We start from the raw sequence: 43,173 nt of genomic DNA, 5'->3' as shown, positions 1-43,173 counted from the left end.
CCCATGGAACGGCCCGACCACCGCGGCGACACGCGCAGGCACATCACACCCGAACAGTACAATCACCTACAACATGAGACAACGACGCCGCGATCAAGCACAAACCCCAACCCGTGAAAAATCGAGGTTAAGCGGTGCTGAACGGTTCGTTTACCATTCATCGATCCTCCACCTGATGGACGGCTGTGATTCACAACATCTTTATTGCTATGGTCTAGATCACATGCAATAAATTCGGCAGAACCCACCTGTGCTGAATCCAACCCCCGGTTCCGTACCCCTGGAGGACACATGAAATCCGTTAAGCAGCGCGCCCGTTTCACGAAGATGTGGGCAGGACTCGCCGCGCTCGGCTTGATCGCCTCGCTGTCCGCCTGCAATGCCGATGAAGCCACTGCCGGCGATGATGGCGCCCCACAGGGGGCCGACACCGTCGAGGCCGCCGGGAAGGTGGTGGACGGCATCTCGAAGGACGACGCTCTGGCGGCCAAGCTGCCGGATAAGTACAAGGAATCGGCGAACGTCTCGATGACCTTCACCTTCCCGCCCATGCGGTACAGGGAGGGCGATAAGGAGCTCGGCGCGGAATACGAACTGGCCCGCGCCGTGACGAAGAAGCTGGGCATTGAGATGAAGGTCCAGGAAGTCGCCTTCGACGGGGTCATCCCCGCGCTCAAGGCGAACCGGGTGGACTTCGCGGTGGCCTCATATGCCGACCTCCCCGACCGCCGCAAGGAAGTGTCCTTTGTGGACTACTACCGTTCCGCCACCGCCCTCGAGGTGAAGAAGGGCAATCCGCTGGGAGTGAAGAGCCTGTCGGATATGTGTGGTCACAGCCTCGCGCTGCAGACGGGCATCGAGTCCGTGGAAACGGCTAAGAGCGAGAGCAAGAAGTGTGAGACCGACGGGAAGAAACCGATCGACGTCAAGCTCTACGAATCCAGCAATGACGCGACCCTGGCCGTGGTCAACGGCCGTGCCGACGCCACGGGCAATGACTACCCGGCGGCAGTTCACGAGGCCAAGAGTGTGGGCGGCGGCAATGCCCTGGAGGTCAGCGAGGGCCGGATCTCCTCCGATTACTACTACGGCATCGTGACCCGCAAGGACGACACCGAGCTGCAGGAGACGCTCAAGGAGACTCTGCAGTCGTTGATGGACGGCGGTGAGTACGGCACGATCTTCAAGGCATACGGTCTGAGTGAGGGCATGATCGAGAAGTCGGGCATCAACGACGGCCCGGCGAAGGACTGATCATGAGTACCGTGACTTCGGAAGCACCGACCGACTGGAAGATCAGGTACCACCACAAGTTCAATCCGCGCAAGGTCATCACCGGCGCGATCGGCGTGGTGCTGGTCCTCTTCGTGATCTACCTGTTCGCCACGGGTAATCTGCAGTGGTCGAAGACCCTGGCGTATCTGTTCGACTACCGAATTCTCACGGGCGTGGGCTATACGCTGATCTATTCCGTGCTGGCCATGGTGCTGGGGGTGATCGGCGGTGGCCTGCTGGCGGTCGGGATGCTTTCGGACAATCCCGTGTGGAAGAACCTGTCCAAGGCCTATGTCGCGCTGTTCCGCGCTCTGCCCCTGCTGATCCTGCTGCTCATCTTCTACAACATCGCCATCTTCATCCCGCACCTGGGGATCGGGCCCGCATCCATCGACGTCAACAAGGTCGTCACCCCGTTCGCCGCCGCCGTGCTGGGCCTGGCCCTGCACGAGGCCGCGTATATGGCCGAAATCGTGCGCTCCGGGATCAACGGCGTGGCCCGTGGTCAGGCCCAGGCTGCCGAATCCATGGGGATGACCCGCGGTCAGGCGATGCGCTGGGTCATCATGCCCCAGGCCATCAGGCTGATCGTCCCACCCACTGCCAATCAGTTCATTTCGATGCTCAAGAACACGTCCCTGGTCGTGGTGATCGCGGGCAACGACCTGCTGACGGTGACCAAAGAGCTCTATTCGAACAACTTCCTGACCATGGAACTGCTGTTCGTCGCCGCCATCTGGTATCTGGTGCTGGTCCTCATCTTCAGCTGGCTCTCCGGCCTGCTGGAACGACGCTACAGTCGTGGCGCATGACCGGCTCCCATACCCTTTCGCACACGGACCTGCACACGGACCCGCACAAGGATCTGCACAAGGAGACCCCATGAGCTTCCTGACCATCGACCATCTGGACAAGTGGTACGGAGACTTCCACGTCCTCGACGACGTCAGTCTGGCGGTCGAACGGGGCGAGGTCATCTGCATCATCGGCCCTTCGGGCTCCGGCAAATCGTCCCTGCTGCGCTGCGTGAACAATCTCGAGGCGATCGACGGGGGCCGGATCCATCTGGATGGCGAGCTGATCGGCATCGAACCCTACAAGGACGGCTTCGCCAAGCTCAAGGGCAAGGTCGCCGCCGCACAGAAACAGCGCTTCGGCTTCGTCTTCCAGAACTTCCAGCTGTTCCCGAATATGACGGTGCTGGAGAACATCATGCTGGCCCCCGTCCGGGTCAAGGGGCAAGCGCGTGCGCAGGCGAGGGAACGGGCGCTGGAACTGCTGGAGAAGGTAGGGCTGTCCGACCGCGCCGATTCCTACCCGGGTGACATCTCCGGCGGCCAGCAGCAGCGCGTGGCGATCGCCAGGGCGCTGGCGATGGATCCCGAGGTGCTGCTGTTCGACGAGCCGACCTCGGCGCTGGACCCGGAACTGGTGGGCGAGGTGCTCAAGACGATCCGCGAACTGGCGGGGCAGGGCTACACCATGTTGGTGGTGACCCATCAACTGGAGTTCGCGCAGAAGGTTGCCGACCGGGTGGTCTTCTTCGACAAGGGCCGGATCGTCGAGCAGGGAGCTCCGGCCGAGGTCCTGGACAATCCGCAGGACCCGCGGACCCGCAAGTTCCTCGAAGCCGTTCAGGTGGAGGTCTGAGGTGCGCGTGACGATCGTGGGCGCGGGCCTGATCGGCCTGACGAGCGCCCTGCGGCTGCACCGGTCCGGGGCCGAGGTGACCCTGCTGGAACGCGGTGTGGTCGGCTCGGGGGCTGCGCGCGGCAATGCCGGGCAGATCTGCCCGGACCAGGCGACCCCCGTGGCCAAGAGCTCGCTGATCCTATCGGCACTGACCCAGCTGTACCGCCAGGACAGTGCCCTGCATGTGGATCCGGGAACGCTGCCGGGCTATGCGCCGTTCCTCATGCGCGTCGCGCGGAATTCCCTGCCGGGGAGGTATGGGCGCAATCAGGCCGGGCTCAAGGACATCGAGAACCTGGCCACCCGCGACTTCCTGGATTTCGCCGCCGATATCGGCGTCGAGGTGTCCGATGCGGGGTATCTGCACGTCTACGATTCGGCCGCGGCCGCGGCCGCCGGGCGGGCACACGAACTGGATCGGATGTCAGGCAGTAGCTGGCCCCACGAGGTCTCCGAGGTGGTCGACGGGGCCGGTCTGCAGGTCATCGAGCCCGCCCTGAGCGGAACGGGCTTCGGGTTCCTGGACGCCGGCAGCTATTTCACGAATCCGAACCACTACGTCGACGCCCTGGAGCGTGAACTGCGGGCTGCGGGCGTGACGATCCACGAGGGCATTATGGTCACCTCGGTCACGGATGAGGGTGATGTGCGCCGAGTGCACACCTCGTGCGGGGACTTCGCAGCCGATGCCGTGGTGATCGCAGCCGGAATCGGCAGTGCCCAGGTGGGTGCGACCTCGGGGTACCGGATGCCGATGCGGGCGGGTAAGGGCTACAGCTTCACTGTCGACGCACAGCCCGCCACGGAACATGTGATGATCTTCGAGTCCGCGCACGTCGTCTCCGTGCCTATGGACGGGGCCACCCGGATCGCCGGGACCATGGAGTTCGACGGGGACACCGAACGATTCAATGCGCGGCGGATCGAGCAGATCGTCGCGGGGGTCTCGCCCTATTTGGATTCGGATGTCCTGGCGGTGCGCCGGGACGAGTGGGTCGGATCGCGTCCGCTGACCCCGGACGGCCTGCCGGTGATCGACCGGGTGCCGGGGCTCGAGAACACCTGGATGGCATCGGGCCACAATATGCTGGGGCTGATGTTCGCCCCGTTCACCGCGGGGCTGCTGGTGGACATGGTGATCGGCGGGCGCAGCCTGCGCCACCGCCAGTTCGCCGCTTCCCGGGCCTTCTGAGCGCTCGACCCATGTTATTGAGCTGTTGCACCGGCGTTTCAGGCTTATAACTTAAGAAATCTGAATGCCTGCATGACAAATGTGTAGGCGAGTATCATCTTTACTCCAAGTGTGCTGTGGACCACACTGGTGTCCATCGGCGATCCACGGCCCGTCTTCCGGGCCCCAGCAGGGACAGCGCCGATGGACACCAGGACACGACCTTTGGGGGATGCACAGATGTACGACGTAGCGGTCATCGGGCTGGGGGCCTTCGGCTCCCACACCCTGTGGCAACTGGCCGAACGCGGAGTCAAGGCGGTGGGACTGGACCAGTACCCCGTGGTCCACCCCTTCGGATCGTCCCACGGGCACACCCGCCTGTTCCGCATCGCCTGTATGGAACACATCGAACTGGGCACGGTGGCCCGCCGTGCCGCCGAACTCTGGCGTGGACTCGAAGACCACAGCGGCACCCCGATCCTCAACCAGGTGGGTGCGGTGACCATCGGCCGGCCGGACTCCGATTACGTCAAGGGTGCGATCGCCACAGCCGCCCACCACGAGGTCCCAATCGAAACATACTCGGCCGACGAACTCGTCTCCCGCTTTCCGGCCTTCGAGAACATCGACCCGGACGAGATCGGTGTGCTCGACACCAGCGGTGGGACGGTGGGCGCCGAGGCCTCCATCGCCTCGGCGCTGGGGCGGGCCCGGGAGCTCGGTGCGGACGTGCTGGGCGGCGGCCGGGTCGAGTCGATCCGGCGCACGGCCGGTAGTACCTTCGAACTGGGCCTGTCCACCGGCAACACCGTGCGGGCGAAGAAGATCGTGCTGGCCCTGGGCCCCTGGCTGGCCAATGCGGTGGACATCCCCGGCCTGCAGGCGCTGTTCAGCCCGATGAACTGGTGGCGGATCGACGAGGAGCTGGCCGCGGCACGCGCTCGCGACATCCCCGGCTACCGGCAGCGCTCCGCCGAGGCCTACCTGGCACCGCGGTTGCCCGGCTTCATCCGTCGCTTCGACGATATGAGCATCTGGGGCCACGGTGATGTGGACGGCCACGGGATGAAGATCGGACTGAGCCTGAACTCCAAGGAACTCCACCCGATCGACCCCGCGAACTTCGACCGGGATATCGAACCGACACGCGATTGGCGCAATGTGGCCAGGGTGGCCCGCCGCGCCTTCCCGACCCTGGACCCGGTGCCGGCGGCATCGCGGGTCTGCATGATCACCACCTCACCGGACGACCAGTTCACCATCGGACAGGTGGGCCGGGACACCGGTGTGTACGTGGCCGGCACCTGCCACGGACACGGTTTCAAACACGCCGCGGCGATCGGGGAGTACCTGGCCCAGACCGTGCTCGGCGAGGCACGGACCGTGGAGCCGGGGATCTGGGATGCGGAGCGGCTGCCGGGGTTCACGGACCAACTCCTGGAGACCGTCTTCGAAAAGGGCAGTGTCTTCGACCCCGCCGGAACCCGGAACCTCGCCGGCGCCCCCGCGGGCCGGGACGGTACGCGATGAGCGCAGCACAGACGGGTGCCGCCCAGACGGGTGCCGCCCGGGCAAGTACAGCGCAGGCGGGACCCGCGCAGGACCGGAGGGTCGCCGTGATCTCCGGAGCCTCCGGGGGAGTGGGAGCGGCGATCGCCCGCCGCCTGGCCCCGGATTTCGACCTGGTCCTGCTGGGCCGCAATGAGGCGAAACTGCGGGCGCTGGCAGCCGAACTGCAGAGCGCCCTGCCGGACGCGGGCACTGGGCCCGGTGCGGCCTCGGCAATGGGGGAGGCCCCGGCGCACGTCACCTGCCTGGCCGGCGACGTCACGGAGCCCGCCTATCAGGCCGCCGTCGCCGCGGCCGTGCCCGGCTGCGCCATGTTGGTCAACTCGGCAGGGGTCAGCCTGCGCAAACCGCAGGCGGAACTGACCCGCGCGGACTGGGAACACGTGCTGGGCGTCAACGTCGTGGCGGTCGCGGGACTCACCGCGGCACTGACCCCGGCACTGCGGGCGGCACGTGGGGACGTTGTGATGATCAACTCGGGTGCCGGCCAATTCTCCAGCCCCGGCAACAGCCTGTACTCGGCGTCCAAGCACGCGCTCAAGGCGTACACGAACTCGCTGCGCGCCGAGGAGCGCGGCGCCGGGGTGCGGGTCACCTCGATCTTCCCCGGCTATATGGACACCGACATGGTCCGCACCATGCCCAGCGTCCAGGACCGGGCGGATGCCGTCGAGGTGCCGTTTAACCAGATGGTCCCGGTGGAGACCCTGGCCGATGCGGTAGCCCTCATCGCCGCAGCCCCGCCCCAAGCGACCTTCGAAGACATCACCATCCGACCCACCCAACCCATCACCATCCACTGACCACCCACCCACCCCCCCCTCTCAAAGTTCCACTACAACCTGAATTGTCGAAAATCAGCCCGAAACGGCCGAAAACCGTCAATTCATGTCGTAGTGGAACTCAAAGGGAGGGGGAAGGGAGGGGGACGTCACACCACTGAGAGGAAGTTACAGATATGGCCCTGCGCCTTGGAATCGACACCGGCGGCACCTTCACCGACGTCGCCCTGTTCGACACCGGATCCGGTGAACTCAAGGTCCTCAAGACCCCCAGCACCCCGTCCGACCCCGGCAACGCGGTGCTCACAGGCGCAGAATCCGCGCTGCAACGCTACGCCACGGCGGGCGAAACCGTCGAATACTTCGCCCACGGTACGACGGTGGCGACCAATACCCTGCTGGAGGGCAAGGGTGCGAAGATCGCCATCTTCGTCACCGAGGGCTTCCGCGATCTGCTGGAACTGGGACGCCAGCGCCGCCCCAAGCTCTACGACCTCTACGCGCAGAAGCCGGAACTGCTGACCGGCCGCGACCTCATCTTCGAAGTCGGCGAGCGGCTGAAATACGACGGCACCGTGATGCAGGAGCTGGACGAGGCCGCGGTGACCCAGCTGGTCGAGGACAACCGTGCGGCCCTGGAAGGGGTGGACGCCATCGCCGTGTGCTTCCTCTACAGCTTCGAGAACAGCGCGCACGAAAAGGCCGTCGGTGAGATCCTGGCCCGCGCTCTGCTGGGGAAGTTCATCACCCTGTCATCGGATGTGCTGCCGCAGTTCCGCGAGTTCGAACGCCTCTCGACGACCGCGGTCAACGCCTACATCGGCCCGATCATGCAGGGCTACCTGGGGTCGCTGCGCCGCCGGCTGGGTGAGCGCGGACTGTCCGGCGCGCCCAAGGTCACACAGTCCAACGGCGGTGTCATCTCCTTCCAGACCGCCGAGCAGATGCCGGTGCGCACAGTGCTGTCGGGCCCGTCCACGGGTGTGGTGGGGGCAGCCGAGGTCGCGCGCAACTCCGGTTTCGAACACGTCATCACGCTGGACGTGGGCGGGACGTCCTCGGACATCGCACTGGTCAACGACGGCACCCCCACCTCGTCGAACGGAATGGAGCTGGACGGCCGGCCGATCCAGGCGCCGATGCTCGACATCTCCACGGTGGGCGCCGGTGGTGGGTCGATCGCCTGGATCGACGACGGCGGACTGCTCAAGGTGGGCCCCGAATCCGCGGGCGCCTATCCGGGCCCTGCCTGCTACGGCAACGGCAATATGCGGCCCACCGTGACGGATGCGAACGTGGTGCTGGGAATCCTGAACAACGATGCGCTGCTGGCCGGGGCGATGCCGATCGACGCATCCCTGTCCTTCGCCGCGGTGAAGTCCCTGGGCGATCAGCTGGGACTGAGTACCGAGGAGACCGCGCAGGGCATCATCTCCGTGGTCACCGCGAACATGGCCAAGGCGATCCGCGTGATTTCCGTGCAGAAGGGCTACGACCCCTCCGACTATGCGCTGGTGGCCTTCGGTGGTGCCGGCCCCCTGCACTCGGGCCGCCTGGCGCGCGAACTGCGGATGTCGACGACCCTGGTACCACAGTCCCCTGGCGCGATGAGCGCGATCGGCATGTTGATGACGGACCTGAAGTCCGATTTCATCGCCACCGCGCGCACGCCCCTGGACGCGGACGCCGGCGCAAAGACCCTGCGGGTCTTCGAAACCCTGGCCGCCGAGGCCGCGGCCTGGCAGTCGGCCGAGGCGCTGCCGGATGAGCGTGTGGTCCTCAAGCACTTCGCGGATGTCCGCTACCGGGGCCAGAACTACGAGATCACGGTCGGAGTGGATCATCTGGAGGACACCGAGCGGCTGCTGGCGGATCTGCAGACCGATTTCGAGGCCCGCCACCGGGAGCTCTACGGCTACATCAACGCCGATTCGATCATCGAGATCGTCAACTTCCGCATCCAGGCAGTGGGCACCGTCGACACGATCGAGGTCAGCCAGCGGTCCGCCGCCCGGGCGGCGGGTGCGTCGGTGACCCGACAGGTCTACATCTCCGAATACGGTGCCAGGGCCGAAGTTCCGGTCCTGGAACGCACCAGCATTCCGACCGGTGAGTCGATCGCGGGGCCCGTGGTGATCGAGCAGTACGATACGACCTCCTTCGTACTGCCGGGGCAGACCGCCCATATCGACGCCTCGGACATGCTCATCATCGCCGACGACTGAGCCGGCCGGCCGAACCTGCAGGCCCCGGCCTGCGGCCACGGCAGTCCTGGCGCAGATCGCCCAGCCACCCCAGACACCAGCACAGCCACAGACTTCGAAGGAAGAACACAATGACGACGAACTCGACCGCGCAACCGGCGGACATCGACCCGATCAGGGTCGAGGTGATCGGATCCGCCCTGGCCTCCGTGAGCGAGGAGATGGGCGAGGCCCTGGTCAAGGCCTCGTACTCCCCGAACATCAAGGAGCGCCGCGACTGCACCACCGCCCTGTTCGACGCCGAGGGCAATGCCCTGGCACAGGCCGAACACATTCCGATGCACCTGGGTTCGCTCATGGGCATCGTCAAGGCCGTGCTGGACCGCTACCCGGTGTCCGACATCCGGCCAGGCGACGGCTTCCTGGGCAACGACCCCCACACCGGCGGCGGCACCCACCTCCCTGACATCGTGCTGGTCACCCCGATCTTCTTCGCAGAGGAACTGGTCGGCTGGGCGACGAACCTGGCCCACCACTCCGACTATGCGGACAGAACGCACGCGACGATCTTCCAGGAGGGCATCCGGATCCCTGCGGTGCGCGCAGTGCGCGACTGGGAGTACATCGACGATGTCATGCACCTGATCCTGATCAATATGCAGGTCCCGGCCGAACGCATTGCGGACTTCCGGGCCCAGCTGGCCTCGAACCGGCTGGGCGTGGCGCGCACCGTCGACCTGTTCGAGAAGTACGGGACCGCGACCATGCGCGCGGCAGGGGATGCGCTGATGGACTACACCGAGCGCAAGGTCCGCGCGGGGATCAGGGAGATCAAGAACGGGACCTATACCTTCGCCGACAAATTCGACAGCGAGGAGATCCCGGACATCCTGGACATCTCGCTGGAACTCACCGTCAAGGACGAGGAACTCGAGTTCGTCTTCGACGCTCCGCCGCAGGTCCGCGCCTCGATCAACCTGGTGCCCACCGCCCTGCTGGCGACCGTGTACTACGCGGTCAAGACCGTGGTCGGCTCCGACATCCCGACGAACGCGGGCCTGTACCGGGCCATTTCCGTCACGGCCCCGCGCGGTTCCGTGCTCAGCTGCGTGGCCCCCGCTGCCGTCAACGGGCGCACCCAGCTGTGCCAGCGCGTGGTCGACCTGGTCCACGGCGCGCTGTCCAAGGCCGATCCGACCCTGGTCACCGCCGCCTCCTACGGATCGGTGCCGGCGACCCAGTTCTCCGGAATCGACCCGCGTACCGGTGAGTACTACGTCTACCTCGAGACGATCGGCGGGGGACTCGGCGCCAGCCACTGCGCCTCCGGGCTCAACGGCGTCCAAGCCCACATCACGAACACCTCGAACCTACCGGTGGAATCCCTGGAGATCGAGTACCCGCTGACCGTGGACCGCTACGAACTGGTCGACGACTCCTCCGGCGTGGGCGAGCACCCCGGCGGCATGGGCATCCACCGGCTCGTCACCGTCAACCACGACGACTGCGTGTGCCACGTGTCGATCTCCCGCCAGCGGACCCAGCCCTGGGGCCTGGAGGGCGGCGGCCCCGGCCGCAGCCTGCACGTCGAGGTGGGCGACGAGGAGTACCTGGACCAGACCGAGTTCGTGATGAACACGGGCGAGACGATCGGGATCGAAACGGCCGGCGGCGGTGGCTTCGGGACGCCTGCCAAGCGGCCGGTCGAACTGGTCGAACGCGACCTGCGGGAGGGCAGGATCAGCCCGGCCACAGCCGAGGCCGCCTACGGATATGTGCCCGCCGGGACCTCGGCGGCGGGAGCCACAGCGACGGCCACGCCGGGAAGTGACGGCGGAGGCAACGAGAAAACGGGAGGGACGCGTGACTAGGAAGATGCGAACGGGCCTGCGAGCCGTGGCGTTGAGTGTGGTCGGGCTGCTGACCGCGGTCAGCGCCACGGCCTGCGGGCCCGCGGGCAGTGAAGCCGAGGGCGGCCTGGACCAGGGCGTGCTCGACATCGGCCTGTCCGCCGAACCGAAATCCAACCCGCCCGCGGTGGACTCCTCGGTCGTCGGCTATACGATCGACGCCCTGGTCCAACGCGGGCTGATGGCCTATGACCCGGACGGTACGTTGGTCCCCGGCCTGGCCGAATCCGTCACCAGCAAGGACAACAAGACGTGGACGGTTGAACTGCGGTCCGGCCTGACGTTCGCGAACGGTGACCCGCTGACCACTGCGGACGTCAAACGGAACTTCGAGTACATGTCGGACCCGAAATCCCCCGGCTATGTGTTCGACGGGCTCAAGGGCCTCAAATCCATGGAGGTCGAGTCCGATACTCAGATGAAACTGGTGCTGGACTCGCCGAACAACGCCTTCGTCCAGTACCTGGCGATCCCGGCAGCCGCGATCTACTCGAAGGACTCGATCGAGGACAAGAAGGACGGCTGGGACGGTGCCGGTCCCTTCAAAGTCGACACCTACAGCCCCGGGCAGAGTCTGCAGCTGGTCAAGAACGAGGACTACTACGACGCCGATAACGTCGATCTCGAGAAGATCAATCTGAAGTTCTACCCCGACGGCAACGCCCGGACCTCGGCCCTGTTATCCGGCGACGTCGACTTCATCGACTACGTGCCCTGGGAGGACTTCTCCCGGCTGGAGAACGACAAGAACATGACGCTCGATTCGCAGAACGGGCCGTTCATGTACACGTTGTTCAACGTCAAGACCGGAATCTTCGACGATCCCAAGATGCGCCAGGCCGTGGCCTATGCGATCAACCGCGACAACTCCGTGTCCGCGGCGTTCTTCGGACACGGCGAATCCCAGTACGGGGTGCCGATGGACAAGGCCGATCCCGCCTACGATCCGAACTGGGACACGTTGTACTCCTATGACCCGGCCAAGGCCAAGCAGCTGATCAAGGAGTCCGGATTCGACACCTCCAAGGAGATCCGTTTCCTGACGAACTCGCAGTACGTCTTCCACCGCGATGTGGCCCTGTCCATCCAGGCCGATCTGGAAGCCGTGGGCCTGAAGATCAAACTGATCTCCCCGGACTGGGCGACGCGTACCGAAATGTCGAACAAGGGCGACTACGACCTGTTCATCAACGGCAATGTGGGCGTGGTGACCGACCCGAGCTATATGGGCACCTTCTTCGACGGCGGCCTGTCCAATGTGCGTTCGGCCCACTACAGCAACCCCGAACTGGTCAGTCTGGTCAAACAGGGCTCGGCGGCGAAGACTGACGAGCAGAAGAACCAGATCTATCAGAAGATCCGCCAGATCATGATCACCGACGTCCCCCTGGTCATGGTCAACACCCGCGGGCAGGCCCACGCCTACACCAATGAGGTCAAGGGATTTAAAACCCTGCCGGGCTTCCTGTCGTTCTACTCCGGCTACTCGCTGGCCTATATCAAGGGAGGACAGTGATGATCAGGTACATCGGCATACGCATCGTCACCGGCATCGTGCTGGTGTGGGTGACGATGACACTCATCTTCCTCATGCTCCAGGCGGTCCCCGGCGATCCCGCGGTGCAGATCCTGGGCGGGGGCAATACCGAGATCAGTCCCGAGGCCCTGGCCGCCGTGCGCGAATCCCTGGGCCTGGACCGCCCCGTATGGGTCCAGTACTTCGCCTTCCTGGGCTCCGTGTTCACCGGGAACTTCGGCGAATCCTATGTCTACGCCCAACCGGTGGTCGATCTGATCGGCCCGCGCCTGCAGGTCACCCTGGAGATCGCGATCTTCGCACTCATCCTGGGCACGATCGTCGGCGTGGCACTGGGCGCCTGGGCCGCACGCTCCAAGGGCGCCATCGACACAATCGTCTCCGGCTTCCTGTCGGTGCTCACCAGCGTGCCGGTCTACGTCGTCGGCGCGCTGTTCGTGCTGCTGTTCGCCCTGACCTGGCACCTGCTGCCCTCGGGCGGCTTCACCTCCATCGCCTCGAACCCCGGCACACACTTCGCCCGGCTGATCCTGCCGGTCGTGGCCCTGTCCCTGCCGATCGCGGCGGTGGTCGGGCGGATGACGCGCTCGCAGGTGATGGAGAACCTGGAACAGGACTGGGTGCGCACCGCCCGGTCCTGGGGCCAGACCCGCGCCGGCGTATTCAACAAGCACGTGCTGCGCAATTCGCTGACCTCGGTCGCGGCGATCGTCGGCCTGGAGGCGGGATCGCTGATCGGTTCGACGGTCCTGGTCGAACGCATCTTCAACCTCCCGGGTGTGGGTTCCCTGCTTATCGACTCGGTTACCGCACGCGATTACCCGGTCGTCCAGTCGATCGTCGTCGTGTTGTGCATCTGCTTCATCATCCTGAGCCTCGTCGTCGAAATCGTCTACGGGCTCCTCGACCCCAGGATCCGGAGGGCCGCGCTATGACCACGGATAACACTCCTACGACCGGCGGTGCTTCCGGCGCCGAGGCCGTGGCCACCTTGGCCGGCCGTGTCACCGACAACTCCAAACGGGCCAAGATCTTCCGCTCGCTGACGCCTGCGCGCACCGTCGCAGCGGTCTTCCTGCTCCTGGTCATCGTGGTCTCCGTGGGCTCCGTGCTGGTGCCGGGGATCGACCCGCTCAAACAGGACGTGGTCAACCGCTTCGCGGCCCCGGGCAACGGGCACTTCCTGGGCACGGACGAACTGGGCCGCGACACCTGGGCCCGGCTGCTCCAGGGCGTGCGCGTCGAACTGCTCATCACCGTTTCGGCCACCCTCATCGCGCTGGTGCTGGGCACAGTACTGGGCCTGTTGGCCGGCTGGTATCAGAGACTGGGCGATCTGCTCCTGATGCGCGTGGTCGACGTGATCCTGGCGTTCCCGCCGATCATCATCGCGCTCATGGCCACCACTCTTTACGGAACGAACAAGGCCACCCTGGTGCTGGTCATGGGGATTCTGTTCATCCCGTCGTTTGCCCGTGTGGTCCACGGCCAGGTGATGAGCGTGGCCGGGTTGGAGTTCGTGGCAGCGGCGCAGGTATTCGGTGCGGGTACCTGGAAGCGCATTTTCACCGTCGTCCTGCCCAACTGCCTGACGCCGATCATCGTCCAGTTCACCACCGTGATGGCGGCTGCCATCCTGCTGGAATCCGGCCTGAGCTTCCTGGGCCTGGGCGTCCAGGCGCCGGAGCCGTCGCTGGGCTCCATGGTCGCGGGCGCCCAGCGCTTCATGACCGACTACCCCGTCCAATTGATCATCCCCGCCGTCGCGGTCAGCCTCATCATCCTCAGTTTCGGGTTGGTGGGCGATTTCCTGCGCGATGTGCTGGATCCCAGGAGGTAAGCGATGCTGCTGCAGACGAAGGACCTGAGTGTGGGCTTCGGCAAGACCGACACCCCCATCACCAGTGATGTCTCGTTTACGATCGCGCCCAGTGAGATCGTCGCCCTGGTGGGCGAATCCGGTTCGGGCAAGTCGGTCACGGCGATGGAGGTCGCCGGGCTCAACCCGCGGAACAGCTGGTCGACCGGTTCCATCCTCTTCGACGGGCAGGACCTGGGGATCCTGCCCGAGGCGGCCAGGCGCAACCTGTTGCGCCGCGAGATCGGCGTGATCTTCCAGGATCCACTGACCTCGTTGAACCCCGTGTACACGATCGGCACGCTCATGCACATGTCGATGAAGCACAGGGTGGCCGGTACTGCGAACCAGCGCTCGCGGGCCCTGGAACTGCTGGAGATGGTGAACATGCCGGATCCGGCCGGCACGCTGAAGAAGTATCCGCACCAGCTCTCCGGTGGGCAGAGACAGCGCGTGATGATCGCGATGGCGATCGCCGCGACCCCCAAGCTGCTCATCGCGGACGAACCGACCACAGCGCTCGACGTCACCGTGCAGGCCGATATCCTCGACCTGCTCGACGGGCTGAAGGACGAACTGCAGATGAGCGTCCTGCTGATCACGCACGATATGGGCGTGGTGGCGAATTCCGCGGACAGGATGTACGTCATGCAGGGTGGTCGGATCGTCGAATCGGGCAGTGTGGACGATGTGTTCAACCGTCCGCAGGACGCATACACGCGCGATCTGTTCGCCGCGGTGCCGCGGATGACCGTGGGGGCTGTGGGGAATGCCGCTGCCGATACTGTGGCCGAGGCCGCTGCGGCCTCGCCGGCCGCTGCCCTGACCCTCTCCGGGGTCGACTACTACTACAGCCGGGCGCTCAAACGGGCCGGTGCGAAGGCCCTGGACCAGATCTCGTTCACCGTGGCGCCCGGGCGCACCGTGGGCCTGGTGGGCGAATCCGGTTCGGGCAAGTCGACGATCGGGAAATTGGCGGTTGGTCTGCTCACCCCTGGCGCCGGCACGATCACAATGGGGCAGCCGAAACGGGCCAGGGCCTCAGCCGGAAGCGCGTCCGGCGGTGCACGGGCCGGGTCGGGGACCTCGGCCTTCACCCGGTCGATGGTGTTCCAGGATCCCGCGTCCTCGCTGGACCCCCGGCGCTCGATCGGGGAGTCGATCGCGGCACCGCTGATCTGGACGAAGACCATCGGGCGCGCCGAGGCCCTGCGCCGGGCGGGTGTGCTACTCGAACGGGTGCACCTGCCGGCCAGCTGGGCGGGCCGCTATCCGCACGAACTCTCCGGTGGGCAGCGGCAGCGCGTGGGGATCGCCCGAGGGCTGACCAACGATCCGGACCTGCTGGTGGCCGATGAGCCGACCTCGGCTCTGGACGTCTCCGTCCAGGCCGCGGTGCTCGAGCTGTTCCAGGAGCTGCAGCACGACTACGGCTTCGCCTGTCTGTTCATCAGCCACGACCTGGCGGTGGTCGAACAGGTCGCGCAGGACGTCATCGTTCTGCAGCGCGGCGCCATCCAGGAGTCCGGGCCGACCACGGCCATCGTTTCCGCGCCGAGCACGGAGTACGCGGCCCGGCTCATCGCGTCCTCGCCGGTGCCCGATCCCGCGGTCCAGAAGGAGCGGAAGGTGTTGAGGGTTTAAGGGATTCTGCACGAGCCGGGTGCGCGGGTCCCGGCTCGTGCAGGCCCCGGCTCGTGCAGGGCTGCGGGGCCCTAGTTCGGGGCGCTCACCCCCGACCCGGCCGGACCGTAGTTCGTCGAGAATCCGAAGACGCGGCGTTCCAATTCGGGTCCGTCTGCATTCGAGGTGGCCGAGGCATACTGCTTGACCGAACCCTTGAACGGCTTGGATGAGGGGTTCTTGCCATAGGCGTCGGTATACCAGACGGTCTGCCCGCCCCGATTGTCCAGCCGCGAGTTCTGCAGGTACAGATCCCGCCGGGCCCCATTGAAGGGCGATGCCGCATCGGTCTGCTCCAGCGGCTTCGTCATGGTCGACCAGGGCCAGCCCACGGTATCGGCGCCGAACAGCGAGGCGGTGGCGACCTTTTCATTCCCATCGGCGATCCGCGAGGGATTGCGCACTCCGAACCACGGATCGATGCTCACGGTGTTGCCATTGGGCATGGTGTAGGTCTGGTCGGCCTCCCACCGTTCGTACAGGCCCCAGGAGTCCGAGGTCTTGGCCTGCCTGGCATCGGCATCGTAGACCTGCTGGGTCTTCTTCGCGCAGGCGACGGTCGGGATGGACCGTTTGCCGTGCGCGGATTCCGGCAGTTCCGAGCCCGAGGTCTTCACGGTCCTGCCCGTGCAGGATTCCTCGTACTCATTGGGCTGGCCGAACAGCGAGAGCGAATCGACGACCATCTCGACACCGTCATTGCACTTGGCCGCGTACAGGATCTCGTGGGCGTTATTGTGCAGCGCATCGTTCGAGTGGCTGCCCTGGTGCAGACCGATCAGATAGTCGCAGCTGGTCTTCGAATCCCCGGACTTCGCATATCCCTTGCGGTCCGAACGCACCTGCGCCACGTCGTTGGCGACATAGAAGGTGTAGCCGTAGTGGTCCTCGTGGCGATGCGGCACGACGTTCGCGCCGTCCTTCATCGACTGCATCCCGGCATAGGCCATGGGGATCCCGTCGGTCTCGCCGCCGAGTTTCTTCATGGTCCAGTCGTAGATCGCCGAGGTCTTCGGATCGTCCCCGTGGTCGTGGCCGAAGGTGCACTTCTTCCCCGTCTGCGGGTCGGTGACCGTGGTCGGGTGCCAGCCGTCGTACTTTTCGCCATCGGCACCGGTGACCTGGTACTTCTCATGTGCCTCGGCCGAACACGTCCCGTAGGCCGGCGAGGTCTCCGTGGCCGTCGCGGTTTCCCTGGGCTCCGTGGATTCGGCCGGGGCCGGCGCCGATTCGGTGCCCTCGGCTGCCACGACCACGCCGGGGACCAGGGCCAGGGCGGCCGCGGTCAGGCCTGCGGCGATCAGATGCGCGTTGAGCTGCTTTTTCACTTCTGCCTCCTGCGGGCCACGATGGTGAAGACGATGCCTGCTGCGATGAGTGCGGCACCCAGTGCCACGGCGGCGGTGATCTGGGCGCCGGTGACGGGCAGTTCCGAGCCGTCGCCGGAATCGTCGGAATCATCCGAGCCGTCGGAGCCGGAGCTGGCATCGTCGGAGCTCGAGTCATTTTCCGAGCCCTCCGAGCCGTCATCGGAATCCGCGTCGGAATCGGCGTCCTCGGCGGCGGAATCCTCGTCGCCCGGCTCCGTTGTGGCGTCATCAGAGGGAGTCGCCGAAGAGCTGGGTCCACCCGGTTCGCTCGGCTCGCTCGAAGCGCTTTCACTCGGTTCGGAGCTTTCACTCGGTTCGGAGCTTTCGCTCGGTTCCGCGCTCTCCGAGGGTTCGGAGCTTTCGCTGGGCCGGCCCGATTCGCTCGGTTCAGCGGACTCGCTGGGTTCCGGTGCCTCGCCCTGCTTGGGAACATCGGCCGTGATGACATAGCCGCGCTTGGCGACGTTGTCGGCACCGACGATCATCTGCGCACCCTTGTCGCCGTAGGACTCGATGACGCCGATTCCGCGGCCCAGACGGTCGCTGTCATCGGCGCCGACCTCGGTGACCAGGGCGGGGTCGATGTCGTCGACCGACACCCGGGGGCTGGTCAGAGCGCGGGTGTCGATCGCCCAGGCCTTCGAGGCGCCGAACGCACCGGTCACCAGGGTGCCGGAGGCGCCCTTGGCCGCTGGTTTCAGCGCGGAGACGGCGAAGCCGGATTCGTCTGCGTCGATCCACCAGCCGCGGTCCTCGGCGGGGGCCTTGGCATCTGCCCGGCTGTACACGGTCGGCTTGCCAGCTGTGGCCTCGGGATCGGTGTCGACGTCGGCCGTCGTAGCCGAACCGCGCACCACCACGGTGCCGCCGGTGCCGGAGACCACGCCGTCGGCGCCGACCACCAGGTCGTCGAAGCCATCGCCGTCGATGTCGCCGGCCGCGGCGACCGACATGCCCAAGCGGTCCTTGCCACGAGCCGGGCCGTTGACGGTGAAGCCGGAGAAGCCCTCGTCCAGGGAGATATCGCCGCTGGGATCCGTCACGGCCCAGACCATGCCGTGGGCAGTGGTCTTATCATCCTCGTCCGAAGTGACGGCCTTGGGCTTGGCGACGTAGCCGCCCACGGCCAGGTCGGCCCTCCCATCGCCGTTGACATCGCCGGCGGGAGCCACATAGGCCACTGCCCGGTCCGGCACACCGTTGAGCGTGCCGATCAGGTCGGCCGATCCTGTCCCGCCACTGCCGGTGGCCTCGGTCAGGTCGACCGTCGCGATGTCGTCGCGGCCCTTGACCAGGTAAGCTGCGCCGCCGCGGCTGTTCGCGGTCGAATCGACGACGGACAGGTCGTCCTTTCCGTCGCCGTCGATGTCGCCGATGCCGGCAACCTGATTGCCGAACCTGCCCGAGGTGCCGTTCTGCGGCCCCTGGATCACGAAGCCGTCATCGCCCAGGTACTCCAGCGAGATATTGTGGGGGTCCTTCATGCCGAAGACCACATAGGCGCGGCGGTCCATGTAGTCGCCGATGATGACGTCGTCGATGTCATCGCCGTTGACGTCTCCGGCGCAGCTGAGGCTGAATCCGCTGAATGCGCCGGTCGAGGTCGAAGCGGTGGTCTGCGGGCCCTCGATGCGGATGATGCCGGATGACTCATCGTCGAGTTCGGCCGATGATGTGCCGTTCGGGATCACATAGGTGGCACCGGGGGAACCGAAGCCATCGCGTTTCCACATCCAGGCCGAGGTGACGATATCGGGCTTGCCATCCCCGGTGAAGTCGCAGGACTGCTGGCTGACGGCTCCGCCTGCGGCCGAGGTCCCCGCGCCCTGGAAGGTCTCGTTGGCCTGCACCGTGGCGGCTTGGGCGGGAGGTGTGGCGGCGTCCGGGCCGAGGCCGGGCAGCAGCACTACAGCGCCGGCGGTCAGGACAGTGGCGCCGGCGGCCGCTGCGGCAGCCAGCATCCGGGGATGTCGAGGTCTCATAGGAGGCTTTCTGTTATGCGGGGTATCTGCCGTGAATACTCGGATTCCACGCAGAAGCGGTACAGAAGGTTAGGCTAGCCGATGAACTTATGGGAGGCGCTGGCGGGTATCGCCTGTGATAGGAACGATCCATGGAGTTGAGGAACCTCGAGTACTTTGTCGTGCTGGCCGAGGAACAGAGTTTTGAGAAGGCCGCGCGGCGCTTGTTCTTAACGCAGTCTGCCGTCAGTCAGCAGATCCGCAGGCTCGAGGCCGACCTGGGCGTGCGGCTGATCGACCGGGCCACGCGTCCCTTCGAACTCACCGATGCCGGCCGGGACGTATTCGCCCTGGCCACCTCGATCGTGCGGCAGGCCCAGTCGATCCGCGGACTGGCGCGCGACCGGGAGGGCAGCGCCAGTGGGATCGTGCGAGTGGGGGTGACTCCGGCTCTGCTGTTCAGTCGCGTCATCGACGGACTGCGGTTGATCCGGCGGGACAACCCCGGCCTGCGGATCGAGCTGTTCAACGACAACACCCCGCAGATCCAGGCGCAGCTGGAGAGCGGGGCACTGGACATCACGTTCTCCAACACCTTCGGCAGTGTTGACGGCTGTCAGGACGTACTGCTCTACGAGGACCGCCTGGTCGTCGCCTTCAACCCGGAGACCTATCCGCACCTGATCCCCGGTGAGGGCACAGACGAGGCGGCGGCACGGGTTCCGCTGGCTGCGCTCGACGGCTTGCCGATCATCTCGTTCTCCCGGAAATCCGCGCGTGCCAACTACGATGCGATGCTCGGGTACTTCACCGAGCACGGGCGCTCGCCCGTCCTGACCGAGGTCGTGGCCTCGTATATGGATCAGGTGGGCTATGCGAAGGCCGGTTTGGGTGTGGCACTGGTACCGGAGTCTCTGATGAGCGCGGTCAATGTGCCGAATGTGAGCTGGGTGCAGCTGGAACCGGAGCTGCCCACGATCCCGATCTATGCGACTTGGAACCCCGATGGGGTCAATCGTTCGGGGACGGTGTTCATGGCCGAACTGCGTCGGCACTTCGATGCGAGCGGGATGTGAGAAGGCTCGGCCGGCGCTACTTCTTGGACGGTTTGCAGTCGGGGGCACCCGGGTCGTCAGCGCAGGGTCCCGAGACCAGGTATTTGTGGAAGCGGTAGACCTGGATCGGATCGGTGTGAGTTGTGACGCCGACATCTCCGGAGATGGGCGCCATCGGGCCGCCGGAGACCGAGTACTCGCCCTGGTAGATCGTCGTGAGGCTCACACGAACCTTTTGCACCGACCGGTATTCGTGGCTGAACTTCGCTCTGTCCAGTGACCGGGGTTTCGTCCCCGGGGTTCGGCGGGTCTCCTTCGCCCCATCGCCGAAATCCCATCGGTACTGGACGGGCGTTGCGCGGATTCTCACGGGCTGGCCCAGCAGGGTGATGTCGGCGATTCTGGTTCCGCCCGTGGCCCAGAATGCGGTTTTGCGGTGGGCGACGGCCCAGCCGTTGGGCCACATATTGATCTTCTGTCCGGGGATGTCGATCTCCTGGAATTCGGTCTCGATGATATCGGGGACGGTGATCACGGGGGCTGCGGGAACCGCAGGAGCACGGCCCCCTCCGCCGCCTCCGCCGCCGGGGCGAGGATCGATGACGAGGCAGGCCGTTTCGTTGGGGACGACAACACACGGGCTGCTTCCCGAGCCGTTGCCGGAGCCGTTCTCACGGCCGGAGCCCCCGCCCGAGCCATTGCCGGACCCGGGGTTGTGGCCGGCGGGTTGGTCGCGGTGTCCTGGGTTGGAACCCCCTCCGCCAGGTTTGCCTGGGGTTGTGATGACTATTTCGCAGATTGTTCCGGTAGCAGTTGCCTGGCACGACTTCACTGTCTTTGCACTTACTGGGCCGGTTAATATAAGTTCTGAGAACTGCATCAGTATAATTACCGCTAATGCAACTATTGTCCGTCGCATGGTCTCCCCAACGGCTCGAGGGAATCCAATCGAAAATTACCAGAATTTCCTATTATGGCTATTTTAACCATTTCATCAGCTACTGACGGTGAAGTTTCGCCCGTCTTATGATTCACCTGTCTAACATCAGAATAAGGCATACAAGTTGAAATTCTAACCGTGTTTCCGGGTTTGTTTGAGATTTCTACTGAATCAATATGCAGGGAATCTGGACGAAGGGTTCCCTGCATCTTATAGCCTTTGATATTCATGTCGCTAATAGTTTTTAAGGTGAGGGTATGGATCGTGTCTCCGCTGAGTGATTTAAGCGGTTCGGGATCGGAGCTCGGATCTTGATAGATCTTGGTCAAGGCCTTGAAATACCGATCGACCGTCAAGACCGCCCCATCGGCGGCCTGTTTTTCCTTGGCGGTGAGTTTCAGCTTCGTCGTGTATTCGGGGATGGCGGGCGTGGGGTCCGCGACCGCTGCTTCGGGGGACGCGGTGACGGGCGCCGGTGGACGCTGGGGCTCGCCGGCACCGCAGCCACTCAGCACGACTCCGACGGCCAGCACAAGGGCGGCGATGCGGCCGGGGCCTGCACGGCCGGTGCCCGCCCGGCCGTGCGGAAAGCCGTCTGGCGGGGCCGACGGGCGGGGACCTCGGTGTCGTCTGCCTATCGTTTGTCGCCATGTGCTCATGAGTGATGCCCTGTCGTGAGGAGTCGTGAAGGATCGTGAGTAATGGTGCGGTGATCTCATCAAACCAGAAGCGCCCGTCCAAGGGAAGACCCGTAGCCGAATCTGTGGAAAACCAGATCCCCGGTCGTGGCATCCGGGTGGCGGGTAGATTGGAGTGGATTCCGTTTTCGATGATGAAGGAGCCCCATGCCCGACTCGCAACAGAATGCCTCTGTGCCGAACCCATCCGACCAGTCCCACCAGTCCGGACCGCACCGGATCGCCGTGATCGCCGGCGATGGAATCGGCCCGGAGGTGATGCCACAGGGGCTGCGCGTGCTCGATTCGGCCGCACGGCGGTTCGGGATCGATCTGGAGTTCACCGAATTCGATTTCGCGTCCGCCGCCTACTATCAGGAGCACGGCGTGATGCTGCCCGAGGACTGGGAAGCACAGCTGCGCGGCTTCGACGCGATCTACTTCGGTGCCGTCGGCTGGCCCGATATCGTGCCCGACCACGTGTCGCTGTGGGGCAGCCTCATCCAGTTCCGGAAGAAATTCGACCAGTACATCAACCTGCGGCCCTGCAAGCTGATGCCCGGGGTGAAATCACCGTTGGCCGGTCGGGAGCCCGGCGATGTGGACTTCTACGTGGTGCGGGAGAACACCGAGGGTGAATACTCCAACGCCGGCGGCATCCTGTTCGAGGGCACTGACCGGGAAACCGTCATTCAGGAAACGGTGATGACGCGCACGGGCGTCGACCGGGTCCAGCGCTTCGCCTTCGAACTGGCGCAGACAAGGAAGCGCCATAAGGTCACCAGTGCCACGAAGTCCAATGGCATTTCGATCACCATGCCCTACTGGGATTCGCGTTTCGCGGAAATGGCGACGCAGTACCCGGAGATCTCGACCGATCAGTTCCACATCGACATTCTGACCGCGAACTTCGTCTTGCATCCGGACTGGTTCGATGTGGTCGTGGCCAGTAATCTGTTCGGCGATATCCTGTCGGACCTGGGCCCGGCCTGCACGGGGACGATCGGCATCGCGCCCAGTGCGAACATCAATCCGGAGGGGGTGTTCCCCAGCCTGTTCGAGCCGGTGCACGGTTCGGCCCCGGACATCGCCGGCCGGGGTCTGGCCAATCCGATCGGGCAGATCTGGTCGGGTGCGATGATGCTGGAGCATCTGGGCCACAACGATGCGGGGGATGCCATTGTGGCCGCGATCGAGGCCGTGCTGGCCTCGGGCTCGGACGCGCGGACGCCCGACCTGGGCGGCAATGGCACGACCGCTTCGCTGGGTGAGGCGATCGTGCAGCGGCTTTCCGACTGACGGGCGAACCGCTGAGGCCGCACTCACCGGGCGGCATTGCGCTCGGTGAGTGCGGCCTCGGGCACGGGTGCCCTGGGCGGGTCCGCCCGTATGCAGTCCGGCTCAGTCCCGTACTCTGCTCAGCCCCAGAAGTCGGCCGCGATCCTGCGGCCCTGGTCGATCTTGGCCCACTGCTGGTCGGCGGCCAGGGCATTGCCACCGTCGCAGGAGGCGAAGCCGCACTGGTGGGACAGGTACAGGTTCTCCTTGGGTAGGATCTCCGAGGCCGCGGCCAGCAGGCGCTGGGCCCTGGCCTCGTCGTCCAAGTCCGTGGTCTTCGAGGACAGCACGCCCAGCACGACCTCGACCCCGGGACGGCCGTCGAAGGCGTGGAGCGCGTCGACGGAACCCGCGCGCTCATCATCCCATTCGAGGAAGAAGCGATCGTAGCGCTGGCCGCCGAGGAACAGCTCGGCGATCGCGGCGTAGGAACCGCCGCTCATATTGCGCGACTCGTAGTTGCCGCGGCAGTTGTGGGTCCACACCGTCAGGCCCAGGGAGTGCGCGTAGTCGATGAACTCGTTGTTGATCGACACGAAGGTCTCGGCGACCTCGCGGGCGGCGCCGGCGTGGGGGCCGTTGCCGCTGAACGGCGAGTGGTCGTTGTCATCGGCGAAGAGCTCCCACAGACAGTCGTCGCACTGCAGGATCGTGCCGCCGGCCGCGGCGTATTCCGCGGCGAATTCCTTGTAGGCGCCCAGCAGGCCCTCACGCAGCTCTTCAAGGGTGGCGTAGACGCCCTCGGCTTTGCCGGCGTGGGGCTGGCCGGACATCAGGCCGGACAGTTCTCCGTAGATGTGGGCCGGCGAGGGGATGCACTGCTTGACCGCCTGCACGCTGTCCACACCCTCGGCCTGGGCGACGACGCGCTTCCAGCAGTCGATGAAGTGGTGGTTCTTGCCCGATAGGGGTGCGGTGATACGGATGCCGATGTCGCGGCGGGTCTCGTAGGTGTTCACCCCGTCGAGGTCGCGGAACAGGTAGCCCTGTGGGGCGATGAATCGCTGGGCGCCGGACAGGCCCCACACGAAGTCCAGGTGCCACATGGACTTCGTGTATTCGCCATCGGTCAGGACGTCGATGCCGTGTTCGATCTCCTTGGCCACGACATCGTGGGTGTCTGCCACCTCGACTTCCCGGTATCCGGGGAGGTCATCGTAGAAGGGGTAGGCGATGTCATCGCGGTGTTCGATCTGGGTCTTGTAGTCCAGCAGGTCCTGCGGTCGCAGCAGGCTGCCGACGATCTGGAAGCGTTCAGTCATGGCTCCATGGTGGCGCAGAACATTTGCTCAAGGGTAAGGGGCTGTCATTATGTGTAACTATAGGTACTTTCTATGGCTCGCAATAGCCACGCCTCCGCTCCGGGTCCGTTATTCCAGGACCTCTACGTCGTACTCGGCCACGGTGGTTCGCAGCAGGTCGATGTAGTGGGCGGCCTGCTGGGTCAGCTGGAGTGCGGAGTGGGCGATCCAGCCGACCTCGATCCGTTCCTTGACACGCAGTGGAACCGCCACGATATCGGGGCCGTTGAGGTCCGCGCTGACGATGCCGGTGGAAATCGTGTAGCCGCCCAGGCCGATCATCAGATTGAAGATCGTGGCCCTGTCGCTCACGTGAATCGACTTGGGGACGCTGACGGTCGAGAGGATCTCCTCGGCCAGGTGGAAGGAATTCTGTTCGCCCTGGTCGAAGGACAGGCGCGGGTACGGCGTCAGGTCGTCCAGGGTTACCGATCGGCGGCGTGCCAGGGGGTTGCCACTGCCCACGAAGACATGCGGTTTGGCGATGAAGAGCGGATGGAAGGACAGTCCCGCGTCGCGCAGCAGCCGGTCGATCACGCGACGGTTGAAGTCGTTGCGGTACAGGATCCCCAGCTCGCTGCGCATGGTGCGGACGTCCTCGATGAGGTCGTGGGTGCGGGTCTCGCGCAGGGTGAACTGGTACTCGTGGCTGTCTGCCTCTTGGACCATTGTGACGAAGGCATTGACCACGAACGCGAAGTGCTGGGCCGATATCGCCAGTTGGCGTTTCGAAGGGGTGGGGGTGCCGTAGCGTTGTTCTAAGAGCTCGGCCTGTTCGGTCACCTGCCGCGCATAGCCCAGGAACTCGACCCCGTCGGCGGTCAGCGTGATGCCGCGGGTCGACCGGACGAACAGCTCTTTGGCCAGGCGCGCCTCCAGCTCCTTCATCGCAGCCGACAGACTGGGCTGGGAAATGTAGAGGACCTCGGCTGCGGCGGTGATCGACCCGTGCGTGGCGACCTCGACGAAGTATTTGAGCTGTTGGAGTGTCACGAGCTGTGCCATGGGGACAGCCTATAGGGGTGGACTACAGGTGACGGGTATCACGTAGAGTTGCTCATGTGATAGCCAACGATGCCGATACCGCTCGCAGGGTCCGCACCTGTGTGATCGACCGCGAGGACGGAGCCGGGGCGCAATACCTGGATCGGGCCACCGCGGAACTGGGGCTGCAGGTCCTGACACCTTCTCAACTGGCCGATATCCACCCCGACACCGAGGCCGTCTACGTCCGGGCCTCCTACTGGACGGACATCGACGAGCTGCTGCGCCTGGCGCCGGGGTTGAAATGGGTGCAGCTGAGCATGGTGGGCTACGACCGGCTGCTCACCCCGGCATTCAGGGAATCCGGCGTGACCCTGACGAATGCCCGTGGAGTGCTCGACGATGCCATCGCGGAATTCGTGGTGGGCGGGACCCTGCTGTGGTCCAAGGGATTGCTGACCTCGACCCTGGACTCGCGGGCGCACTGCGCGCACTACCGCCAGCTCTTGGGCAATGCCGAACTGCGGGCGCTGGTGCTGGGCGCGGGCTCGATCGGCTCCGCGGTCGCCCGGCATCTGCGGGGCATCGGAGTGCCGCGAGTCGACGGGGTGCGCCGCACGATTCCTCCGATGGCCGAGGTTGCGGCCGGCCCCTTCGACCGGGTCCTCACCTTCGCGCAGCTGGGGCGGGCCGTGGACATCGCCGACTACTCGGTGATCGTCGCCGTCCTCCCATCGAGTCCCACGACCAGTGGCATCATCGGCGCCGAATTGTTGGAGGGCCTGGCCGAGCGCGTGGTCTTCATCAATGTGGGCCGCGGCGACACCGTGGACAATATCGCCCTGGCCGAGGCGATGGCGCAGCGGCCGGGATCCGCGGCGGTGCTCGACGTGACCGCGCCGGAACCGCTGCCGGCCGCCCACCCGCTGTTCGCACAGCCCAATGTCGTCATCAGCCCACATATGTCGGGGGATACGCGCGACCGGCACCGCGGATTCGCCGAACTCTTCCTGGACAACCTGGCCAGGTACACGGCAGGCGAGCCGCTGCGCAATGTCGTCGAGACCTCGGCGCCGTGAGCCATGCGGGAGTGGGTCCGGAGGAGTGGGCACGGTCCCCGAGGGTGTCCTCGCCCCAGCTGAAACGCACCGTCCCCTAATAGGAAAGCAGTGAAGACAATGAGCACGAACCGCTTTGCGGTCATCGGAACCGGCACCATGGGCGCGCAGGCCGCATGGCAGTTGGCCCGCGCGGGCCGCCGGGTGACGGCCTTCGAACAGTACGCGCCGGGCCATCCCCGTGGGGCGGCCGGCGGCGGGAACCGGCTGTTCCGCAATATCGAACTCGAGGACGCGCACTATGCTCCGATCGTGCAGCGCGCCGGCGAACTGTGGACGAACCTGGAGACGGAGTCGGGCTGGCTACTGCGGGAACTCGACGGCGCCCTGGTCGCCGGCCCGGCCGAGGCCGAGGAGACCCGCAGGGCCTTGGCAGCGGCACAGGACAATCCCGATGCCGAGATCCTGGATGTGCACGAGGCCAGGTTGCGGTTCCCCTCGCACGCCTTCGACGCCGAGGACGCGATCGTCTTCGACCGGTTCGGTGGGGTGATCCGCCCCGAACTGACGGTCAAGGCCGCGGCGGGGCTGGCGGTGCGCGCCGGCTGCGAGCTGCGGACGAACACAGAGGTGGTGGAGGTCGAGGACCTGGGCGACAGGGTACGGGTCGTCTCGCGGGTACGTGAGTCCGCGGGGGCCTCGGACGCGGAGACGCGCACCGAGTACTTCGACCGGGTGATTGTGGCGGGCGGCCCGTGGACCCAACACCTGGTGCCGCAACTGGCCGATACTCTGCACAGCCACCAGCTGATGTCCGCGTGGTTCACCGGGCGCACCCCGCAGGTGATGGAGGGGATCTACCCGATCATCCGCAGCAATCCGACGTATCTGTACGCGCTGCCGACCTTCGACCATATGGGGATGAAACTGGGGCTGGGGTTCGAACACCATCCCCAGGTGGAACGGCCCGAGTCCGCACCCCGGCAGGTGATCCCCGAGGTGATGGAGGCCTTCCAGGAGAAGATCCGGCGCTACTTCCCGGGCTTGGATCCGGAGCCCTACCGGGTGGACTTCTACTACGAGTCCTATACGCCCAGCCGGCACGAATGGCTGGGCGCGGCTCCCGGTGCGCAGAACGTGATCGTGGCGGCAGGATTCTCCGGCCACGGGTTCAAGATGAGTCCCGCAATCGGCGAGATCGCGGCAACCCTGGCCGTGGGGGAACAACCGACGGTGGACATCTCGTTCCTGGCCCGGGCACAGGATGCGGGGGCTTAGCGGGCCGGACCAACCGGCCCGGTGTGGATGGCCCTGTGCTACACCCGCCCCACCAGGAACAGCAGCCAGACGATTAGGGGCACGATCGCGGTCATGGACATGCCCCAGGTCATCAGGCCCTTGAACGTCTTGTCGCGCTTGTCCTCCTCCGTATTGGCAACGACCAGGGCGCCACCGGTGGAGAACGGCGAGGAATCCACCGCCGAGGCCGCGATCGACAGTGCCAGTACGAAGCCCACCAGGGGCAACTGGCCGCCCAACAGCAGGGGTGCCGCGATGGGCACCAGCACGCCGAACATGGCATTGGTCGATGCGAAGGCGGACACGATGCCGGCGACGTACATGATGAGTAGAGAGGCCACCAGCACGGAACCGATCCCCGTGATCCCGTTGGCCAGGGTGTCGACGACGCCGGCCTTCTGCAGCACTCCCACATAGGTCACGATGCCGCCGATCAGCAGCACCACACCCCAGCCGATCGCGTCCATCCCGTCCTTGACGTACTGGGGTGCGATCAGGCCCAGGAGCACGGCGGAACCCAGCGCCAGATATCCCACATCGAGCTTCGCGAACAGGCCCAGAGCCAGGATCGCCAGGAACAGCACCAGGGTCAGATGGTTCTGCCAGTTCCAGGACTCCTTCGCCGGGGTCGAGGCCTCGGTTGTGGCAGTGCCGCCGGTGCCCGCGGGCGCGGTGGTGACGGTGTGTGCGCGGCCTGCCGGGACCTCGGCCCCGGTGGTTTGCGCACCGCCACCGCCGCGCCGCGCGAGCAGGCCGCGGCCGCCCAGCAGGAAGAAGGCGACCAGGTTCAGTACCAGGTTGAACACGAAGGTGCCGATGAAGATCGCCATGGGATCGACGGTGACCCCCGATTTCACCAACACGCCGTTGACGATCGAGAAGTACACGGCGATGGGGGAGAAGCCGCCGGCGTTGGTGCCGTTGAGGATCGACAGGCCCATCAGCAGCGGGCTGATCCGGTAGCGCGAGGCGAAGGCCAGGCCCACCGGAACCAGGATCGCGTTGGTCGCCGCCGAAAGCGCGCCGGAACCGGTGATGATCGCGGCCAGGATGAAGAAGACCCAGGGCAGGGCCCAGGCCCTTCCGCGGGTCAGGCCGACGGCCGCGTCGACGACCCTGGCGACGGTGCCATTGGCCCGCGCCAGCCCGAAGAAGAAGGTGACGCCCACCAGGGTGACCAGGAGGTTCGTGGGGAATTGGGCCGAAACGTCGTCGGTCTTCATCCCGAAGTAGAAGGTGCCGAGCGCGAAGGCGGCGAACAGGGCGATCGCGCCCATGCTCACTCCGCGCCACATCGACAGGGCGAAGATAACGACGAGCCCCACAACGCCGATGATCGTTGCTGTCATAGATATATCGTAGGACCCATGGCTGACACGCTGTTCGATCCACCTATCGTCGCCCCCGGCGACTACCACGCCCACGTCTTCCAAGCCGGCGTCGCCGCCACGGAGCACCCGCGCTACGTGCCGGATTACGATGCGTCCCCCGAGGCCTACCTGGCGCAGTTGGACGCCCACGGCCTGGCCTGGGGCACGCTGATCCAGCCCAGCTTCCTGGGCACCGACAACAGCTACCTGCTGGCTGCTCTGCAGCAGTATCCCCAGCGGCTGCGCGGGGTGATCGTGGTCGACGATGTCAATCCCTCGGCGACGTTCAATGCGCTGGGTGGGTTCGTCAAGGACGGCTTCGTCGCTTTGCACGAGGCCGGGGTCCGGGGCGTGCGCCTGAACCTGATCGGACGCCAGATGCCGGATCTGGCCGGACTGGCCTGGGCACCGATCCTGCGGTTCATGGAGCGCCTGGACTGGCACTTGGAGTTCCAGGCCAAGGCCGAGCAGCAGATCGAGATCGCGGACCTGTTGCCCAAGCTGCCGGAGGATCTGAAGATCGTCATCGACCATTACGGCCTGCCCCAGACGTCATTGGAGGTGGAGCTGGGCGAGCATCCCCTGTTCGACCTGGTGGAGGAAGCGGGTGAGCGGCTGTGGGTGAAGGCATCGGGTCCGTACCGTTGCGGTCCTGGTGCCGCGCGGGCGATGCACGATGAGCTGGTATTCCGAGGTTTCACCCGCTTCGTCCCGGGCTCGGACTGGCCGCACACCCGGTTCGAGGAGAAATGCGACGGAGCCTGGGACGGGTTCGGGCGCTGACGGTGCTCAGGCCCGCGCTCCTCAATCATTGGACCGTTCATTTCAGATTGGGCTGTTCATCCGGTCCAATCTGAAATGAATGGTCCAGCGATTTTCGGTCCGGGCCTCACACCCCCGCCGCATAGCCATCGCGCTGGGGGTCGGCGCCGCCCGCCAAACGACCATCGATGCGGGTGATCGCATGGACCCCGGCGAATGCAAAGCTCAGTGCTGACCTGCGGACCTCGTAATCCTCACCCTGTAGCGCGAGTTCTACAGACCGGGGGATCCTGTTCGAGATGTCGATCGCGTTGGATGTTGCGACGATTCGCGGCGCTGCCACAGCCCGGTCCACAGGCATCCCGAAGTCGATGATATTGGAGATCCCCTGCACGATCGCCGGAGTGATCCAGGATGCGCCAGGGGCTCCGATGGCGATGATCGGCCCGGTTTCATCGTGGACCACCGTGGGCGCCATCGTGGTGCGTCGCCTGGCCCCCGGTGCCACTGAATTCGAGGTGCCGGGTCGCGGATCGAACGTGCTCATCCCACCGTTCATCATGAAGCCGGTACCGCTGGGGATGAAGCCCGAAGGATTTCCCAGCGTGTGGGTTAACGAGACCGTTAGGCCATCGGCGTCCATGGCGGAGATATGCGTGGTGTGGCGCGATTCGTTGTCCGGACCAGCGTTCGCATCGGTGTCCGCATAGCGCGGGCCGTCCACATCCACACGAAGCCCGGCCCGGACCTCGGTTGCTGCACGGTCCAGGGCCTCGGCAGTCAACAATGCTGCATAGTCCGCGTTGGTGGCCGTGGGACGGCGCCACAGGTCCTCTTTATCGCGCAGGGCGTGCTTCATCGCCTCGGCCAGGATTCGAATGTGCGCGGCGGAACCATGCGCGATGGTGCCCATATCGAACCGGTCGAGAATCCCCAGCGTCTGCATGGTCTGTACGCCACCGGCCGGATTCGGCGGCAGTGTCACCTTCAGCCCGCGGTACCGCCCGACGACCGGGTCCCGGTGCTGAAGCTCATATTCGGCCAGGTCATCGCGGGTCAGGAACCCGCCACCGTCCCGGATGGAATCGGCGATCACACCGGCGAGCTCACCGGTGTACAGGTCCGTAGCACCGGCCTTGGCCAGGTGGGTCAGGGTGTCGGCCAGTTCCGGGTTGATGATCATATCGCCCAGGCGCGGCAGCGTTCCATGCGGAAGATAGATGCGCCGACCATCGGCAGTATTGGCCAGTTTGTCGCCGAAGTCCATGCGGCCGTACTTCTGCTCATTCTGCGTGAGCACGGTGTGCACATGTGGGCGGATCGGCCAGCCCGAACGGGCCAGCCTGATCGCCTCGGCGAACAAGTCGGACCAGGCCAGGCGGCCGAACTGGGTGTGAATCGCCTCCAAGGTCTTCAGCGTCCCCGGGGTCATGATGGACTGAGCACCGGTTTCATTGACATGCCCCTCGACCCGGAAACCGAAGCCGTCGGTGGTGGGGCCCAACAGCCTGTCGGCCCACACATCCGGGGTGACCGCCTGGGGACTCGTCCCGAGCCCGTCGATGATGTGGACTTGGCCATCAGGGGTGACGATCTGGGCGATCGCCATTCCGCCGATGCCGGACATGAGTGGGTCGACCACGCCCTGGACCAAGGCAGTGGCGACCGCCGCGTCCACGGCATTGCCGCCAGCGGCCAGTGTCTGCGCGCCGGCATCTGTGGCCTCGGGCTGGGGTGCGACGATCATCGCGGAGAAATCCTCGGTCTGCGGAACTGGTGTGAACATGGTGACTGGCCTTCGGTTGGAATGCGGTTGCTGAGCTTCGCTCTTGTTCTTGCTTACCTGGGCTCGCCGCCCTTTGCCCCGCGACTCAGCCCCGCCAAGCGCTCCCCGGTGACCGGGGTGTGCTCTTGTTCCCGGGCGCGGGCTTGTACGAACCGGTCCGCGGCCTCGGCCAGGCGTGCGTCCTCACTGGTTTCACCGCCCGTTGAGGAGTTGTTCGCGGGACCGTCTGATGGCCTGGACGGCTTGGGGTTCTGCTGGTTCATCACGGCCTCCACTGCGCGGGTCCGGAATGGGTCTTTCAGCCCATCGCGGTTCGAGCCTAGCGCAGGTGGGACAGCCGCTGGTGCGCCCGGGGGACCGTGTGTCGGCACACCGTGCAAACCGTTCACGGAGCTTTGCCATATCCCGTTTCAGATTCCACTGATTGAACGGTGGAATCTGAAATAAACGGTCCAACGATCGGCACCCAGGCCGTAGAGTGACACGCATGAGACTGTCGATCGTCGACCTGGGCACCGTCGCCCCGGGGACCACCGAATCGGACGCACTGCACGATGCGATTGAAACCGCACAGCACGCCGAGGCGCACGGATTCCACCGCATCTGGTTCGCCGAACACCACCTGAGCCGCTCGGGCGCCTCGCACCATCCGGAACTGCTCATCGCCGCGGCCGCAGCGTCGACGCAGACCATCAGGGTCGGGTCAGGGGCGGTGCTGATGAACCATTACAGCCCGTTCAAAATCGCGGAGATGTACCAACAGCTCGAGGCCATGGCACCCGGGCGGGTCGACCTGGGCATGGGGCGGGCCACCGGCGGGCCGATCGTCGACCTGGCGATGCAGCTCAACCGGCAGAATCCCATCCAGGTCGACCACGGCCAGCAGGTGTTGGAGACCCTGGCCTGGCTCTACCAGGCCTTCCCGGAAGGACACCCCTTCGCCGGACATGCGCTCATGCCATCCGTACCGCAGGTCCCACAGACCTGGCTGCTGGGATCGAGCCCGAACAGCGCCCAGCTGGCCGCGCAGCTGGGGATCGGATACTGCTTCGCCTGCTTCATCAACCCCAGTGCCGCGGCACCCGCCCTGCGTGCATATCGCGAGGCATTCCGGCCGAGGGGCTTCGGACTGGACGAACCGCGGGCGATCCTGTCGGTCAATGCGACCGTTGGCGAGGACGCGGCGGACGGTCAGCGCCTGGCCGGCGGGCCCAAGGGCTACTACGCGCGACTGCAAACGGCGGGCCGGGCGGCCGGATCCGTCATGGTGCCGACTCCGGACGAGGCCAGGGCCGAGCTGAGCGCGGACCAGGCCGCCGAGCCCACCGGGATCGTCGACGGCCGGTGGCCGCGCTTCGTCGCCGGATCGCCGTCCCAGGTGGGCGCGACGCTGGAGAGGATGGTCGAGGAATCCGGTGCCGACGAGGTGATGGTCCAGGACCTCATCGCCGACCCCGCCACCCGCCGCCGCTCCCACGAACTGTTGGCGGGCGAGATGGGGCCGTCTGTTTCAGATTCCACTGTTTGAACAGTGGAATCTGAAACAGACAGCCCGATGATCGTCGGTCGTGATTCTGCCCTTTAAGGCTCAGATCCGTTATTTGAAGCCGGGAGCCGGGCCCAGTTCGGCGCACAACTGCGACAGTTTCGCATAGGCGCGCTCGCGGTAGGCCAGCAGCTCGGCCGTCTGCGATTCGTCCAGATCCAGCAGTCCATGACCGGTCTTGAGGCCCAGATCGCCCGATTCCATGGCCGCCCGTACCGGAGCCGGCATGGCGAAGCGCTCGCCGCATTCGGCCTCGAGGGTTTCATAGGAGCCGGCGTAGACGTCCAGACCGGCCATGTCCCCGATGGCGAAGGGGCCGAAGAACGGCAGTCGGAACCCGAAGCAGGAGCGCGCCACCGCGTCGATCTCCTGCGGTGTGGCGAGTTCCTCGTCCACCATGCGCGAGGCCTCGGCGTAGAGCGCGAACTGCAGCCGGTTGGACACGAACCCGGCTGCATCGGTCACCCGGGTCGCGGTCTTGCCCAGGGAGGTGATGAGTTCGCAAGCGCAGCGGACGACTTCGGCCGAGGTCTGGGGCCCGGGGATGATCTCGACCCCGGGTACGAACGGGGCCGGGTTCATCCAGTGCACGCCCAGGAACCGCTGCGGTCCGGTCACGAACTCGCTGAGCTCGCGGATCGGGATGCTGGAGGTATTGGACCCGATGACCGCGTCCGCCGGAGCATGCTGGGAGATCAGTTCGAGCGTGGCCCGTTTGATCTCCGGATCCTCCGGGACCGCCTCGGCGATGTAGGCGGCCTGCGCCACGGCCTCCTCGCGGGAGGCCGCAGCGATCAGGTTGGCCTGCAGCAGCTGCTCGGCCTCGGCGGGAAAGAGCCCCTCCGCCGCGTACTGGGCGCCCTGGGCGATCAGCCGTTCGCGGGCGGCTATCGTCCGGGCGGCATCGACGTCGGCCAACTGCACGGTGTGTCCGTGCAGTGCCAGGATCTGCGCTATCCCGCCGCCCATATAGCCGGTCCCGACCACCGCACACATCAGGGACGTGCCGGCGTGAAGAGCCTCATCGATCTTCGCAACGCTCATTTTCTTCCTTCCGAATGCGGGTCCTCACCGCATGCGAGGACCCGGAGAACCGAGTCCGACCGCCGGCTCAGCGGATCGTGTATCCGCCGTCGGCCACCAGAGTGGTGCCGGTGACCAGGGACGCGGCGTCGCTGAGCAGGTAGAGGGTCGGACCCGCCACCTCGCAGGCCTCACCGAAGCGGCCCAGCGGAATCCGGGACCGGAGCTCATCCGCCCAGGCCCCGCGCTCCAGCGTGCTGGCCGTCAACGCAGTCTTCACGAAGGTCGGAGCCACCGCATTCACGCGGATACCGTACTGGGCCCACTCCAGGGCCAACTGCTTGGTCAGGTGGATCAGCGCTGCCTTGGACGAGCCGTACGCGGCGCGCTCCTCGATCGCGACGATGCCCGCCTGCGATGCCATATTCACGATCGCACCGGGTGTCTTCGTGCCCACCCACCTGCGTGCGAAGGCCTGGCTGATCAGGAAGGTGCCCTTGACGTTGATGTCGAAGACCGTGTCCCAGTCGTCCTCGGTGATCTCCAGCGCGGGTTTGGGAACGTTGACGCCTGCGTTATTGACCAGCAGGTCGATTCCACCGGTCACCGCATCGACGGCATCCGTGAACGAGGCGACGTCCTGTGGCCGGGACAGGTCCAGGCCGGGGATCGGCTCGGTGCCGTAGCGGGCGCAGATCTGCGCGGTCGTCTCGGCACTGCGGCTGGTGCCCCAGACCTGGGCGCCGGCGGCGTGCAGGGCGTCGGCGACGGCCTTGCCCAGGCCGTCGGCCGCTCCCGTAATCAGGGCTTTCTTCCCATCGAAGCCGGTGAAGGGTGGAAGTGTCATGCGCCCAGCTCCTGATGGATCCAGTCGAATTCGGTTCCACGGTACTTCGCGACGCGCACATCGCCGGAACGGGCATGGCCTTCGAAGCGCTCGACACGACCGGCCCGGCCCAGGACCTCGCCGAAGAAGGCGCTGGATTCCTTGTTCGTGACCTCCTGGTAGGTCACGGTCTTGAGGAACTTGCCGACCCACAGGCCACCGGTGTAGCGGGAGGCTCCACGGGTGGGCAGGACGTGGTTGGTGCCGATGACTTTGTCGCCGTAGGACACGCAGGTCCCCTCGCCCAGGAAGATCGCACCGTAGTTGTGCATCTTCTCCAGGGCCTCACGCGGTTCCTGCGTGAGGATCTGCACGTGCTCGTAGGCGTAGGCGTCGGCCAGCGCATAGGCGTCGTCGAGGTTCTCGACGACCAGCACCGCGCCCCAGTCCTGCCAGGACTTGCCGGCGAAGTCCGCGGTGGGCAGCTCCGGCAGCAGTTCGTCGATGTGCTGCATGGTCTTGCGACCGACCTCTTCGCTGGTCGTGATGAGTACGGCGGGGGAATCGGGGCCGTGCTCGGCCTGGGACAGCAGGTCGACCGCGGTGATGTACGGATCGGCGTGTTCGTCGGCGACGATGAGGACCTCGGTGGGGCCGGCGAACAGGTCGATGCCGACCTCGCCGTAAAGCTGGCGCTTGGCCTCTGCGACGAAGGCGTTGCCGGGGCCTGCCAACATATTGACCGGGTCAATGGTCTCCGTACCCACGGCCATGGCGGCGATCGCCTGGATGCCGCCCAACAGGTAGATCTCGTCAGCGCCGGCCAGCCGCATGGCGGCAATCGTTGCGTCGGGGATCTCGCCCTTGATCAGCGGGGTGCAGGCCGCAACACGGGGGACACCCGCGACCTTGGCCGTCAGAATGGTCATGTGGGCGCTGGCCAGCAGCGGGTACTTGCCGCCGGGGATGTAGGCGCCGACGGCCTGGATCGGAATGTTCTTCTGGCCCAGGTGGACTCCGTCCATCGTCTCGATTTCGAAGTCCTGCAGGGATTCGAGCTGGCGCTGGGCCATGGTGCGGACCTGGTCCTGGACGAACACGATGTCGTCGATGACCTGCTGGGGCACCCGTGCCATGATCTCGTCGAGCTGTTCCTCGCCGAGGAGGAAAGTGCCGGGTGCGTACTTGTCGAACTTCTCCGAGTACTCGCGGACCGCCTGATCGCCGCGCGTGCGGATATCGGCGATGACGTCCTTGACCGTGTCCTGTACCTGCTGGGTGCTGCCGCGCTGCACGAAGCTCTGCGCAGGTTCCTTCAGCGCCTGGAACTTCACGGCGGTGGTGATGCCGAGGTTGGTGGTGGCCGTGGTGTCCGAGTCGTTTGTCATCGCTGATCCTTCGCATCGACGTTGATGATGTCTGGCCGCAACTGTATACGTATGCATTCATTAATTTCAAGCCCTTGACCGATTGATCTGGTTACGTATACATTTGCCGGAGCTTCAGTTCCCTGGTGAACCGAGCCACGATCGGGTATGACAAAGGAGTCCCTATGACGACAACTGCGCAGACTGCGGGCGCATCAACCGCGGGAATTACCCCACAGATGAGGCGCCGGGCTCTGGCCTCGTCAGTCCTGGGTACATGTATCGAGTGGTACGACTTCTACGTCTACGGCGTGGCCGCCGCCATTGTGATCAACCACCAGTTCTTCCCTCAGTTCTCCGAGTTCGCCGGCGTTCTGCTGGCCTTCAGCACCTATGCCGTCGGCTTCATGGCACGGCCCTTGGGCGGATTCATCTTCGCCCACTTCGGTGACCGACTGGGCCGGAAGAAGATGCTCATGATCACCCTGGGGCTGATGGGTGGTGGCACTTTCCTCATCGGCTGTCTGCCCAATTTCGATGCGATCGGCATCTGGGCGCCCATCCTCCTGCTCCTCTTGCGGGTGATTCAGGGCATGGGCATCGGCGGCGAGTGGGGCGGTGCGGCCCTGATGGCCACCGAATACGCGCCGGAGGCCAAGCGTGGCATGCTGGGTTCGATGCCGCAGATCGGTGTGCCGGCTGGCACACTGCTTGCCAACGGAGCGTTCTTTATCATGGCTCTGATCATCCCCGGGACCGAGGCCTTCCAGGCTTGGGGCTGGCGGATTCCGTTCCTGCTGTCGATCATCCTGGTGGCACTGTCGTTCTACATCCGGATGAAAGTCGACGAGTCCCCGGCGTTCAAGGAGGTCCAGGCCAGCGGGGACGTCGCCAAGATGCCGGTGGTCGACGTTATCAAGCGCAAGCCGCTGACGATCGTCAAAGTCATCATGATGCGTTTCGCGGAGAATGCGAACTACTACATCTACACGACCTTCCTGCTGGCATACGGCAAGCAGATCCTGATCGACCAGGACACGATCATGCTGGCCACGATGATCATGGCGGGCCTGGGCCTGTTTACCATTCCGTTCTGGGGCTGGGTGTCGGACCACTGGGGTCGGAAGTACACGGTCATGGCCGGTGCCATCACCATGATCATCACCGCGTTCCCCTTCTTCTGGGGTGTGCAGACCGGCGACTTCTTCATGATCCTGCTGTCCCTGGTGCTCACCTGCAATGTCGGTCGTGACCTGTGCTATTCGGTGGAGCCGGCCTATTACACGGAGCTCTTCGAACCGAAGCTGCGCTACTCCGGAGCATCCGTGGGCCCGCAGATCGCCTCGGTGTTCGCCGGCGGCTTCGCCCCGTTGATCGCCACCGCGCTGATCGGCGAGCACTTCGACCGGTACTGGCTGGTGGCCATCTACATCATCTTCGGTGGGGTGATTTCCCTCGTCGGAGCTCTGTGGACTCCGGAAACCGCACCTCTGGTACGCAAGCGGCGCGGGCAGACGGCCGAATACGACGCGACGGTGGGCAGATGACCGTCCTGTAAGTCGGCGCGGCGTTGGTAGTCTGACGCTGTACGACTGGGGCCGAAGGCGGAACCGCCTTCGGCCCCAGTGCATTTCGAGTGGATTTCGGCGCTCTGTTCCGCGTTCGACGAGGGCAGTCCTGCCCGGATGGTAACCATGAAGAGGAGAGACGGCACCGATGGTGACAAGTCGCGATGTAGCCCGGTTGGCTGGTGTGTCGCAGGCGACCGTGTCCCGAATGTTGACGAAGCCAGATCTGGTCGCCGCTACCACGCGAGCCAGGGTGTCCGCCGCGATGGAGGAACTTGGTTACGTCCCCCATGCCGGGGCACAGGCCATGCGAACCCAGCGGACGAACACGATCGGAGTCGTCGTCAGCGATTTGGCCAATCCGTTCTACAGCGAACTGCTCGACGAAATGACGGGCGCTCTGGTCAGCGCCGGTCAGCGCGTGCTGTTGTGGAACACCGATCACGGATACCACGACAATGCCATTCAGGCCCTGCGGGAACGCGCGGTCGACGGCGTCATCTTCACCTCGGTCACCAGCGGGTCAGTCGAATTCGCGGCGGCACATGCGGGCGGATTTCCCATCGTCCTGGTCAACCGGGTGATCGAGGACTATGACGGTGACCTGGTCATCAGCGACAACGAGCAGGGCGGGGCGTTGGTTGCGGACTATCTGGTGGAACACGGGCGGACTGATGTCGCAGTGATTACCGGGACTGATTCGGCTGCCACGGCCCGGGTCCGGGAGGCCAGCTTCAACGCGCGGATGGCGGAGCTGGGTTACCCGGTGCCCGAATACCGGCGCCTCAACGCCAAGTTCGACCATGACCTCGCACAGGTCAAGAGCGAGCGTCTGCTGGGGCAGGCGAACCGTCCCCAGGCGATCTTCTGCTGCAATGACCTGATGGGATTCGGGGCGCTGGACGCACTGCGCGGTCAGGGGTTGGATGCAGCGGACTGCTGGGTCATCGGATACGACGATGTGGAGATGTCGGCCTGGCCGTCGTTTGGTCTGACGACCGTGCGGCAGCCCTCGCGGAAGATGGCGCAGGAGGGCGTGGCGATGCTGCTGCGCAGGATCGCGACACCGGACATGGACGTGCAGCGCGAGGTCTATCGCAGCGAGTTACTGGTGCGCGGTTCCACGGAATTCACCCAGGCATATGATGTGAATCACGCATAAGGCGATGATGAGGACTGGGGAACCCGATGAGTGATTCGTTCGATGAACAGCCGGCCGGTCGCGAACCGTGGCAGTGGGATGAGCCGGTGTGGAGGGCCGAGGTCGACCGGGTCAGGGCCGGGCGTGCACTGGTCGATCCCGATCCTGCCCAGCGCTGGCCCGGCGGGGCGAAGTGCGCCGTGATGATCACCTACGATGCCGATCACGAGACGCCGTTCCTGCGGGACAGGCAGACCACCCCCGGTTCGTTGTCGGTGGGCGAATACGGCAGTCGGGTGGCGGTTCCCCGGGTCTTGCGGATGCTGGAGCGCAACGGTGTGAAGGCCACGTTCTACACCCCCGGCGTATCCGCCCTGCTTCATCCGCAGGACATCGATGCCTTCGTCGCCGGTGGCCACGAGGTCGGGGTGCACGGCTGGATCCACGAGCGCAATACAGAGCTGCCGTACGAAGCCGAACTCGATTTGATAGGCAGGGCGACGGACACGCTGGAGCGACTCAGTGGCACCAGGCCCGTGGGGATTCGGACACCGTCCTGGGACTTCTCGCATTCGACCCTGCAGGTCATCCGGGAGATGGGCTTCGTCTACGACGCATCGCTGATGGCCGATGAGGAACCCTACGAGATCCTGGCCGATGGGACTCCCACCGGGATCGTCGAGATCCCCTGTGAATGGATTCGCGATGACGCTCCGTACTTTTCCATGAACCGGTTCGGCGGGATCCGCCCGCACACGCCGCCGCGCGATGTCGAACAGATATGGAAGGACGAATTCGACATGGCCTATGCGGAGGGCGGAGTCTTCGAACTGACCCTGCACCCGCACATCAGCGGGCACCGGTCACGGATCTCAGCAGTGGAACGCGTTATCCAGCATGCCCTGGGCAAGGAAGACGTCTGGGTCGGCACCCATGCCGAGCTCGCCGACTTCCTGCGCGGGAAGTTCGAGATGGGGTAGCGCCGGCGCCGGTGGCTGGGGCGGACGACGAGCGCATCCAGACCCCGGTCAGGCCGAGGTCGGTACAGCTCGCGGAGCCGAGTTGAGGTACCACGGGTCGACTTCCGTGGTGCACACCGCATGTCCGGCAGCATCCAGCAAGCGGCCGTAGAGCTTGTACTGGCGCAGTACGATCTGCCGGTCGACGATGGAGACATGGGGGAACCGGCTGGTCAGCCGCTGGGCGAATGAATAGAGGTCTTTCGCCGAATGCAGCGCGACTGTCATCATGAAGTTGGTCCGTCCCGCGATGGCAGCGCAGGACCTGGTCTCTGGCAATCCGACCATTGTCCTCCCGACCTGTTCGACCCCAGTTTCTGGAACGTTCATCCACAGGATCGCGCCAGAGTGCCAACCGGCGCTTCCCCTCGCCAGATCACAGCGGAACTCCATATCGCCGGCGTTGACCAACTGATTGATTCGGCGTTGAGTGCTGCGCTGGCTGATTTCCAGGTTTGCACTGAGCGTCTTCGTCTCAGTCCGAGTGTCCCGTGCCAGTAGCGAGAACAGAGTTCTATCGGCCTTGTCGAAGTCATGGGTGACGCCACTGCGCTTGGGCTCGGGGCCGACGCGCTCTGACGTACGCCGGTCGAGGATCTTCAGCCGCCAGTACCGTGAGGAGTCGAAGATCCTCGTGGCGATGCTGGTTCGAACTCTTCGGATGCCACCGACGGTGGGGAGGACGGAGACAATCCAGTCGGACATGAGTTCTTCGCTGGGTGCGAAGACTGAACACCATAGTGTCAGTTCGCCACTGAGGTGTTGCACCGTGGCTATATGCGGCTGGGCGTAGAGCCATTCGAGCACTTCGCCCCACCGGTCGACTTCACAGTCGATCTCCAAATAGGTGAGAGTGAGGCGGTCCATCTGACGGGGCCCTGGCATGACAGTCGTCCAGGCGACGCCCGAACCAGCCAGCCGCCTCCACCTACGCGCGGCTGTTGTGGCATCGGTGCCAATGACTGAAGCCAGATCCGCCCAGCTGATCCGGGGGTTGATCTGCATAGCATCGATAAGGGCGAGGTCCTCTTCCGACAGCAGAGTGTGTGAGTCGACGGCGGTATCCTGCAAAATTAGCTCCTCTATGTCCGAATACTGCAAATATGGAATGTGATCTGCAACCACCTTAAATCATGTGACTATGGTCATATCAGATACATCACAGGGCAATCGGCGGGAAGCCTCAGGTTTGCGATTGGCTGCTACCGGTGACAGCTTTGTGACCCGCCGCATCAGCCCTCGGCATCTCGGACTCCGAACCATCGCAGAATCGCTGGCTGATTGCGAAGTCAGATTCACGAACTTCGAAATCACTGCACACGACGACCGGGGCTATCCAGCAGCAGTAAGCGGCGGCACCTGGGCTATCGCCGATCCCCGAGTGATAACCGACCTCACCGAACTGGGCTTCAACATGATGTCCACGGCCAACAACCATGCGATGGACTATTCGAGTGACGGTCTACTGGCTACTGCTGAGAACCTTGAACAGGCAGGCGTGACATTCGCCGGCACCGGTAAGGATCTGGCTGCAGCGTCGGCCCCTTCTTACTTGGAGACCGCCGAACACCGGGTAGCACTCATTGCCGTGACATCTACCTTCGACAAGTCCTGGGTCGCCGGTGACCAGCGCAGAGATATGCGGGGACGGCCTGGGGTCAACGCGCTCGGCCATCAGGCTCGATACTCAGTCAGTGCAGAACAGCTGGGGCAACTGCGTGACATTTCCAAGACGACCGGCATCAATGCTGAATGGGACCAGTCGGTCGCTGCGGGTTATAAGCAACCCTGGGATGAATCGCAGGGGTTGTATTTCGGCGGCCACGTCTTCACGTGCGATAAAGGTCCCACGACCACGGCGAACCATGCAGACCTGGTGCGGTTGATTCAGGCGATCCGGCGTGCAAGGAACGAAGCCGACTACGTCGTCGTGAGCCTGCACGCCCACGAGATGAATGGCATAGATATTGAACGGCCGGCAGAGTTCGTCGAAGAATTCTGTCGATCCGCAATCGATGCCGGGGCCGACGCGATCATCGGTCATGGTCCCCATCTGGTGCGTGGAATCGAGATCTACAAAGGCTGCCCGATCTTCTACAGCCTGGGGAACTTCATCTTCGAGAACGAGACGGTGAAGCAGCTCCCCGCGGACTTCTACGAGGCGTACGGGCTCGATGGTCAAGCTGATGTCAGCCAGGCACTTGCCACACGCAGTGGAGACTGGACACGTGGTTATGCGGTGGACCCGGCGATCTGGTCGGCGGTAGTGGCGCGGTGGGAAGTGACCGAGGACGGTCTTGATATCGTGCTGGATCCGATCGACCTGGGCTGGGGCGAACCCCATTACCGGCGGGGCCTGCCGCAGCCCGCAAACAACACCGAAGTGCTGGAACGGCTGCAACGATTGTCCGCTGTGTACGGCACGGAGATCTCGATTGAAAACGGGCTCGGACGTATACGTATTGAAAAACCATCCATGGAGGCCTCAGATGCCGCCTCCTGAGTATGCGATTGGACTCGCGATTCCCACCTCCAGGATGAAGGAAGGATGAAAATGAAACGTCGATCATTCGTCTCGGGTATCGTCGCCGTATTGCTTGTGATTGGTGTATCCGGATGTGCGACCAGCACGTCAAGTAGTTCACACAGTGACCGGCTGGACATTGCCATAAGCTCACAGCCAACAAACTTGGATGAGCAGACTCTGACTGGTTCTCCAACCAAGATAACCATGCGAAACGTCTATGAGACTCTTGTCACGACAGATAACGACAATCAAGTCCGGCCGGTTCTTGCGAAGAGTTGGACTGTCAGTAAAGACAGGAAGACGTACACGTTCAAGCTGCGCCAGGGTGTAAAATTTCATACTGGTCAGGAAATGACATCCGGAGATGTCGTGGCTTCGATGAATAGATGGATCGGCCTGTACAAGGTTGCTCAGGTGTCCATGGGCGAAGATGCGCACTTCGTTGGCTCATCCGATTTGGGAGTGTAGTTGGGGTCTGAATCCCCCTGCTTCCAGGAGGCTGCGTGCAACGTAGTTGGTCAGGTTCCGGAAGCCGAGGGCGGAGCCTCGGAGGTGCTCGAGTCTTCCGTTG

The 43,173-nt window shown here is 64.8% G+C and carries 37 protein-coding genes; 24 read left to right on the top strand and 13 right to left on the bottom strand.

Annotated features, from left to right (window positions below; genetic code table 11):
• The 13 genes from NQ034_RS13830 to NQ034_RS13770 all read left to right on the top strand — a co-directional run.
• Window positions 1-232, top strand: a 232-nt coding sequence (locus tag NQ034_RS13830) for a hypothetical protein (RefSeq protein WP_257049546.1), incomplete at its 5' end; no start/stop codon positions are given.
• Window positions 233-291: 59 nt separating this feature from the next.
• A complete protein-coding gene (locus tag NQ034_RS13825) occupies window positions 292-1,254 on the top strand; it encodes an ABC transporter substrate-binding protein (RefSeq protein ID WP_257049545.1) in 963 nt (320 codons plus the stop codon).
• Window positions 1,255-1,256: 2 nt separating this feature from the next.
• On the top strand, window positions 1,257-2,087 hold the full coding sequence (locus NQ034_RS13820) for an amino acid ABC transporter permease (protein ID WP_257049544.1): 831 nt from the start codon (window positions 1,257-1,259) through the stop codon (window positions 2,085-2,087).
• A 70-nt stretch (window positions 2,088-2,157) separates the two neighbouring features.
• Window positions 2,158-2,925, top strand: a complete 768-nt coding sequence (locus NQ034_RS13815) for an amino acid ABC transporter ATP-binding protein (protein WP_257049543.1) — start codon at window positions 2,158-2,160, stop codon at window positions 2,923-2,925.
• Window position 2,926: 1 nt separating this feature from the next.
• Window positions 2,927-4,159: an NAD(P)/FAD-dependent oxidoreductase gene (locus tag NQ034_RS13810; RefSeq protein WP_257049542.1), complete on the top strand. Its 1,233-nt coding sequence runs from the start codon at window positions 2,927-2,929 to the stop codon at window positions 4,157-4,159.
• Between the two features lie 219 nt (window positions 4,160-4,378).
• Window positions 4,379-5,671: an FAD-dependent oxidoreductase gene (locus NQ034_RS13805; RefSeq protein WP_257049541.1), complete on the top strand. Its 1,293-nt coding sequence runs from the start codon at window positions 4,379-4,381 to the stop codon at window positions 5,669-5,671.
• Window positions 5,668-6,513, top strand: coding sequence for an SDR family NAD(P)-dependent oxidoreductase (locus NQ034_RS13800; RefSeq protein ID WP_257049540.1), 846 nt, complete (start codon window positions 5,668-5,670; stop codon window positions 6,511-6,513). Before NQ034_RS13805 ends, NQ034_RS13800 begins: the two co-directional genes overlap by 4 nt.
• Before the next feature lie 155 nt (window positions 6,514-6,668).
• Complete coding sequence (locus NQ034_RS13795) at window positions 6,669-8,717, top strand: hydantoinase/oxoprolinase family protein (protein WP_257049538.1); 2,049 nt, start codon at window positions 6,669-6,671, stop codon at window positions 8,715-8,717.
• 110 nt (window positions 8,718-8,827) lie between these two features.
• A complete protein-coding gene (locus tag NQ034_RS13790; protein WP_257049537.1) occupies window positions 8,828-10,567 on the top strand; it encodes a hydantoinase B/oxoprolinase family protein in 1,740 nt (579 codons plus the stop codon).
• The gene (locus NQ034_RS13785) at window positions 10,560-12,122 is read left to right on the top strand and encodes an ABC transporter substrate-binding protein (protein ID WP_257049536.1); all 1,563 of its coding nucleotides are present in this window, start codon (window positions 10,560-10,562) and stop codon (window positions 12,120-12,122) included. The genes NQ034_RS13790 and NQ034_RS13785 overlap by 8 nt, the downstream gene beginning before the upstream one ends.
• Window positions 12,122-13,078 carry an ABC transporter permease gene (locus NQ034_RS13780; RefSeq protein ID WP_257049535.1) on the top strand — a complete coding sequence of 319 codons (957 nt, stop codon included), beginning with the start codon at window positions 12,122-12,124 and terminating at the stop codon, window positions 13,076-13,078. Before NQ034_RS13785 ends, NQ034_RS13780 begins: the two co-directional genes overlap by 1 nt.
• Entirely contained in the window at window positions 13,075-13,983 is a 909-nt protein-coding gene (locus tag NQ034_RS13775; RefSeq protein ID WP_257049534.1) for an ABC transporter permease, read from the top strand. Before NQ034_RS13780 ends, NQ034_RS13775 begins: the two co-directional genes overlap by 4 nt.
• A 3-nt stretch (window positions 13,984-13,986) precedes the next feature.
• On the top strand, window positions 13,987-15,645 hold the full coding sequence (locus NQ034_RS13770) for a dipeptide ABC transporter ATP-binding protein (RefSeq protein WP_257049526.1): 1,659 nt from the start codon (window positions 13,987-13,989) through the stop codon (window positions 15,643-15,645).
• 71 nt (window positions 15,646-15,716) lie between these two features.
• Here NQ034_RS13770 and NQ034_RS13765 read toward each other — a convergent pair whose 3' ends face one another.
• Window positions 15,717-17,012, bottom strand: coding sequence for a hypothetical protein (locus tag NQ034_RS13765; protein ID WP_257049525.1), 1,296 nt, complete (start codon window positions 17,010-17,012; stop codon window positions 15,717-15,719).
• Window positions 17,009-19,036: a hypothetical protein gene (locus tag NQ034_RS13760; RefSeq protein ID WP_257049524.1), complete on the bottom strand. Its 2,028-nt coding sequence runs from the start codon at window positions 19,034-19,036 to the stop codon at window positions 17,009-17,011. The genes NQ034_RS13765 and NQ034_RS13760 overlap by 4 nt, the downstream gene beginning before the upstream one ends.
• Before the next feature lie 131 nt (window positions 19,037-19,167).
• Between NQ034_RS13760 and NQ034_RS13755 the strand changes: the two genes are divergently transcribed.
• Window positions 19,168-20,091: a LysR family transcriptional regulator gene (locus NQ034_RS13755; protein WP_257049522.1), complete on the top strand. Its 924-nt coding sequence runs from the start codon at window positions 19,168-19,170 to the stop codon at window positions 20,089-20,091.
• A 16-nt stretch (window positions 20,092-20,107) separates the two neighbouring features.
• Here NQ034_RS13755 and NQ034_RS13750 read toward each other — a convergent pair whose 3' ends face one another.
• On the bottom strand, window positions 20,108-20,605 hold the full coding sequence (locus tag NQ034_RS13750) for a PKD domain-containing protein (RefSeq protein WP_257049521.1): 498 nt from the start codon (window positions 20,603-20,605) through the stop codon (window positions 20,108-20,110).
• A 368-nt stretch (window positions 20,606-20,973) separates the two neighbouring features.
• Window positions 20,974-21,543 (bottom strand): hypothetical protein, encoded by a 570-nt coding sequence (locus NQ034_RS13745; RefSeq protein ID WP_257049520.1) that lies wholly within the window; start codon window positions 21,541-21,543, stop codon window positions 20,974-20,976.
• A gap of 339 nt (window positions 21,544-21,882) precedes the next feature.
• Between NQ034_RS13745 and NQ034_RS13740 the strand changes: the two genes are divergently transcribed.
• Window positions 21,883-22,986: a tartrate dehydrogenase gene (locus NQ034_RS13740; RefSeq protein ID WP_257049519.1), complete on the top strand. Its 1,104-nt coding sequence runs from the start codon at window positions 21,883-21,885 to the stop codon at window positions 22,984-22,986.
• 119 nt (window positions 22,987-23,105) lie between these two features.
• Here the strand turns inward: NQ034_RS13740 and NQ034_RS13735 are convergent, their stop codons facing one another.
• Window positions 23,106-24,287: a cobalamin-independent methionine synthase II family protein gene (locus tag NQ034_RS13735; RefSeq protein WP_257049518.1), complete on the bottom strand. Its 1,182-nt coding sequence runs from the start codon at window positions 24,285-24,287 to the stop codon at window positions 23,106-23,108.
• Between the two features lie 108 nt (window positions 24,288-24,395).
• Window positions 24,396-25,331, bottom strand: coding sequence for a LysR family transcriptional regulator (locus NQ034_RS13730; protein ID WP_257049517.1), 936 nt, complete (start codon window positions 25,329-25,331; stop codon window positions 24,396-24,398).
• 56 nt (window positions 25,332-25,387) lie between these two features.
• Between NQ034_RS13730 and NQ034_RS13725 the strand changes: the two genes are divergently transcribed.
• Both NQ034_RS13725 and NQ034_RS13720 read left to right on the top strand, forming a co-directional pair.
• Window positions 25,388-26,389 carry a D-2-hydroxyacid dehydrogenase gene (locus NQ034_RS13725; protein WP_257049516.1) on the top strand — a complete coding sequence of 334 codons (1,002 nt, stop codon included), beginning with the start codon at window positions 25,388-25,390 and terminating at the stop codon, window positions 26,387-26,389.
• Window positions 26,390-26,488: 99 nt separating this feature from the next.
• A complete protein-coding gene (locus NQ034_RS13720) occupies window positions 26,489-27,646 on the top strand; it encodes an FAD-dependent oxidoreductase (RefSeq protein WP_257049515.1) in 1,158 nt (385 codons plus the stop codon).
• Between the two features lie 38 nt (window positions 27,647-27,684).
• On the opposite strand, the gene NQ034_RS13715 is transcribed toward NQ034_RS13720, so the two are convergent.
• Window positions 27,685-29,016: an SLC13 family permease gene (locus NQ034_RS13715; RefSeq protein ID WP_257049514.1), complete on the bottom strand. Its 1,332-nt coding sequence runs from the start codon at window positions 29,014-29,016 to the stop codon at window positions 27,685-27,687.
• Between the two features lie 18 nt (window positions 29,017-29,034).
• Here NQ034_RS13715 and NQ034_RS13710 point away from each other — a divergent pair, with 18 nt between their 5' ends.
• On the top strand, window positions 29,035-29,820 hold the full coding sequence (locus NQ034_RS13710) for an amidohydrolase family protein (protein WP_257049513.1): 786 nt from the start codon (window positions 29,035-29,037) through the stop codon (window positions 29,818-29,820).
• Between the two features lie 106 nt (window positions 29,821-29,926).
• Here the strand turns inward: NQ034_RS13710 and NQ034_RS13705 are convergent, their stop codons facing one another.
• Together NQ034_RS13705 and NQ034_RS13700 are read right to left on the bottom strand one after the other, a co-directional pair.
• Window positions 29,927-31,585 carry a gamma-glutamyltransferase family protein gene (locus NQ034_RS13705; RefSeq protein WP_257049512.1) on the bottom strand — a complete coding sequence of 553 codons (1,659 nt, stop codon included), beginning with the start codon at window positions 31,583-31,585 and terminating at the stop codon, window positions 29,927-29,929.
• 53 nt (window positions 31,586-31,638) lie between these two features.
• Window positions 31,639-31,848, bottom strand: coding sequence for a hypothetical protein (locus tag NQ034_RS13700; protein ID WP_257049511.1), 210 nt, complete (start codon window positions 31,846-31,848; stop codon window positions 31,639-31,641).
• A 224-nt stretch (window positions 31,849-32,072) separates the two neighbouring features.
• Between NQ034_RS13700 and NQ034_RS13695 the strand changes: the two genes are divergently transcribed.
• Window positions 32,073-33,113 carry an MsnO8 family LLM class oxidoreductase gene (locus NQ034_RS13695; RefSeq protein WP_257049509.1) on the top strand — a complete coding sequence of 347 codons (1,041 nt, stop codon included), beginning with the start codon at window positions 32,073-32,075 and terminating at the stop codon, window positions 33,111-33,113.
• 69 nt (window positions 33,114-33,182) lie between these two features.
• On the opposite strand, the gene NQ034_RS13690 is transcribed toward NQ034_RS13695, so the two are convergent.
• The 3 genes from NQ034_RS13690 to hisD form a co-directional block, all read right to left on the bottom strand.
• Window positions 33,183-34,175: a 3-hydroxyacyl-CoA dehydrogenase family protein gene (locus tag NQ034_RS13690; RefSeq protein WP_257049508.1), complete on the bottom strand. Its 993-nt coding sequence runs from the start codon at window positions 34,173-34,175 to the stop codon at window positions 33,183-33,185.
• A 67-nt stretch (window positions 34,176-34,242) separates the two neighbouring features.
• Entirely contained in the window at window positions 34,243-35,001 is a 759-nt protein-coding gene (locus NQ034_RS13685) for an SDR family NAD(P)-dependent oxidoreductase (protein WP_257049507.1), read from the bottom strand.
• A complete protein-coding gene (gene hisD / locus NQ034_RS13680) occupies window positions 34,998-36,368 on the bottom strand; it encodes a histidinol dehydrogenase (protein WP_257049506.1) in 1,371 nt (456 codons plus the stop codon). Before hisD ends, NQ034_RS13685 begins: the two co-directional genes overlap by 4 nt.
• A gap of 164 nt (window positions 36,369-36,532) precedes the next feature.
• Here hisD and NQ034_RS13675 point away from each other — a divergent pair, with 164 nt between their 5' ends.
• The 3 genes from NQ034_RS13675 (at window position 36,533) to NQ034_RS13665 (ending at window position 40,036) form a co-directional block, all read left to right on the top strand.
• Window positions 36,533-37,894, top strand: coding sequence for an MFS transporter (locus tag NQ034_RS13675; RefSeq protein WP_257049504.1), 1,362 nt, complete (start codon window positions 36,533-36,535; stop codon window positions 37,892-37,894).
• A 169-nt stretch (window positions 37,895-38,063) separates the two neighbouring features.
• Window positions 38,064-39,077 carry a LacI family DNA-binding transcriptional regulator gene (locus NQ034_RS13670; RefSeq protein WP_257049503.1) on the top strand — a complete coding sequence of 338 codons (1,014 nt, stop codon included), beginning with the start codon at window positions 38,064-38,066 and terminating at the stop codon, window positions 39,075-39,077.
• 26 nt (window positions 39,078-39,103) lie between these two features.
• Window positions 39,104-40,036 carry a polysaccharide deacetylase family protein gene (locus NQ034_RS13665; protein WP_257049502.1) on the top strand — a complete coding sequence of 311 codons (933 nt, stop codon included), beginning with the start codon at window positions 39,104-39,106 and terminating at the stop codon, window positions 40,034-40,036.
• Window positions 40,037-40,084: 48 nt separating this feature from the next.
• Here NQ034_RS13665 and NQ034_RS13660 read toward each other — a convergent pair whose 3' ends face one another.
• Entirely contained in the window at window positions 40,085-41,146 is a 1,062-nt protein-coding gene (locus NQ034_RS13660) for an Lrp/AsnC family transcriptional regulator (protein ID WP_257049501.1), read from the bottom strand.
• Between the two features lie 70 nt (window positions 41,147-41,216).
• Here NQ034_RS13660 and NQ034_RS13655 point away from each other — a divergent pair, with 70 nt between their 5' ends.
• On the top strand, window positions 41,217-42,578 hold the full coding sequence (locus tag NQ034_RS13655) for a CapA family protein (protein ID WP_257049500.1): 1,362 nt from the start codon (window positions 41,217-41,219) through the stop codon (window positions 42,576-42,578).
• Between the two features lie 51 nt (window positions 42,579-42,629).
• A complete protein-coding gene (locus NQ034_RS13650) occupies window positions 42,630-43,070 on the top strand; it encodes an ABC transporter substrate-binding protein (RefSeq protein WP_257049499.1) in 441 nt (146 codons plus the stop codon).
• Window positions 43,071-43,173: the final 103 nt, after the last annotated feature.

The sequence above is a fragment of the Brevibacterium moorei genome (assembly GCF_024580735.1).
Classification (GTDB): Bacteria; Actinomycetota; Actinomycetes; order Actinomycetales; family Brevibacteriaceae; genus Brevibacterium; species Brevibacterium moorei.
This window is presented reverse-complemented; position numbering and strand designations above follow the sequence as displayed.

What these genes read in the sequence shown, in the direction of transcription:
- NQ034_RS13800 (WP_257049540.1), top strand. Translation starts at nt 5,668, where the DNA reads ATGAGCGCAGCACAGACGGGTGCCGCCCAGACGGGTGCCGCCCGGGCA.
- NQ034_RS13825 (WP_257049545.1), top strand. Translation starts at nt 292, where the DNA reads ATGAAATCCGTTAAGCAGCGCGCCCGTTTCACGAAGATGTGGGCAGGA.
- NQ034_RS13775 (WP_257049534.1), top strand. Translation starts at nt 13,075, where the DNA reads ATGACCACGGATAACACTCCTACGACCGGCGGTGCTTCCGGCGCCGAG.
- NQ034_RS13715 (WP_257049514.1), bottom strand. Translation starts at nt 29,016, where the DNA reads ATGACAGCAACGATCATCGGCGTTGTGGGGCTCGTCGTTATCTTCGCC.
- NQ034_RS13665 (WP_257049502.1), top strand. Translation starts at nt 39,104, where the DNA reads ATGAGTGATTCGTTCGATGAACAGCCGGCCGGTCGCGAACCGTGGCAG.
- NQ034_RS13780 (WP_257049535.1), top strand. Translation starts at nt 12,122, where the DNA reads ATGATCAGGTACATCGGCATACGCATCGTCACCGGCATCGTGCTGGTG.
- NQ034_RS13735 (WP_257049518.1), bottom strand. Translation starts at nt 24,287, where the DNA reads ATGACTGAACGCTTCCAGATCGTCGGCAGCCTGCTGCGACCGCAGGAC.
- hisD (WP_257049506.1), bottom strand. Translation starts at nt 36,368, where the DNA reads ATGACAAACGACTCGGACACCACGGCCACCACCAACCTCGGCATCACC.
- NQ034_RS13805 (WP_257049541.1), top strand. Translation starts at nt 4,379, where the DNA reads ATGTACGACGTAGCGGTCATCGGGCTGGGGGCCTTCGGCTCCCACACC.
- NQ034_RS13720 (WP_257049515.1), top strand. Translation starts at nt 26,489, where the DNA reads ATGAGCACGAACCGCTTTGCGGTCATCGGAACCGGCACCATGGGCGCG.
- NQ034_RS13710 (WP_257049513.1), top strand. Translation starts at nt 29,035, where the DNA reads ATGGCTGACACGCTGTTCGATCCACCTATCGTCGCCCCCGGCGACTAC.
- NQ034_RS13675 (WP_257049504.1), top strand. Translation starts at nt 36,533, where the DNA reads ATGACGACAACTGCGCAGACTGCGGGCGCATCAACCGCGGGAATTACC.
- NQ034_RS13700 (WP_257049511.1), bottom strand. Translation starts at nt 31,848, where the DNA reads ATGAACCAGCAGAACCCCAAGCCGTCCAGGCCATCAGACGGTCCCGCG.
- NQ034_RS13650 (WP_257049499.1), top strand. Translation starts at nt 42,630, where the DNA reads ATGAAACGTCGATCATTCGTCTCGGGTATCGTCGCCGTATTGCTTGTG.
- NQ034_RS13790 (WP_257049537.1), top strand. Translation starts at nt 8,828, where the DNA reads ATGACGACGAACTCGACCGCGCAACCGGCGGACATCGACCCGATCAGG.
- NQ034_RS13670 (WP_257049503.1), top strand. Translation starts at nt 38,064, where the DNA reads ATGGTGACAAGTCGCGATGTAGCCCGGTTGGCTGGTGTGTCGCAGGCG.
- NQ034_RS13770 (WP_257049526.1), top strand. Translation starts at nt 13,987, where the DNA reads ATGCTGCTGCAGACGAAGGACCTGAGTGTGGGCTTCGGCAAGACCGAC.
- NQ034_RS13655 (WP_257049500.1), top strand. Translation starts at nt 41,217, where the DNA reads ATGGTCATATCAGATACATCACAGGGCAATCGGCGGGAAGCCTCAGGT.
- NQ034_RS13795 (WP_257049538.1), top strand. Translation starts at nt 6,669, where the DNA reads ATGGCCCTGCGCCTTGGAATCGACACCGGCGGCACCTTCACCGACGTC.
- NQ034_RS13815 (WP_257049543.1), top strand. Translation starts at nt 2,158, where the DNA reads ATGAGCTTCCTGACCATCGACCATCTGGACAAGTGGTACGGAGACTTC.
- NQ034_RS13705 (WP_257049512.1), bottom strand. Translation starts at nt 31,585, where the DNA reads ATGTTCACACCAGTTCCGCAGACCGAGGATTTCTCCGCGATGATCGTC.
- NQ034_RS13730 (WP_257049517.1), bottom strand. Translation starts at nt 25,331, where the DNA reads ATGGCACAGCTCGTGACACTCCAACAGCTCAAATACTTCGTCGAGGTC.
- NQ034_RS13685 (WP_257049507.1), bottom strand. Translation starts at nt 35,001, where the DNA reads ATGACACTTCCACCCTTCACCGGCTTCGATGGGAAGAAAGCCCTGATT.
- NQ034_RS13820 (WP_257049544.1), top strand. Translation starts at nt 1,257, where the DNA reads ATGAGTACCGTGACTTCGGAAGCACCGACCGACTGGAAGATCAGGTAC.
- NQ034_RS13690 (WP_257049508.1), bottom strand. Translation starts at nt 34,175, where the DNA reads ATGAGCGTTGCGAAGATCGATGAGGCTCTTCACGCCGGCACGTCCCTG.
- NQ034_RS13760 (WP_257049524.1), bottom strand. Translation starts at nt 19,036, where the DNA reads ATGAGACCTCGACATCCCCGGATGCTGGCTGCCGCAGCGGCCGCCGGC.
- NQ034_RS13695 (WP_257049509.1), top strand. Translation starts at nt 32,073, where the DNA reads ATGAGACTGTCGATCGTCGACCTGGGCACCGTCGCCCCGGGGACCACC.
- NQ034_RS13755 (WP_257049522.1), top strand. Translation starts at nt 19,168, where the DNA reads ATGGAGTTGAGGAACCTCGAGTACTTTGTCGTGCTGGCCGAGGAACAG.